The organism is Bacillus sp. M13(2017), assembly GCF_002218325.1.
Lineage (GTDB): Bacteria > Bacillota > Bacilli > Bacillales > Bacillaceae_G > Bacillus_A > Bacillus_A thuringiensis_K.
The window spans coordinates 288,358-346,028 of sequence record NZ_KZ268502.1 but is presented as its reverse complement, the minus strand read 5'-3'; the positions used below and the strand labels follow the sequence as shown (position 1 = coordinate 346,028).

Sequence of the window (57,671 nt, the reverse complement as noted above, 5' to 3'; positions counted from 1 at the left end):
ATTCCCATCTTTCACTTTATAAATTTGCGCTAATGTGCTCTCTACAAATGCAGAAGCACCCCCAATTACCGCGATTAACCACATCCAAAATACTGCTCCTGGACCACCTGCTGAGATTGCAATAGCTACACCAGCTAAGTTACCAGTACCTACACGAGAAGCTGTACTCATACAAAATGCTTGAAATGATGATACGCCGCTCTTCTCTTTTTGCGCTTTTCTCGTTTTCGAGCTTGCTCCATCCCCAAGCAAACGAATCATTTCACCGAAGTAACGAACTTGGACAAATTTCACACGAAATGAAAAATAGAGCCCTAACCCAATTAACATCGCAATAATGACATATGACCAAAGGATATTATTTACATCCCCAATTACCTTAGCTAAAAAATCCATATTTGCATTGCCCCCTCTTCCTAACAATAAGAAAATTATATTCTAAAAACTTTAAGTAATCAAGAACTTTATGTAAGGTTTTATGACATGAGTATGTCAAATATCTTAACGTATATGTTTTTTTACATAAAAATATAGCCATCACATGCATTTATCCAATACTCAATCACTTATCCTCTTCGACCAGTCATACTTTTAAAATAGTACGTTCCCCACAAATAACGAGAGGAACAAACAAAAAAAGTTATATTAATAATTACCTCTCACCCTTTTCATCATTTACTACAACAAAAAAGGCGAGCATCGAATTCATCTCGATGCTCGCCTTTTCATTATACTGCTTTTTCTTTATCCATTACTGCTGACTTATCCCAACACTCTGTATTTGTTAAGCCAGGAATAGAATCTGCACTGAAGACTGGATCTTTTCCTTGTTTCTTTTGTCTTACATAGTCTGCCAATGCAGCATACGCAAATCGTCCAAGAAGTGTAATCGCAATTAAGTTTGTGATTACCATTAGTCCCATAAATAGATCCGCCATATTCCATACAACTTGAAGCGTCGCAACAGAACCGAATAATACCATTCCTACTACCGCAATACGGTAAATCGTTAACCACGTTTTACTTTGTTTAATGAATTCAATATTCGTTTCACCATAATAGTAGTTTCCTAAAAGAGAACTAAATGCAAATAAGAAAATAATAATCGCTAAGAAGCTACTTGCCCATGGACCGATTTGTGAACTTAATGCATTTTGCGTTAACTCAATACCTTCTAAATTTGTTGCTTTATATGCACCAGAACATAGTACGATAAATGCTGTTGATGTACATACTAAGAATGTATCTACTAATACGCCAATTGTTTGAATAAAACCTTGTTTTGCTGGATGCGTTACATCAGCCGTCGCTGCCGCGTTTGGCGCACTACCCATACCTGCTTCGTTCGCAAATAATCCGCGCTGAATACCGTATTTCATCGCAGCGCCGATACCGCCACCTACAGCTGAATCTAAACCGAATGCACCTTTAAAGATTTCCGTAAACACATCTGGTATTAAATAGAAGTTTTTAATAACAACAAAAATAGCTACCGCAATATAAATAAGCGCCATTGGCGGAACAATCATTTCCGACATACGTGCAATACTTTTTACACCACCAAAAATAATAACCGCAACTAATGCAGCTAATACAATACCAACAATATAACGCTCTAAACCAAATGCATTTTCAAATGCTAATGTTACTGTATTCGCTTGTACTGAGTTAAAAATTAAACCGTAACTAATTGTAATAAGGATAGAGAACCAAATTCCCATCCAACGTTTATTTAAACCTTTTTCCATATAATAAGCAGGACCACCACGGAAGCCACTGCCATCTTTTATTTTATAAATTTGGGCCAGCGTACTTTCTACAAAACTTGAAGAAGCCCCGATAATCGCAATAACCCACATCCAAAATACCGCGCCAGGTCCTCCCATAGATATAGCTAACGCTACACCAGCTAAGTTACCGATACCAATACGAGCTGCTGAACTCATACAAAACGCTTGGAAAGAAGATACACTACCTTTTTTACGCGTCTTTCCAGTTAATCCATCACTCATTAGTCGAACCATTTCCCCTAAATGAGTAATTTGTACGAATTTCAATTTAATAGAAAAATAAAGACCTAAACCAATTAACATCGCAATAAGAATATATGACCAAAGAATTGTATTCGTTGATGAAACAAATTGCTCTAAAATATTCATACAATTAACCCCTCCTTTTCTCCATAAAACGAATTATATTTAAAAAACATTCAAAAATCAACATTTTTCGACAATTTGCAATTTCCAAATATTAGCCAGGCTCGCAGTAACAATATCTTTATGACTGCCCTCCCTCTAACTGTGCATACTAAAACAAAAAATAAATTCACAAACAACCCCATTGACAAAAACACCAACCTGTAACTATAATGATTACAACAGGTTGTAACAAACCTAATTACAATACATTCATTCACTTTGAGATATACACTTTAACAAAACACTTTGGAGGGATTTATTATGAAAATCGGAATTATCGGAGCAACTGGTAAAGCAGGAAGTCGTATTTTAAAAGAAGCATTAGATCGCGGACATGAAGTAACTGCAATCGTAAGAAACGCTGCAAAAATTACAGAAGAAAACGTAAAAGTGTTAGAAAAAGACGTATTTTCTCTTACATCTAACGACCTACAAGCATTCGATGTAGTTGTAAATGCATTCGGTGCTCCAGCAGGACAAGAACACCTTCACGTAGATGCAGGAAACGTACTAATTGAAGCGATGAAAGGTGCACCTAACACAAAATTACTTGTAGTTGGCGGCGCTGGAAGCTTATTTGTAGACGAAAAGAAAACAACACGTGTATTTGAGACACCAGGTTTCCCAGGCGAATACCTTGCAACAGCTCAAAACCAAGGCAAAAACTTAGAAATCTTACAACAAACAAATGATATCACTTGGACATTCATCAGCCCTTCTGCACTATTCGCATTAGGAAAACGCACTGGTTCTTACAAAGCTGGTAAAGACAACCTTCTTGTTAACGCAAAAGGTGATAGCTACGTAAGTTACGAAGATTTCGCAGTAGCAGCACTTGATGAAATCGAAAATCCAAAACATGTAAACGAACGCTTCACAGTAGTTTCTGAAGCTGAATAATAAAAAAGCTCGTAAAACATTATGTTTTACGAGCTTTTTCTTATTATTGTACTTGCTCTAAGCCATTTTGAGTAATCTTGAAGGAAATCTCTTTAAATTTTTTCGCATCCCCTTTTCCAATTAACTCACCAGTTTTATACCAACTTAAACGATCAGATTCTGCATGATACACTTTTACTACATCACCATACTCGAACATCATACCATTTACTTGCTCAGCAAAATTCTTTGAAGTCTCTTGTCCTTCTGCCGTTACATGCTTTTTCTCGGTTCCATTTTGATCATATACCGTAAGTCCTATATACTGTTCATTTACAAAACGATAATGTATTTCACCATCAGTAAATGTTGCATGTAATTTCTTCGCATCATGATTTAAGGTAACGATTGAACGCGTTACATCAGCCACACCTTGGTATACTATACTATCTCCATACATCACTTCTAATGAAGCTTCCGTCACTTTCTTATTACCAAAGCGATCTTTTGTTTCTACTTTTACTTTTTGTTCACCAATTTTTGTTGTATTCGGTTTTTCTACAAATCCGAGTACTTCTCCATCTTTCACTTGAACAAAGTTTTTTGCATCTAATTTTTCAGCGTCTGTTCCAATTACTACTTTTTGTGGTACTGCTGTTACTTCTTGCCCAGCTTCCATTCTTTCAAAGCCGTTTTCAGTAATTTTGAAGACTAGTTCCTTTATCTCTTTATTCTTTCCTTCTCCCGCATATACACCTTTTTTGTACCAGTGTAGGCGTGAAGATTCTGCATGATATACTTTCAACATATCTCCATACTCAAATGTTAATCCATTTACTTCCTTGGCAAAAGCTTTCGTATTTTCCATACCTTTTACCGCTATATTTTTCTTCACTCTTCCTTCTTTATTGTACAGAGTAAATTCAAAATACTTCTCATCTTTAAAGTAATCATGAATCAAATTATCCGTATCTGTCGCACTCATTTTTTTCGTATCATGATGTAACGTTATAATCGATTTCATATCGTCACTACCATAACTTAATCCATATACAAATAGGCTATCTCCATAAGTTACTTCTACTGGAACTTCCGTCACTTTCTTATTTCCGAAACGATCTTTCGTTTCTACTTTTACTTTTTGTTCACCAATCTTTGTCGTATTCGGTTTTTCTACAAATCCAACTACTTCTCCGTCTTTCACTTGCACAAAATCTTTTGCTTCTAATTTTTCAACGTCTGTTCCAATTACTAATTTTTGTGGTACTGCCGTTACTTCCTGCAGAGCTTCTAATCTTTCAAATCCATTTTCAGTAATTTCAAAGAATAATTCTTTTATTTCTTTATTTTTTCCTTCTCCCACATATAAACCTTTTTGATACCAATGTAAACGTGAAGACTCTGCATGGTATACTTTCACCACATCTCCATATTCAAATGCTAACCCATTTACTTCCTTGGCAAAAGCTTCTGTATTCTCCAAGCCTTTTACCTCTATATTTTTCTTCTCTTTTCCCTCTTTATTGTACAAGGTGAATTCAAAATACTTCTCATCTCCAAAGTAATCATGAATCAAATTATCCGTATCTGTCGCACTCATTTTTTTCGTATCCTGATGTAACGTTATAATTGATTTCATATCGTCACCATCATAGCTTAACCCATATACAAGTAAACTATCTCCATATGTCACTTCTAATGGAACTTCCGTCACTTTCTTATTTCCAAAACGATCTTTCGTTTCCACTTTTACTTTTTGTTCACCGATTTTCATTGTATTCGGTTTTTCTACAAAACCAATTACTTCTCCACCTTTTACTTGAACAAAGTTGTTCGCCTCTAATTTTTCAGCGTCTGCCCCGATTACTACTTTTTGCGGTACTGCTTCTACTTCCTGTATACCGTCTATTAGTTCATATCCTTGTGGAGTAATCTTAAAGAACTTTTCTTTTTTATTCTTAGCTCCACCTTGCTCTACAAGTTTATTACTTTGATACCAATCGAAACGACTTGGTTCTGCATGATATACTTTCATAATATCGCCATATTGAAGTTCAACACCTTCAAGTTGCAAAGCAACTTTTTTAGAATTTTCTTGACCTTCTATAGAAATATTTTTCTTTTCATTTCCGTCCTTATCATATAAGGTAATCCCTACATACTTTTCATTTTTAAAGCGCTCATGGAACTCATTACCAACGAAAGAAACGTTGATTTTCTTTTCATCATGAAGGAGCGTTATAACAGAATTTACCTCATCACCGTAACCTTTAAATACCATAGTATCTCTATAAAGACTGTTAACTGGAACAGAAATGAAATTCCTCTGTCCTTTCTCATCCTCAATTTCTACTAATACCGCTCTTTTTCCAACCTTTAAATCCAGCCACATAATTCTACCTGTTACTTTTACATTTTCACCTAAATTTTGAACAAGACTATTTGCTAGATTTTCATTAAAATTCGCACCAACGATGAGATCTTGTACCACATTAGACGCTTCACCATAAGGAAGCCCGCCGTATGGTTTCACTTGTTTTTCACGAATAATATTACTATCTGTTGCTTTCCATATTTCTTTTTCTAATTTAGGTAAATTTAAATTTTCGATTTTCCCTCTAACCTCATCATTTGGACCTAATCCCCATTTCTCAAAAAACGGTACTAAGTTTTGTTTAGCCGCTTTCGATGCCATATAAATAAACATTTGCTTTTTATCTTCATCTGAAGCAGGCATTTCAGATTCTGGTAATAAGCGATACATTTGATGTAAATTAAGGTAAAAATGCTCTCCATAAGCTAAATCAAGTTGCCAAAACATTACTAGTTTCTCGAATTCTTCCATATTTTTTTGAGCATCAGGATTATCTAAGTAAGCAAAAGCTTTTTTATAATGACCATCTTCTTCTAGACTTGATTTATTGCCTAACATTCTTTGAACCGATAATGAATATATATTTACTGTTACTTCTCCTACACCTGACCAAAACCAAGGAGCTTGCTGATGTAAATGCCCTACTTCATGCCACGGTCCCCAGCCATCTCCTTGTAATCTCTTTATATTTAAAACCCTATCCATAGTCTCTGGAACATACCCTGTATGATAATGAGTAGCAAACATCCAATCATCTTTATCTGGTTTTCTCTTTTCAACAAATTGGATATAGTGGTTTGGAGCTTTTGACACCCCTATACCATCTTCAGATAATCCTGCTACAGAATTTTCAAAGCGAATAATCTTATCATGTAGCCTCATTAATTCTACTGGATCCGTCTCTCCCATATAGTTTTCCACTGCTTCAGGACTTGCAGTAATTAAACTTCTCTCACCCTTCAATTCAACTGCATAAGGATTTTTATACTTCTTTAACATTGCATCCCAATCTTTTTTTGTGTGCTTCCCTAAGATAAATAATGGAAAATGACTTCCTCCATGAATAACTGAAGCTGTTACTTCGCCATCATTATTCATGTTATAAAAATATAGTATTCCACCTATTGAAGATGAAATATTATTTTCACCAGGTTTTAACTCAAATTCTTCAAACCCTTTTTCATCATATGACTTCGTTCCTATGAACGCTTTAATAGATTGCGTTCCTTTTATTTCAATTTTAATTTCTTCATTTGGACCAGCATAAATTCCAGTTGGTTCATTCGCTGAAAGTACATAACGTACTTTTAAGCGTTTTTGCTCTTCTTCAATACTACCTTTCCCAGGCAAATGAAACGTTCTCTGCTCCAAACGATTCTCTTTACTCTCTTCCAACTGCCCGCCCTTATTCTCTTCCAAAGGCGCCGCATATCCTTTCGATGCTTCGAAAGCTACTGGTGATAATAATGTAGATATACAAATACCAGCTACTAATACCCTACTCTTTTTCTGCTTTGACATAATCTGTGTCCCCTGTCCTTTTTTTAGACAAACCATCCTATATATTCATTTAATAAGAAATCCTATTATTTTTATAAAAACATTTAACGAATAGACTAACGCCTCTCGCACCTATATCAATTACTTCCGCATTTCTCTAAATGTATTCGCTTTCTTACATTGTAAAATTTTTCATGTATTATGCCCTCCTCACTTCACTCTACTTGTGATGAGTTCTCTTCTTACATAAAAGAAACATAGTAAAAGATATATTTTAGTCTCGTCATCTATACATCTAAAAATAAAACCTTACATTTTCTTCATATATGACCACCTATAGGTAGTTTTTCCAACTGAATTGTACACGCTTTACACTTTGTTTGATAGACTTTTCAATTAGAATAATGTTACAATTTTGTGAATTTAATCTATTTATTGTAACGTTTGGATTTTATTATATTTTGTTATTTCCAAATAATTTTCTCAACATAAAAACAGTGTTTTATCTAATTAATAATTATCTTGATATAATTTTAAATTTCATATATAAAAAGCATTGGTTAACACCAATGCTTTCATCCTTACCTTTTATATTGATTCGGTTTATGCGGTTCATTTGGAGTATGTGGTTTATTATTATCATGACCATTTCCTTTTTTCCAACTCACTGATAACTCCGGACTTGTTTCTTCTTCACTACGCTCAAGTAATACAACTGCATTTTGAATTGTGGGTGTACCTTTATGTGCAATCCCTTGTAGCTTCGTTAATTTCCCGATTACTTTAAAGCTAAATCCACCAGCTGGTGTTTGTTTCGGAATTAAAATGCGGAACTTCTCTCCTACATTAAATTCTGTTTTTGTTTCGCCCTTTTCATTTGCAAATTTCACGCCCGCTGGTGCACCTGTTGGTTGCACTTTATACGTTCCGCTTTTTGCATTTGTTTCTACTGTATATAAGCCTGTTTCAAAGAAATCATTTTTCAATACCGCTTCTTGTTCTTCTGTTGGTACGACACTCATCGTAATTTCTTGTAACTCTTCACTAGCGCTAGCTTTTGCAACGATATCTTTCGTCACCTTTTCTACATTTTTATTACGGAAATCTAAATCATTAATATCGATTTGTTTTAACGCATTCCATACTGCAAGCTGCGTTGCATAATGAGCTTCTCTCCAATCAGAAACACCTAATTCTTGCGGGCTCTTTTGTGGATATCCATTCAATAATACGCGATATACGTTAATATCCACTTTCCCCATTTCCGGTAAATCTTGACCGCTTGGAGATTTTAAATCTACATTTAAGCAAAAAGCAATTTTGCCATCTGCCGTTTTAATAAGCTCTGTTCGAATTGGTTTCTTCTTGGACTTACTATAACTCCAATCCATTTGATACTTTGTATGGTCCATCACTTCTGCGAATGCTTTTTGAAGTGGGAATAACACAAATAAAACACTTAAAAACATAGCTAAAAGTTTGAACGATTGCTTTATATTCATGTTCACAGCCCCTTAATAACAAACTTAATACTAAGTAGTATTTAATTAGAAAATATTTTTATACAAAAAAAAGAGTGCTTTTACGCACTCTTTTTTCTTACCTTAATCTTAGAAATCGAAGTTATCAGGATCTGGACCAACGCGGTGATTTTGATTTAACGCATCGATTTTTTCCATATCTTCTTTCGTTAATTCAAAGTTAAATACATCAGCATTTGCAATAATGCGGTGTTCTTTCGTTGATTTTGGAATTGTAATCACTCCATTTTGAAGATCCCAACGTAAAATAACTTGCGCTGTTGTTTTGCCATATTTCTCAGCAATCTCTTGTAATGTTTCGTTATCTAATAATTGACCTTGCATAAGTGGTGACCATGCTTCCATTTGAATACCTTGTTCTTTACAGAAAGCTTGTAATTCTTTTTGTGTTAAACGAGGGTGGTATTCTACTTGGTTAATCATTGGCTTAATTTCTGCATCTTTCATTACATCTTGTAAGTGGTGAATTTGGAAGTTACTTACGCCAATTGCACGTACGAGATTTTCTTTATAAAGTGTTTCTAGCGCTCTCCACGTATCTTTATATTTTCCTTCTACAGGCCAGTGAACAAGATATAGGTCTAAATACTCTAGTTCTAATTTCTTTAAGCTCTCTTCGTATGCAGCAATTGTTTCTTCGTATCCTTGATCTGCGTTCCATACTTTTGAAGTGATAAATAATTCTTCTCTTGAAATACCAGTCGCTTCAATACCTGCACGGATTCCTTCACCTACAGCTTTTTCATTTCCGTAAATTGCAGCTGTATCGATGCTACGGTATCCTGCTTTAATCGCTGATTTTACAGCTTCTACAAGTTCTGGTCCTTCTTCTACTTTAAATACACCTAAACCGAACCAAGGCATTTCTACACCATTATTTAATACTGTTTTACTTTGTAAGTTTTTCATTTTATTTTCTCTCCTTTTATTTTACTTGATCTCTTTTTTCTAATGTCATGCTCCACGCTGTTAAAATCACAGCACCTACTACCATAATTCCGCCTACCCAAGCCGTATGAATTAATCCTAACGAGTTCGTTACAATACCGCCCAAGTAAGCACCAAGAGCAATTCCTGCGTTAAATGCTGCGATGTTAATCGCCGATGCTACATCAACAGCGCTAGGTACAAACCTCTCAGCCAAGATAACGACATACACTTGTAGCCCTGGGACATTCATAAACGCAAATAGTCCCATAAAAATAATTGTAATGAATCCAGCAACTTTAAATGGTGCTGTAAATGTTAAAACAAATAATACAATCGCTTGAATAAAGAACATGTAAAATAACGCTCGAATCGGATTATGATTTGATAATTTTCCACCGACCATATTCCCAATCGCAATTGCAATTCCATACACTAACAAAATAATTGTAACGGTACTTGCTTTAAATCCTGTTACTTCTTGTAATAACGGAGATAAATACGTAAATGTTACGAACGTTCCCCCATATCCTAATGCAGTAATAATAAATACAAGTAACAGTCTTCCATTCGTAATCAGCTTAAATTGATCGCGAAATGATACGGACGTACCTTTTTTTAAATTAGAAGGAATTAGCATACTATTGGCGATTAAAGCAACGATTCCAATGGCCACAATAACAATAAACGAGGCCCTCCAGCCAAATTGTTGACCGATAAACGTTCCAATTGGCACACCTGTAATAGTCGCAACTGTTAATCCAGTAAACATAATCGCAATGGCACTTGCACGTTTATTCTCAGGTACAAGAGCAGCCGCAATTGTAGATCCAATTGACATAAAAACACCATGTGCAAATGCAGATACAACCCTCGCAATAAGTAACACAGTAAAACTTGTTGCTACTGCCGCAATGCCATTACCAATAATGAAAATAATCATAATCCACATTAATAACGTCTTTCGCGACATACTAGCTGTTAATGACGTTAATACTGGAGCACCAAACGCTACTCCTAATGCATATAAAGAAACAGTTAACCCCGCTGTTGTAACAGAAACATGTAAATCCTCTGAGATAGATGGTAATAAGCCGACACTAATAAATTCAGTTGTACCAATTCCAAACGCACTAATTGCTAGTGCTAATAAAGCAAACATACTTCTCCGATTCGTCTGTACTGCCGAAGAAGATACTGTATATGAATTCAATTGAACTCCTCCTTAATGCGAGAAATCCAATCATAATAGTATGATAAAAAGGCCTTTTTATCTTCTACAAAAATAACTTTACTGTTGATATACGCTATTATGAATGGCTTTACTCTTTTTTTGAAGAACGCACTTAAAAGTACGATAGGTACCTAAAAGTAACATAGGCACTTTTTAGTACCGTACTACTCATTTCCCTCTTACGTATGCTATTATGGAACATATTCAACATGATAAAAAGTACGTACTTTAAAGTGCTATAGGCACTTTTTAGTAACATTTAATTATTTAGCTTCTTTTGTTGGAGAACTTAAATCTACATTCATCAAAGGAGATTTTTATATGAAAAAATATAATATTCCCGTTGAAGCGACTTTAGAGGTTATCGGTGGAAAATGGAAGGTTGTTATCCTTTGTCATCTAACGAAAGGCACAAAAAGAACGAGTGAACTAAAACGTTTAATGCCTGGGATTACACAAAAAATGTTAACTCAGCAATTACGTGAATTAGAAGACGATGGGGTCATTCAAAGAAAGGTATACAATCAAGTACCACCAAAAGTAGAATATTCACTTACAGAATACGGTTGGTCTTTAGAATCCATTCTTGATTCTCTTTGTACTTGGGGCGAATGCCATCTTGAAAAAAGCGGTAACACATCGATGCTAATTGTAGAAGGTGAATAATAGGAAAAAGGAAAAAACGAACATGAATTTGTTCATTTTTCCCTTTTTTTCTTTATATGTATATACATTTCTAACTGGAACAAAATATTTTATACGCTTTCATACCTTGTCAGCACTACGTTATACACTCAATATCAAATAATTAGGAATCATTTTTATGTTAACATAGGTGTATATAGTATATAATATAGGATATATATTATATACACTTTCCGGTAGCGGAGCTTTTCCATTATGCGGACAAGCCATGTATCGGACAGTTCATAAATGATAAGTAAGACGTTATGGTTTTAGATTTATGTTTGCAGCTTACTTGCTGTCGTAAATTTAAAGGCATTTTATTGTGTTTTGTGAAACTTTGTATAAAGTTTCGTAAACGTTTACTATCTTACTTATAAAAAATAAGAGTATTGCTATCGTAAAGGAGAATTGGAGATGCCAGAAACTATGACTCAAACAAAGCCAGAACAAGAAACTGTACAAATTTCTGCTAGCCAAGGACAACTTGATGTACTTGATCAGTTGTTAAAACCTGAGGTACAAGAATCATTAACAACACTAGTAGAACAGCTTCCAAAATTAACTGAGCTTGTTAACATTTTAACTAAATCTTATGACTTCGCTCAAACTGTTGCTACTGATGAAGTATTAAAAAGCGACACTGTTGGTGCAATTACAGAGCTTGTAGAACCTGTAAAAGATACAGTGAAAAGCATGGCTGCAACTGCAATCGAAGCGAAAGATCGTGCTGAAGAAAGCAACGAAGTTATCGGCCTATTCGGTCTTTTAAAATTACTAAAAGATCCACAAGCACAAAAAATGTTCCGCTTTGTGAACGCATATCTTCAAATTAGTGCAGAACGTAACAATAAATAATTTAACTTATAACAACAATTAGTAAAGACGGGGGATATCATACTATGTCAAAACAAATTGTCATCTTAGGCGCTGGTTATGGCGGTCTTCTTGCCGCTTTAAACGTACGTAAATATTACAGCAAATCAGAAGCACAAGTTACAGTGATTAACCAATACCCAACACACCAAATCATCACTGAACTACACCGCCTTGCAGCTGGTAACGTGTCTGAGCAAGCAGTTGCAATGCCACTTACAAAGCTTTTCAAAGGTAAAGATATCGATCTTAAAATCGCAACAGTTGAGTCATTCTCAGTTGATAGCAAAGAAATCAAACTAGCTGGCGGCACTACTTTATCTTACGATGCACTTGTAGTTGCTTTAGGAAGTAAAACTGCTTACTTCGGTATTCCAGGACTAGAAGAAAACAGCATGGTATTAAAATCTGCTGCTGATGCAAACAAAATCTACAAACACGTTGAAGACCGTATTCGTGAATACGCGAAAACGAAAAACGAAGCTGACGCTACAATCGTAATCGGTGGTGGCGGATTAACTGGCGTTGAGCTAGTTGGTGAGCTTGCTGACATTATGCCTAAACTTGCAAAAAGCCACGGCGTAAATCCAAAAGAAGTTAAACTTCTTCTTGTTGAAGCAGGTCCAAAAATCCTTCCAGTATTACCAGACCACTTAATCGAACGTGCAACTACTAGCCTAGAAGCACGCGGCGTTACATTCTTAACTGGTCTTCCTGTAACAAACGTTGCTGGCAACGAAATCGACTTAAAAGACGGTCAAAAACTTGTTGCTAACACATTCGTTTGGACAGGCGGCGTACAAGGTAACCCATTAATCGGTGAATCAGGTCTTGAAGTTAACCGTGGACGTGCAACAGTCGATGCATACCTACAATCTACTTCTCACAAAGATGTATTCGTTGCTGGAGACAGCGCTGTTGTCTTCGCTCCAGACGGACGTCCATACCCACCAACTGCACAAATCGCTTGGCAAATGGGTGAGTTAATTGGATACAACTTATACGCAGCACTAGAAGGCAAAGCATTCGAAGAGTTCGCACCTGTAAACTCTGGAACACTTGCTAGTCTAGGACGTAAAGATGCTGTTGCTACAATTGGAGCAAGCAATACTCCACTTAAAGGCTTACCAGCATCATTAATGAAAGAAGCAAGTAACGTTCGTTACTTATCACACATTAAAGGTCTATTCAGCTTAGCTTACTAATCTGAATATAAGCCCGAATCATGCCCTGCATGGTTCGGGCTATTTTTATCCGTAATTTTCTCTAACTTATTTATTCGGCAAAAAAATTATATACCCTTTAAATTTATCTAAATATACTGACTTTTAACAATGAAAGCTGTCCCGTTCGGAACAGCTCTTATTGTCGCTTTTTGTCGGTAAATCGATATATCGGGAAAATCGCTGATATATTCGGATTTGCGCTGATATATTTCGAGTTACGGTCGATATATTCAAAAAATCGCCGATATAATTTTTTCACCCTCTTCATTATCCTAACTTCACAAGGCTGTAGTTCTTCTTCCCTTTACGAATAATAATAAATCTTCCATCAAACGAATTTTCTACAGTAACATCCGTACCCACATCTGTTACTTTCTCACCATTCATAGAAATCGCACCATTATTAATGTCCTCGCGTGCTTGTCGTCTAGATGGTTCGATTCCTAAATCGACTAGCCACTCTACGATGTTTTTCGTCTCTTTTGAAGACTGAAATGTTGGCATTTCTTTAAAGCCTTGTTCAATTTCATCAGCTGTTAACGATTTAATATCTCCGCTAAATAACGCTGCTGTGATTTTTTCAGCTTGCAGGAACGCCTCTTCTCCATGAACGAATTTCGTCATTTCTTCTGCTAACACTTTTTGTGCTTCACGTTTATGAGGCTCCGCTTCTACCCTCGCTGCTAATTCATCAATACGCTCTTTCGTTAAGAACGTAAAGTATTTCAAGTATTTAACGACATCACGATCATCTGTATTTACCCAGAACTGGTAAAATTCAAACGGTGTCGTTTTTTCAGGATCAAGCCAAACCGCACCACCTGCTGATTTACCAAACTTCGTACCATCCGATTTTAATAATAATGGAATCGTTAATCCGAATACTTTCGCCTCATGACCTTCTAACTTACGAATTAAATCTAAACCACTCGTAATATTTCCCCATTGGTCACTACCACCAATTTGAAGTTGAACATCCTCTTTCGTGTATAAATGATGGAAATCCATCGCTTGCAAAATTTGGTACGTGAATTCCGTGAAAGAAATACCTGTATCTAAGCGGCTTGCTACAATATCCTTCGCTAACATGCTATTGATGCTAAAGTTTTTCCCGTAATCACGTAAAAACTCAATAATATTTATTTCATGTGTCCAATCATAGTTATTTACCATCTTCACTTCGCTATTTCCGCCAAAATCAAATAGCTTTTTCATTTGTGCTGTTAACGCATCTACATTATGCTGAACCACTTCTAACGTTTGAAGCTGACGCTCTGATTGTCGTCCACTCGGATCACCAATTGTTCCTGTTGCCCCGCCAATTAAAATAACAGGATGATGGCCAGCTAATTGGAATCTCTTCATCATCATAAACGGAATCAAATGTCCTATATGCATACTATCACCAGTCGGATCAACTCCGCAGTATAGTGAAATCTTTTTCTCTTCTACTAGCTTGCGTAAACCTTCTTCGTCAGTCTGCTGATTAACGGCGCCGCGCCATTCTAATTCATCAATAATATTCATCTTTTGTCATCCCCTTTATTTTTTAAAAACAAAAAAGCCCCTACGTCTACGATAGACATAGGGACGATTATTCACCGTGTTACCACCCAGTTTGCATAAATAGCATAGCTACTCATACCACTCTTAGCAATAATATCGATTGCTAGTCCGCTTAGCATTACCTAAGATACTCCAGAGTGTAATTCGCAAGTTTGTTTGTGCTAGGTTACAGCAACCCCTAGCTCTCTCGTTAACAGTGACAAACTGCTACTGGGCTCTTTCAACGTATGTTATTTGTTAAATTATTAGCCATTATATTGAATCGAAAACAAATTGTCAACAATACCCAAATATTATTTTAAAATAATTCACATCTTCATACGTATTTCTTTATTCCTTATCTTCTCCAATAATCCTTACTTCTCGCTCTAACTTCACGCCAAATTTCTCTTCAACTGTCTTTTGTACGAAGTGAATTAAATCGATGTAATCTTGTGCTGTTCCGTTATCAACATTCACCATAAACCCTGCGTGTTTTAAAGAAACTTCTACCCCACCAATTCGCTTACCTTGTAGTCCTGAATCTTGAATTAACTTACCAGCAAAGTTATTTGGTGGGCGCTTAAATACGCTACCACATGAAGGATATTCTAGAGGCTGTTTTGACTCACGTTTAAACGTTAAATCATCCATTTTGGCTTTAATTTCTTCATGTACACCTTCTTCAAGTTCAAATCTCGCTTCAAGAATAATGTAATGGTTGTTCGCAAATACACTCTTACGATATCCAAATTCAAATGCTTCTTTCGTCAAAGTACGTAGTTCTCCATCACCTGTCATTACGACAGCTTCTGTTAATACAAACGAAATTTCACCGCCGTATGCACCTGCATTCATATATAATGCTCCGCCAACTGAACCTGGAATGCCACAAGCAAACTCAAGACCCGTTAAATTATGGTCTAGGGCAATACGTGATACGTCAATAATTGCTGCACCACACTGTGCTACAATCGTCGTTCCTGTTACAGTAACACCTGTAATATGAATTAAACTTACTGTAATCCCGCGAATTCCACCATCTTTAATAATGACATTCGATCCATTTCCTAAAAACGTAACTGGAATATTATATTCGTTCGCATATTTGATAACTTCTTGAATTTCATCATAATTTGTAGGCGCAACAAAAACATCTGCTTTTCCGCCAACTTTAATATGCGTATGATTCTTTAACATTTCATCTTGTTTAACATGTCCTTCAGGCAATACCGTACTTAAATATTTATAAACCTCTTGCATATTCATTTTACGATTCCTCTATTTCTATATTCATTTTATCCCGTTATACGGGCCCATAATATCCCCACGTACATGAAAGAACCTAAAGTGGTGGATACAGTGTACCCAAAATCAATTCGAGACACCTATAAACCTCTTAATTTATAAGAGGTGCCACTCATATTAAAATATATATTGCATAATAAAGCAACCCAAATGGACTACTAAACTTGACATGTCATCAGAAAGACAACAATTTGTAAAATATGTGACTTTTTCAAAACACTATCCCTCAGTATCTTACTATACCATACAAAAATAAAGTGGTATTTTTTTGTACTTTTTACTTTATTTACATCAATGAAAAAAGAGCACATCCGACAGAATGTGCTCTTTCTATACTCTTTATATTACTTTTCGTTCTCTTCTTTTTCTTTATCAAACCATAACAGCTCATCGTTATCAACTTCACCATTATAATTGATTAAAATTTCTTCTCCTGCTTTTATATCTTTATAAGCATAGAAGTTAAATGTATGATTCTCAAAAACGATGTCATACGTTGCATTCGGTGTATATGAATGATTAAATAACATACCATATCCTAAAAGGATTGCCGTATGATTGATCCCATACTCAAATGCGTAGTCAGCAAGTAACGTCTTCTCAATATGTTCATGCTGTTCATTCGGATAAGAGATAACTGGTGCGGCGTGTATCAACTCACCCTTTTTAATATCACGAGTTGCAAATACACCTCTATTAAATTCTCCATCACTAAGTTCAGAAGTCTTAACTTCGATCATATGCGTCACCTATATAATTCTTTCTTTGAAGTATTTTATTCCGCTATTTGCGGATAGCTTGATTGGTGAGGGCTAATAATCAGTATGTACTAGTCTCACTTTATCTCCTTAAGCTTGGCAGAAAACGCGCAGAAAAGCAATTAAATTCCTATCAAGTATTCGTTTCAATGAAAAAAGAGCACATCATTCGTGCTCTTTCCAAGTAATATTACTTTTCTAAAATATCTTCTAACAACTTCACTTGCTCGCTAACAGTTTGCAACGTCTTCACTGACGTATCATTTCGATATTTTTCTTCTTCCACACTCGCTAGCACTTCTTCTGTAGCTGTAGAAGTTTGCTGAATTACGTTAGAAGCATGCGTAACATCCTTTACGATATTCGTCGTTTTAACTTGGAAACTTTCTTGATGAACAACAACCTCTCGCATTACTTCATTAATTGCATCAATAAACTTCCCTAAATCAGTTACATTTGTTAAAACACTTGCTAACATCTCGTTACATTCTTCTTGTACTCTTTCTGACTTCTCTACCTGCACTTCTACCTTACTTGCTTGATTACTAAACTCCTTCAAAATCCCTTGAATTCTTCCCGCAGAACGATTTGATTCTTCAGCAAGCTTTAACACTTCACTCGCTACAATAGCAAAACCTTTTCCATGCTCGCCTGCCCTCGCAGCTTCAATATTTGCATTTAAAGCTAGCAAACTCGTCTGACTTGAAATATTCGTTATTACATCTACAATTTCATTAATTTGTTTCAATTGCATCATTAAATCTCTAAATATAATTCCAGACTGTGAAACAACATCATTTAAACTTCTCATGTTAGTTTCAAAATTTCTTAAAGTATGTACACTACCCTTTGAAATTTCTAAACTTTCATCCACACGAGCCGATGCAGTTCTTACTTGAGAGATGATTTGTTCAATATTTCCCTCCATATCATTCAATACTTCTACCGAGCGATACATCATCTCTGATTGTGATTGCGTACCAACTGCCACCTCTTCAAAGGCAAAATTAATCTCACTCATCGATTCCATCGACTTGTTCATATTTTGTCTTAAATGATTGAAATTACTATCTAGTTTCACAACTGTTTCTTCAATAAGCCTTTGCGTCTCTTCTAGCTCTTGTGCTTTTCTCATTACTTCTTGCTTCTCATCACTTAAACGAAGGAGCAGATTAGAACCGATTTTCGTGACGCCCCACATAGCGATTGTTACAATCGCTAACAAACTTGCAAAATTAGCAGCTTCAGACGAGGCTGTATAAGCAAAGAATTGCTCCGGCCAATAGCTACAAAGGATAAATGTAATCACAACAGCTACCCCGCCAAGAATTAAAATAAGGCGCTCACTTAAGTAAATAAGTGAAACAGCTAATGTGAAATAGACCATTTGAAATACAGCCGGGCTTTCATTAAAAGCTTGTACCATAATGTAAGACATTGTAAGCAACATAAATGTCATGATATATTTATACACTGATTCCATACTTTTTATAAAAGTAAAAATCGTTCCAAATGCAACGACAGAAATACCACAAATCCAAAACGCTATTGCTCTCTCTGTAAAAATATATCCATAATACCCAATTGCGATTATCCCAAGGAAGAAACTACAAATCGTTATAAACAGTAATAAATGATTTTTCTGTGATTCTTTCTCAAGGTTAGAAAAACAAGTCCTCTTTAACCACTCCATATGAAGCCCCACCTTCTACTTATACATATCAATTACTTCAGTTTAAATACCGCACTCACTGGGTTATGATCGCTATTTTCAAACTTTAAATCTTTCCCTTGTACATTTACAATCTCTACATTCGGTGAAACGATAAAGCCATCAATAATAGTAACGAAATTTTCACCTTCTACATATTTCTTCACATCATCTCTCACAGTCATAACAGACGGATCTACAGCCCACTTAAAGCCACCGTCCGTAAAGTCCTTCGGTAACTCTACTAACCACTCAGGACGCTCTTTCACGAACTTCGGATCACTTAATTGAGCGTTCGAAACTAATTGATTCCAATCTCCACCCATTATTACGTAATCACCTTTTTCATAATGTTTGTTCATATATTCTTTTAAATACTCTACTTGCTGTTTTCTAATTTTCCCGCCTTCATCATAAGCAGACAAATGTAAATTTACGAGTCTAACATGTTTCCCATTATTAACAGGAATTTTATATTCCACAATTGCTCGATCTAAATCAAACAAACGCTTTGGCCAAGGCTCCATTCCAGGAAGCTGAAACCTCTTCGCTTCTTGAACAGTGTATTTAGAAAACGTACTTAATCCAGCCTCCGCATATCCCATTGGATTTGTTATTGGCACTGGAACCCATTTCGTATCGTAGTTCTTGCCAAATGACGAAACATAATCAGGTAATCCTTTTTTCAAAAATTCATGTCCATTTACATCAAATGAACGAAGTGACTTTATATCAACTTCTTGTAATAGTGCAAAATCACTATTCTCATTTTGTAAAAACGAAAGCATATTCTTTAAATTAGTTTCCGTTTGCTCTTTACTACTTGAACCAGATCCCTTTCCGCCATCCATAAAGAAATCTTGATCCTTATCTAATCCAGCATATCCAATATTAAATGTTGTAACTTTAAATTCATGTCCAGTCGCTAATACGCGCTCCTTATTATTCTCCACCTTCAAGGCTATAACATCAACAGGCTGTTCTTTAGTAAGTGTCATATACGCTAGAAATCCCCCTACAATGCCCGCTACCACTAAAACACATGTAAATACGATTTTTAAAAATTTCTTCAAATAAATGACTCCTTTTCACGCGAATTTATTTTTCTTTATTTTCAGTCAAATAAAACAAAACGACACACATAAGAAACATTTTATCATAATTAAAACTGTATATCATTATATTTAGTTGATAAGTAATCAATCCCATTTTAATTACTTAAAAAACCTTCAGACATCAAAAAAAAGAAAAGTTACACCTACCTCCTCACTGGAAATTAAACGGTATTTTTAGTACACTATATGTAATAATCATAGGCGATGGAGTTCGCCATAAACGCTGCTTAGCTAATGACTCCTACCAGTATATATACTGGTAGGAGTCTATTTTTTTGAGCAAGCTATTTAAAGAGGTGAGAAAATTGATTTATATTATCGTCGGCATTGCCGGTATATTAGGAGCTCTTTCTCGTTATTATTTAGGTCTTAATATCACCACATTTTGGCATCATTCATTTCCATTAGCAACATTACTCATTAACTTAACCGGTTGCTTCTTCTTAGCGTGGCTAACTACTTATATCGCTCGGCTAAACATCTTACCTTCAGAGATTATCACAGGCATCGGGACTGGATTCATCGGTTCCTTTACAACTTTTTCAACATTTAGTGTAGAAACTGTGCAATTGATCAATCATTCTGAGTGGAGTATAGCCTTCTTATATGTATCATGTAGCATACTTGGTGGCCTCATTATGTCTAGTCTTGGCTATACACTTGGAGATTTCTTAATTAAGAAATCTCTTACGGAAGGTGATTACTCATGATAGAGGCTTTATTAGTCGCAACAGGAGGATTTTTCGGTGCGATTACACGATTTGCAATTAGCAATTGGTTTAAGAAAAGAAATAAAACACAATTCCCACTTGCTACATTCCTTATTAACATAACAGGGGCGTTTTTACTTGGATATATAATTGGAAACGGGGTCACTACAGGCTGGCAACTACTATTAGGTACTGGATTTATGGGGGCATTCACAACATTTTCGACGTTTAAACTAGAATCTGTTCAACTCCTCAATCGTAAAAACTTTAGCACATTCCTTTTATACTTAAGCGCTACTTACATAATTGGTATCGCCTTTGCATTCCTTGGAATAAAGCTAGGCGGAACATAAAAAAAGCGACTCTAACCAGTCGCTTTCTTTCATAAGAAGTATGTCCCGCCATATGGAATGGAAAATAAACCAGCTGGATGTACATCGTAATGTACAATTTGCATCGGAAGCTGTGAATACGACATATACTGACTTTGCATCATTTGTGCAAAATATGCTTGTTGTTGCATTTGAATAGCTTGATTCACAGCATGAATAGTTCCCTGTGCCCCAGCCAAAGTAATAGCTGCTCCTACTTGTCTTCCATTATAAAAATGATGGTTCATCATGATTCATCTCACTTATTCTTTTTCTTCCATATGGTATGTTTCTATTTCATAGTGAGTGTTTTGTCCCTATCTATTGCCCTTTTTCAGCTTTGAAGTAATAAATCCAAATAATAATACACCAATACCACTAAGGAACAATACATAACTTATCGGTACTAGGAAAAAGAAAGGTTCTTCAAGGAATCCATCCGCTCCTACTTTACTGTTTGAAGCATGTATAGTTAAAGAAATAATTGCTAAAATCATGAAAGAAATAGCTACTACGTATTTATTTTTCATTTCAAATTCTCCTCTACTCGTGTAATTCTCCTTGGATCGTTAACATCATATTATCTAAAATGGCATTAACAGTCAATAAGTATTTATCGTTTAACAATAAATACTTATTGATTAGACTAATAACAAAAAGGTTTGCAAAGCATCTTAAATCACTTTGCAAACCTTCTAAATTATAAAGTGAAACTTTAATCAGCTCTCACCAATTGGGCGTTTACGGGCAGCCCGACTCGCAAATAACGGAATAAATCTTTACGCTTCAAACCTCTTGCTTAATACAACATACATTGCGCAAAATAGCACAAATATCCCAGCATAAATTAACAAAATCTCTACACTAAACATATCCGACAATGGACCAAATATTATCATTCCTAAAGGAAGCGCACATGAATTCGCAATTTGTACAAGGCTAAACATCCGTCCGTGCATTGATGGTTCTACTTTCTCCTGCAATAACACAGTAACTGGTGTATTGAAGCACGGCATTGTTATACCAATTAAAAAGTTAAATACTAAATACATAATAAATACCGGAGCGATCCCTAGTCCAATCATAAGCAGTCCATATAATGCACAAGCTAGCGCTGTTGTATGCATACGATTACGAAAACCACCCCATGCCGCAATCAATATGCCACCAGCTGCCGCACCCGCACTAAAGGTCATCTCACTAGCAGTAAGTCTCCACATTTCAGCCCCGAAAGAACGAGTTACCATTAAAGGTGTTAAAAAAGCAGCTGGACTTATTAAAATCATGACGATAATCAATAAAACGATTAGCCTTTTAATAAATACATTTTCTTTTAAATAAGAGAACCCTTCTTTAATTCCTTGTAGATTAGATTTTTGCTTACTCTCTACATTCACATGTCCTTTCACCTGAATGACAAACATAATACTAATTCCAAACATAGCTGTAATAACATCAATAAAAAATGTTGTTTCAATGCTGGCAATAGAAAGAATCGCCGCACTTGCTGCTGGAGAAAGAAACATAATTAAAGATGTAATACTGCTATTTATTCCATTTACTTTCATCAGATACTCTTTCGGAACGATTTGCGGAATTAATGCATTCACAGCTGGCGTTTGTACTCCTGTTCCAGCTGAACGAATGAGTAACACAATAAAAAGTAACCAAATACTTTTATATCCTGTTAAAAATAAAATTGCTAAAACTAACGTCGCAATCGCTATAATCCCGTCCGATAACATAATCATCTTTTTGCGGTCATAACGATCAATCCAAACACCTGCAAACAAAGATATCGCAATTTGTGGTAGAAAACCGCAAACAGTTGAAATAGTCAACATCACTCCTGATGATGTTGTAAGGGTGATATACCATATAATCGCGTATTGCACGAGAGAGGAACCGAACAACGAAATAGTTTGAGCGGTCAAAAATAATATAATTTTCGTTTTCCAATTGTTTTCACTCATATGTTTCACACCCCATTAACTAATCCCGTCTCTATATGAAAAATGCTATCTGCCCAATCAAGATAAAAACTCGCTTCGTGAGATACGAGTATAATGCTGCCCTTAAACTTAATTAGCGCCTTTTGTAAAGCTTCCTTCGCTTCTGCATCTAAATGATTTGTCGGCTCATCTAAAATTAAGAAGTTACAAGGTGATAGTAATAATCCACACAGTTTCACCTTCGATTGTTCACCACCACTTAACGTACGAATTTCTTGCGAAACGTGCGTATCCTTCACACCACACGCAGCTAAATGATGGCGTATTTCCTTCATATTCAGTTTAGGAAACTGTTCTGAAATAATTTGAAGCGGAGTTAAAGAATCATTGCTCCAATTTAAATCTTGCTCATAATATCCAATCTTTATTTGCTCTGAAAAGTGAAACTCTCCAGAAATACTAGCAATATTTCCAACGATTGTTTTTAATAAAGTAGATTTCCCTACTCCATTGAAACCTGTAATAACAAGTTTTTGCCCACCCATTACTGAAAAATCCAACTTTGGTAAGAGAGCGAAGTCATAACCAACTTCAAGGTTATTTACTTCAAAAACTGTCTGAACTGAAATGGGAAGTTCCTGAAAATGAATAGACGGTTTATGAGTAAAACTTGGTGGCGCAATTCTTTCCATACGCTGCAATTGTTTTCGACGACCTTGCGCTATTTTTGAATTCACCCCGGCAATATTTCTACGAATATACTCTTCCGTTTTTTCAATTTTCTTTTGCTGTGCATAATATTGGCGAATATAATCTTTTCGCAAATGCTCCTTTTGTCTTACAAAATCTAAGTATTTGCCATAATACTTCTTAACCGTTCCGAACTCTACATCACATATGCAAGAAGTTACTTTTTCCAAAAAATCAAAATCATGTGATACGACAATAAACGCTCCTTCAAACTTCATTAAATAATTAGCAAGCCACTCCACATGCTCCTTATCGAGAAAATTCGTCGGTTCATCTAGTAATAAAATATTAGGCTCTTCTAATAAGAGCTTCGCTAAAATTACCTTTGCACGCTGACCTCCGCTTAATTCACCAATAACACGATCCATCCCAATCACATCAATACCTAGACCAGCTGCCACCTTATTTATTACGCTGTCTACTGAATAAAAATCACGAGCCTCCAGCTGCTCTTGCATTTCAGCTGCTTTTAGTAGTTGATTCTCATCTCCAGTCATCGCACTTTCTTCATATAACTTGTTCATTCTCTTTTCCATTTCATACAAATCATAAAAGGCTCTCTTTAAATATTGTGAAATGGTATAACCCTCATCAATTTCAGCGTATTGATCAAGATGCCCAATTTGAATATTGGGTTGCCACTTTATGTCTCCCTTATCAGGAATAATTTCCCCCACTAATATTTTCATTAATGTGCTTTTTCCTGCACCATTCTGTCCAACAATTCCCATATGCTCCCCTTTATGCAAATCAAAAGAAGCATTTTCGTATAATACTTTATCTATAAAACTATGTGATAAACTTTCAACTTTAAGTAAACTCATTTTTATTCCTCTTTTCCTGAAATTAAAAAAAGCAGAGAGATAGCGTCATTCGACACTAGCCCTCTGCTTCGTGGTTTTTCCTATACTACTCCAATTTACAGTAAAGACTCATCGGAATAATATACACAAAGGGCCATAGACAAAGCATTGTCTATGGCCCCTTAATCTATTTTATACACCAGCTGAAAAACCATAACGAAATAAGCATAGATATACTATACTTTTTTCGAAAAGTTATTCAGCCGATGAATATAGGGGATTTAAACCCCTTGATTAAGCTCCGTACAACGCTTCACCGTATACATTTGTGCGGAGCAAAGTTTTCTAATGAGTTTTACAAATTTTATATAAAGCATATTCTGCACCTTCCTTAATACTTAAAAGGGATTTTAGCATACGGTTTTACGAAGCGTCAACATTACTTCTGAATCTTTCAACTACTCGTTTTCAAAATATTGCTTCTGAAACATACACATTCTTATCGCATTATGATAGTTACCATCAACGAAAAACTCATCGATAAGCTCACCTTCTACCATAAACCCAACTTTTTTATAAACATGTACTGCCTTTTCATTTTCCTTATCCACAACTAAATATATCTTATGCATATTTAGTACAGAAAAAGCGTAATCCATTGCTAAACGCGTCGCATCCACTGCATAACCATATCCTTGATAATTCGGATCAATAATAATTTGGAATTCTGTTCTACGATGAATATAATCAATTTCTACTAACTCAACTAATCCAACCATTTCATTGTCTTTCTCAACGATAAATCGGCGTTCGCTTTGATCATGTATATGTTTATCGTATAAGTCTTGCAGCTCCACAAATGCCTCATATGGCTCTTCAAACCAATACGACATAATGTGCGCATTATTATTCAGTTCGTGTACAAACTTTAAATCTTCTCGTTCTAATGGACGTAACTTCAATTCCTGATTCATTCCTATAACCTCCAAGTAAAAAAACCTCTTCACTTAATTTCTCAATTTTTTTCGATTTCAAACGCCCTAATTTCATTGTAAACTTTCAAGCAACTTGAAGGTCAAGATGTAAAAACTAATGTAAAAATATTATGCCGAAATTTATAACTAATTAATAAAGAATGTAGGTATTTACAGTAACTTAACGAAAAAAGAATAGTCTTTTTGCTTTCCAAAAAGCTCAGTAAGATAAAATAAAATTATAAATATATCATCGTTAAAAATTAAGAAAAGGAGCTGAATCTATGAGTATACAATATAGAAAATATGCGTTATCTGTAATCTCATTAGCCTTATTTACTCTTATTGGTTGTACTAATAATGAGCAAAAAAACGATAAAAACGAGACATATACTTTTGAGGCTTCCAAAAAACGTGATGATATTATTGAGAAAAACGATGAAGTTTATAACATAGAGAAATTAGATACTTTCGTAAAAAACTATAATTCAAATAAAGACGATTCAGTTAGAATTACTAAATTTAATAACAAGAACGAGCCTATTATTATTGATTTAACTGTAAAAAAAGAAAAGGAATCTACCTCCGTCTATTATGATGTCGACTACACAAAAACAAATGAGAAACTTAATGAAAACCAAGAGATACAATATTCGAATACTACATGTCAAAAGATAAAGAAAGATATTGAAGACAACAAAGTAACTTATAAATTAGAATGTCCTGACACTATTCATTTGATTACAGCCCCAAAATCATAGGGTGGAAAATTCCACATAAAAAAGTAGTGCAAACTTACGTCTGCACTACTACTCTTTTCTCAAATCTCTCATATTCGATATGTATAAAGCAATAACTAAAACAAGAATTGCTCCCGCGTATAATAACGTCTCCATCGGTTCCTCATGAGACACAATAATCAACCGAATTAAAGCCGTAATTCCGATATAAATAAAATAACGTAACGGGAAATGATAATTCGATTTAAAATACTTAATAATTAATGCAATGAACTCGAAGTATAAGAAATAGACGATGATACTTTCAACCAATTTATAAGACGTATACTCTTTTGACGAAAAAATATACTGCACAAACGTGATTGTCTCATTCACTAAGAAAATCGATAACACAATGGATAATATAATTAAAGCTATATTTAATATCCATTGCAAAATACTAGCTATAACATGATCGATATTAAACGACTTCATTTTATCTTTAAACTCCCCTTCGTATAAGTACTTATTTATTATAGCAAAATTACGATTGGAAAGAAGTTAAATCATATATTCGTCCTTTGTTGTTGCCAGTATAGGCCAGATTTAGTGTGTGGAGAATTCTGTTTACAACCATACCTGACGAAACATGGAGAAACTCTTTCAAATTACCGTTCGTACATGTCGTACTAATGAGCAATGCATAATCTCGTATAGCACCCTCATGTGCCACTTTTGAAAAATCTTTACAACTTGTACAACGCCAACCCTTCTTAACTTTAACCATTGGAATAACTAAGCATTTCTCACATTGTACTCCATTTAGCAACTCCTCTTTTTCTATTTTATATTGCTCAAGTATATTTTGTTGAAGTGGAGAATGCTCCGCTATTATTTGATGAATGAGCCTATCTACATTATCTATAACTTTTTTCTTATATTTACTTTCAAACCACTTTATTTTATGAGGTAGATTTGCACTATGAATAATTGTATGAAGAAGATTGTCATCTGAAGATTTTATAATGGTACGAGGCGAGCTAATAACAACGAGGGACTCGATTGGAAGACTAGAAGAAAATCCATGTAAGCTTAACCATTTTTTAAGTTGTATTTCCTGCCTTTTTATTTGTAAAACAGGGTCTGGAAATCCCTCTGAATTTCCTTCTGTTATTCGGATAAGTTGATTAAACTTTGTATCAAATATTAATGTACCTGCTATATTTTTTATCTCAAGAAACAGAAGAAACTTTGTGGAAATGATAATAGTATCAATTTGAAAGTATTGATCATGATTAGATAAGCGAACATCATGTAAAACACTGTACTCTTTCTCAGAAATAAAACTAAGTGGATAATCAATCGCTTGCTCCCCTTTATACCCCGCCATGTGTTTTGCCAAGTTTTCTCCAATTATATTTCGTTTCGGATGATGTACAGGTAACCTTCTAAGAAGCGCTTCTAACTGTCTTATATAAATCGGTATTTTTCTTTCTTTCACAATCACCTCAAACACCCCTTTACAAATATATCAACGATTTTTTCAATATATCTATCATAACTTACAATATATCAACGATTTTTCTAATATATCGATCGGTCGACAATATCCGACACTACCTCACTTCAATCACTCACAGCATATCCTAGAAAAACACCTTCAGCAAAAACTTAAAATCGCATTTCCTCATAAAAAAACCATAACCCGATCCTCCAGCAAAGTTATGGTTTTTATCCTACAACGCCACTCTACCTATAACTTTGCCATGAATTCCACAAAATCCATTTGTGCCTATACCAACTTTCACCTTTTTCACAATGAAACTATATACGTTAAAATCGTTTCATAACGCTATTACTTCCGCATACCTACACTTTATATAATAACGGTACAGTACAAACAACGTACTGTACAAATATATGTGGGGGGATTAACTATGAACGAAGCGTTACTATTAGTCGACATACAAAATGATTACTTTGAAGGTGGCAATATGGAATTACATCAACCTGAAAAAGCCGCACAAAAAGCGAAAGAAGTTTTGAAAGCATTTCGTGAAAAACATAAAACAGTTATTCACGTACAACATATTGCGAACAATGAAGGAGCTACTTTCTTCTTATCCGATACAATAGGTGTTCAAATTTATGATGATGTACAACCAATTGCTAACGAAAGAGTCATTCAAAAACATCACCCTAACAGTTTTTTAAGAACAAATTTATTAGAAACATTACAGACAGAGAAAATAGATCGACTAGTCATTTGCGGTATGATGACTCATGTATGTATTGATGCAACAGTGCGCGCTGCCAGTGACTTCGGATTTCAATGTATTGTAATTGAAGATGCTTGTACAACAAAAGATTTAGAATTCCAAGGAAATCTAATCCCCGCAGTACACGCTCATCAATCGTTCATGAGTGCATTAGAGTTTGGTGATATTTATGCAACAGTCATGTCAGCAAACTGTTTTATAAACAAGAGCAAATAAAAAATTACAGTTCAAAAAAAAGAAAGGATAAATATCTTATTCTTTCTTTTTTTCCATTGTCTTAATGACCGTATTTATACGATAATCACCATAATGTAAAACATCTGCAAGAGCCTCTTCTAATTGCTGATGCGAAGATGTGTGAAGAGTCATGACATAGCACCCATCGCCGCTTATACGATACATTTCAGTAATTACGTCCGTTTTTTCAAAAAAGTTTTGAATTTGATTATGATAGTGCGGTGCATGCAAAAATAGTGTAACAAAGGTCATAATAGATCCTTCTAGCTTAGCCCTGTTGATATTTATCGTATATTTTTGAATGACACCTGCCTCTTCTAATTTATGAATTCGTTTCCCGACAGCCTGACCAGTCAAATGTACTATCTCCCCAATTTCCTTCCAGTTCATTCTAGCGTTTTCTTGTAGTAATTGTATAATCTTAAAATCTGTTGAATCAAACATGGACATCCCCTTCCTATACGAAACGAATTCTATAAAATCTTCATTTCCCCTACAGTTTAGCTCGAAAATTTTGCAATACAATCGATTGGCTCCATTAGGAATTACATTATTGTTAACGACTTTCCTTCTTCATTACAATGTATTTGTTGGATTACTCGTAGGCACTACAACAAGCTAGCGATTTTTTATAAATATGAACATTTTTTAGGAATTAGTTTATCTTTTTTTAATGTTTTATTTAGAGGCAGTTTATAGTCGAGTATTAACATAAGAAACGTAGCAACTAAGTTTATATATGACGCACTGCTACTATAATCGCAAACCGTACTACTTAAAATTACAAAATAAGGAGACGATAAAACATGAACAAAAAAACAAAAGCACTATCATCCATACTGCTCGGATTCACATTAGCATTAACAGGGTGTGCTGGTACTAAAGCTGAAGAAAATCATGGGAAACAAAAACAAGAACAAGTTGCTAAAGAAACAAAACAGGAAAACAAATTAACTAAAGGGCAAAAAATGGCTAATATTCTTAGCGAGACAAATTGGCAAGGTACACGAGTGTATGACAAAGATAAGAATGACTTAACAAAAGAGAATGCAAACTTCATTGGTCTAGCAAAATATGATGCGAAGTCAGGCAGATATGAATTTTTCGATGCTAAAACAGGTGCAAGTCGTGGCGATAAAGGAACATTCTTTGTCACAAATGATGGGAAAAAGAGAATATTAATTTCAGAATCAATGAAGTATCAAGCCGTTGTTGACATGACAAAATTAAATAAAAATGTATTTACTTATAAACGGATGGGGAAAGACGCTAACGGTAAAGATGTAGAAGTTTTCGTTGAACATGTTCCATATAAAGAAAAAGAACTTTCTTTCACTGATCCGGACAAACAACTGAACACAACTACAGGAGATATTGTTAAAAACGTTGATGGAGATAAAATTTTAGGCGGTACCCTTTGGCACGGAACAAAGGTATTAGATGAAGCTGGTAACGATGTAACACAGTTTAATTCGAATTTTATAAGTCTAGCAAAATTTGATGACAAATCTAATAAATATGAGTTCTTCAATAGCGAAACAGGTCAAAGCCGCGGTGATTATGGCTACTTCGATGTTGTACACGAAAATAAAATAAGAGCCCATGTTTCAATTGGAAATAATAAATACGGTGCTGCTCTTGAGCTTACTGAACTAAATAAGAATAAATTTACGTATAAAAGAACTGGTAAAGACCATGCTGGTAAGGATATAACTATATTCGTTGAACATGAACCTTATAAAGGTGATATGAAACCACAATTTAGCTTTTAAAAACGTTTGATTAAAGATCTTATACTGAGTTGCAGGATCTTTCTTATTAAGCAAGAGAACGAAAAGACGAAAAACATGTAGCTTTTCTTCTTCACAATATTCCCACCTTATAGTTGATGATTTACAAAACCTAAAAACATACCGATACAAAATAAAATTTGTGACTAAGTAAAAAAGCGCCCTACTTATAGGGCGCTTTTTTTATACTTAATGACTAATACTAGCTGTTGGGTATAATGTTGTTCCTCCAATTGAAACTTTTATTTCATTTGTTAATGGAACGTTTTGTTCATTAATAATTGTTCTCCACCATTCCCATGCAAGACCTGTACATTCTCTTGCAACAATTTTTATATTTTTTGAGTTCGGTGGAAGTGGGATAACTGTAGAGTAATGAGCCGTTTTGTCTTTTCCGCTACCATCCCATGTTTTATGTGTTAGTACTTCGTTACCCTTTTGGTCAAATGTGAATTCATCCCAAGATACATCAAATTGAGCAACGTAAGCACCGTAATGATCAAGTGTCATTTTAGCACTTGAATATTCTGTAGTTGTCGTCTCAATATAATCTGTATTGTTATGAACAGCAGCAGTTGCATTATCTTTTAAGAAAGTACTTGTATATGAAATTGGGTATGCTGGATTTTTAAGACTTAATTCAGCATTATCTTTAATGATATTTCGGATTTCATTGAAATCTTTAGTAACAACCTTGTTATGCTCTTTCGCATCTCCGCCTAATACTACAGCAGTAAAGGTACTTTCTTCAAAAATATCTTTATACTGTCCACTTGCTTCAACGCTGTTATCCTTAAGTAAGGCTTTAAAAGCAGCTTGTACATCTTTACTCTTAGATGTTGTTTCTAATTTTACATAAATCGTTCTACCATAAGCTACATTTGAAACCATAACAGGTGGAGCCGAATTACTTACGCCTTTTCGAGTTAACTCATCAAAAGTAACACTATTATCAAAAAGGTCGGATGGATTGTTAGGTAGTTCAGCACTTACCGTATAAAATATTTGCTTATATGCGGCAACCATCACTTTTTTCTCTCCATTTGCAACCGCATTAAAATCAATGTTTAGACTGTTATCAAGATATTTAGCGTTAACATTAAGAGCACTTGCGATTTGTGATTTACTATAAACCATAGATTCCGTATACTGCATTCTTGCAGGTAACGTATGTGTTGTAGAATACTTTTCATTCCAAGTAGATACTAAATCGTCTACTGCTCCAGCTACATTACCATATGTCGGATTTTGGACAGTGATTGTATTTTCTTTTCTCATACCCGGTAAGTCTATACTAATATTCAGAGGCTTTCTCTTAGCCACTAATAAACTTGGTTGATTGTCTGCAAAAGCTTTATTTGCAAGTTGTACAGCTCCTGGGTACGTGCGATTCACTACAGAATCAATAATTGAAATATCGACTGGTGACGTTGTAAGTGATTTTTTCTCGCGTTCCACCACTACAAATTTACCATTTGAATTGATACTTTCTTTCGGAACAAAACTCTCTACTTTATCACCATTTATAGCTAAAACCTCTTGATTATTATATTTAAGATTTGCTATACCAGTATCAATGCCACTAGCATTTTTGGTTACATCAGTTGCATTACTTGCTTGTGTTTCTGCGAAGGAAATAGATGAATAATTAATAGTGCATAGACTGACTAATAAACATGCAAGGAACTTTCTTCTTTTAGTGTTTTTCTTAATATTCAGAAAAATCACCCCGTTCTTTTTTTAGTAAAATATGATAATGATTGATAAATGATAGCTAACTAATAAACTTACATAAATGCTTTTAAAAGTTCTTGAATTAACGGGATTACGCCACCTACAAATTTTAATACTGCCATTGCGATTTCCATATTATTTCCTCCTTTTTATTGCTACGAAAATGTAGTTTATCTTTATGCCCTCATTATAGTGACCCCTTACACTTTTATCAATACACTCTGGTATGCAATATTACATATAAAAAAACAAGCTGAATTCTTTTAAAAAGTTATACAGAAATATTTTTTCATTTGGTACATACTTGAAAAGGTGAAGCATTCTTTTGCATTTTATGAGTAGTCACATAAAAAAAGCTGCTCCTATAAAATATAGACAGCAACTTCAACTAGAGTAGCTTGCATAATCTACGCAAGCTACAGTATTTTTTACATTTTATAACTAATAAACAGCGATTGGCCCATAAGGACCATTAATAATCTCTATTTTCGTTTCAAAAATATCCGTCAAAAGTGTTGGATCCATAACTTCTTCTACTGTTCCGAAAGCAGCAATTTGTCCATCTTTCATAGCACAAATTTTATCAGAGTATTTAGCCGCAAAATTTATATCATGCATGACAGTCAAAATTGTTCGTCCAAATTCATTAGCTGCACGTCTCAAATGCTCCATCATTTGAACAGAGCGAGCAACATCAAGGTTGTTCAAAGGTTCGTCCAAAAGTACATATTCAGTCTCTTGGCACAATACCATCGCTACATATGCCCTTTGTCTTTGACCACCAGAAAGCTCATCTAAATATCTATTCTCTAAACTAGTTAAATCTAAGAAATCGATATATTTAGAAATGATAACCTCATCTTCTTTAGTCAATCTTCCCTTTGAATAAGGAAAGCGCCCAAATCCAACTAGTTGTCTAACAGTAAGTCTAGTTACAAAATGGTTTTCTTGTCGCAATATAGTCAAAACTTTTGCTAAGTCTTTTGATTTGGATTCAGAAACATCCATATTTGCTACCTGAATTTGACCTTCATCCATATCTAAAAGTCTGCCAATCATCAAAAGTGTGGTTGACTTTCCAGCACCATTTGGTCCAATTAAAGAAGTAAAGCCTGCTTTTGGTATTTCAATATCCAAAGGTCCTATTTTTACCTTATCAGTATAGAACTTTTTAACATTATCAATTTTTATCATAAAGCCCTCTTCCTTAAAACTATAGTTAAGAATATAATTCCACCAAATAATTCAATAATAACTGAAACTACACCTTGAGCATGGAATACATGATACATTAAAAAGTATGCGCTCGTCATTATTAAAAATCCTATAGCAAAAGCCATCGGAAAAATATATCTATGATCATAAGTTGCCGCTGCCTGATAACTCAAAGTTGCCACTAAAAAGCCGTAGAAAGTAAGTGGCCCAATTAGAGCTGTTGAAATGGACATTAAAATAGCAACTAATACAAGCGTATAAATTACACTAGGTTGATATTTAACTCCAAAAGAAGTAGCAACATCCTTTCCTAGTGACAAAACATTTAAATTCTTAGAATGAGCAAAAATTAATACCGCTACAATTATAATCATAGGAATTACAATAGGAAAATATGCAGGATCTGCATGATTAACAGAACCAAATAATCTTGCTTGTAGAATATCAAATTCTGAAGGCGCAAGTAGTTTTCTCATGAAAGTTGAAACTGAATTTAGCCCGGTACCAATAATAATTCCAACTAAAAGCATAAGTTGTAAATTCCCGTATTTACCGGAAAGTAACCATCCATAAAGTATCAAACTCATGAAGACCATAACAACAACTTGAAATAAAAATGATCCAATTCCATTAAAATTTATTAATGCACTAGCACCAAAGAAGAATATTGTACTCGTTTGAATTGCTGAATAAAGTGATTCGAAACCTAAAAGCGATGGAGTAATAATTTTATTATTCGTAATAGATTGGAATGCAACTGTCGACAAGCTATGGCAAACTGCAGCGATAATCATTGCAACAATAGCTACTATCCTTCTCTTAACGACTGGGATAAAAGAAGGTGAATCTATCGGAACTGGATTGTTATAAACTAAAAGTCCATATGAAGAAAGAAGACCTAAAGCAATCAATGTTATCAGTAAAATCCAATAACGTCTTGCTTCCTTCTTAGACCGAAAAGCGCTAGCTGATCTACTTTCATTATGAAGGCTAGAATCGATTTCGACATTTTCTTTTTTTCTATATTCTAATGTGATCATCGTAGCCTCCTTGGTTTTCTTTGTCTCAATAAAATAGTAATAAACACGACTGCTCCCACTGTTGCAAGTATTAAAGAAACAGGTAATTCAAAAGGCTGTATAATTGTTCGAGAAATGATGTCACAGGCAGTTATTGACCCCATTCCGATCACACAAACCCAAGGTAAATTACTCCTAAGATCATCACCTCTAAACATTGAAACGATATTTGGCACAATTAATCCTAAGAAAGGTAAGTGTCCAATAACAGCTGCAACAATTCCAACTGCAACAGAGATAAGAGCAGTCCCAAAAAGAACAATCCTATTGTAATTGACTCCAAGACTTGTTGCGACATCTTCTCCTAATCCAGCTAAAGTCAATCTATTAGCATACATAAAAATAAGCAAAGTAATGATAACAATCAGCCATAAATATTCATATCTTCCCACCTGAATGTTAGCAAATGAACCTACAAACCAAGTTTCAATACTTTGCGTCTTTTGAAAAAGGAGTCCCAAAAAAGTAGACACTGCAGAAATTACTGCTCCAAGCATCAATCCAATAATCGGGACAATTAAAGACGAACGAAGCTTAACTCTTCTTAAAAATAGAAAGAAAATCATAGTTCCTATAAAAGAAAAAATGATTGCACCAGTCATTCTTTGAACTAAAGTCGGGGCAGGAAATAGTAAATACACAAAAAGCAGGCCTAAGCCTGACCATTCAATCGTCCCCGTTGTAGTAGGTTCAACAAAGCGATTCTGTGTAATGAGTTGCATTACGAGCCCTGCCATCGCCATTGCAGCTCCAGTAAGCATTAATGCAGCTGTTCTCGGAACACGAGTGATGAAAAACATCTCCATTCCATCCTCTTGTCCACGTATATCATAAACTCCAGTAAACAGTGATATAATCCCTAAAATTATAACAACTATAACCGCTATTATAAAAGGTTTTGTCCATATTTTATTGTGATTATAAAACTGGGGTTGAGAAATATTCTCAACCCTAGAAATCATATTTTTTGACACTGTTTCGTACCCCTTTACACTACTTAGCTAAAGTTTTTGCAAGATTTCCAAATAACTCTACATAAGTCTGAATTGATTCATTTGTGTAAGTATCTTCTGGTGCATAAACAACTTGTTTTTTAGAAACAGCAGTTGTGTTTTGAAGAGCTGGTGATTTAGAAATAACATCCTTAGCAGGTGTTGACTTAGCTGCATCAGATGTTGCAGCATCACGATCTAATACGAAAAGCCAATCAGGATTTGTTTGTGCAATAGCTTCAACAGAAACGTCATCACCTTTATGACCTGCAGTAGAATTTGAAACTTCTAACGCTGGAGTCCAACCGAAAATGTCATACATTGGTCCCCAAACACGACCAGAGTGCGGCGCAGCAAAACCAATATTACCACCAGTAACGATAACACTCATAACTTTATCTTTTCCGTTATAAGCAGATTTTGCTTTTTCAATAGATTTATCAAAATCAGCTACTAATTGTTTAGCTTCTTTATCTTTATCAAAGATTTTTCCTAGAGTAGTTGTAGAATTTTTAAGTCCATCTACTAAATTTTTTCCAGGCGTAGTAGATTTCTCAGAAACATCAAAATTAAGATCAATAACAGCTGCATTTGGCACTAATTTTTTGATTTCTTCGTAATGATCAGCAAATCTTTGACCAACGATTACAAGGTCAGGGTTTGCCGCTGCAATAATTTCTAGATTTGGTTCACGGTGATTCCCAATATTTTGAACTTTTTCATCCTTTTTATATGCTGAATCAGCAGGCATGATATCCTTTGGAGCAGCCGCTAATTTAATTCCCCAATCAGATAAAGTTTCAAAAGTTCTGTTATCCAAAGCAACTACATTCTTTGGGTTTACAGGGACTTTAACAGTTCCATGAGCATCAGTGATTTCAACCGTTTTTGGCTTATCACTACTATTACCTTTATTATTAGCCTTCGAAGTTTCTTTACTTGAATCTGAGCAAGCTACTAACATTAAAGTGAAAATTGCTAGAATACTCACTAATTTTAAAAGCATAGATTTTTTCATATGTATACTCCTTATAGTGTGATTTATTTCGAAAATGATGACATCCATAGATTGAATTAGAAAGTAACTTTTATTCAATTGAATCGCTATTGATAATCATTTTCATTTGAACATCCTGTTAATTAGTATAGTCTTTAATTCTGTGAAAATCTTGTGAATGGTGTGAATTAATAAAATCAGGCACACAAAGTAATATATGAAGTCGGGCGTGTTGATTAGCCTTTATTCTTCAGAGCGTGTCGATTTCTTTCGAGTAGACACTTTCATTAGATCCGGTCTCAACTAATGCGCGCTAGAATCGTTCCCTACACAATACCAAAAAGATGAGCACCTTATAAACCATAATTTCCCCTGCAAAAAATGCTCATTAATAGCTAATATTTTCATAATCCATTACCTGATAGAAATATTTTTTTACATCTTTTAATACTTCTCAGGAACTATTTGATCATCATATTTAATAAAAAAACGAGTAAAACTGAATGAAATAGTTTTACTCATTTTTTATTATTCAATCATTGAATAGCCTCTGCCGTGTATCGTTTGAATATATCTGTCTTTCTTCTCACACTTTAACTTTTTTCTTACATAACCAATATATAAATCTACTACATTTGGATTTACTACTACGTTATATCCCCAAACTTGATTCAACAGCATTTCACGGCTCAATATTGTGTTTTTGTTTTTGATTAAAAATACAAGCAAATCGTACTCGCGCTTAGTAAGCGAGAGGTTTTCGCCACCCTTTTTCACAATATTGCTAGATGCATCAACAAAGAGATCTTTAAACTGAAAAAAGTTTACCTCATTTTGCTGGTTACAATCACTTCTTCTTAAAATAGCTTGAACTCTTGCTACTAATTCTTCTTTCGCAAATGGTTTTCTTATATAATCATCCGCTCCTGCTTGTAACCCTGCTACGCAATCCTTACTAGAAATATTGTCAGTCACAATAATAATCGGTGTCGTTTTAACAAGTCGTATTTGTCTGCAAATTTCTGGTCCAGATATACTTAATGAATCCCAATCCAATATGATAATATCCCAATCTTGTTCATATATTATATTTAAACCTTCGTTTTCATTGTGAAGTTTTAAAATGAAATAGCCTTCTTGCGTTAGACCGCTTACAATTTTCTTTGCTGAAGACCGTTCATTTTTAATCACCAACACCTGCTTCACCGATGGTTCACCTCTACTTCAATATAACTTAGTTAGATAAAAATTATCCCAAAAAACAATTTAAGATTTATAAATTTAAACCTCCTAAATAATCCATAAAAACAGCTTATTAGGAGAACTCTATATAATCTTACAATAGGTATGGATAAAAATACAAAGCATATGAAGATTTGAATACAGTGAAATCTTCATACCCCCCCCAATTGGGCGTTTACTAGCAGCTATAGTATCTACCTGCTTATCATCAATAACTATTCATTCAGTTTCTATTTCAGGGGTACCCCCCTCAACTTAAATATTTTATAAAACCACAAAACAAAAAGAACCACAACCTTACCTTATTTTGCAGCATAAGTCTGCCGTAAATCGCAATTTTTAGGGCCATTCCTTATATAATTTGAAACATATTATTGCCAAAAGTTGTTTATAAACCCATAACTTTGCCGAGAATACCTGTTCTCTCAAATGCGATTTCTAATTAATTACTAAAACTTGAAACAGATATACAAACAACGGTTTAAGAGGAGAATTTATATTAAAAGGAGAGTTACGAAAAACGTTGGAAAAAATTATAGGAAGAGTTACCAACGTCAGTGTGATTGCCCTTCTTGTGGCACAAAATGCAGCGCTCAATATTAGAAACGAAGCAATGCGTCTCTTAACCGTAGGAACTACGGGGATAGCCTAGTTAGGTTTTTTTACTAAGGAATCCCCCACTTCAAACAGTCCTTGAGAGTGTTAAATGGTCAGTAGTTCAAAATATAATCGTGTTTTGTACATCTGATAGTCTGTACTGAAACTAAAATAATGAGGAATTAATATAATGAACAGTTCCACTATTTCACTAAATAACATTCTAAAAAATATATTCGATTAAAAAAGACGACGCTAAATACGTCGTCTTTTTTAATCAGAAAAGTGAAATCTCAAGAATTTCTTATTGAATCAAAGCCCATCATCTCTTAGTTCATACCTAGATAAAACTTACACTGTTTTCCATAATGATAAGGCATAAATCCAATTTGGATCCCCATTTCCTTGATAACTCTGGACTGCTTCATATATTTTTCCCTCGTGTAGAACTCTATCTCCTTTTTTATATGCTTTCTTTGCATTCCACTCTTCATATGAATCGTTTTCAGTTTTTGTAGTAATTGTAAATACATCACTTTGTACGGATTCATTTCCAACTACATCAACAGCTTTCACCACATATTTATAAGTAGTATTAGCGAGTAGATTTTTATCCATATAAGAAGTCGTATTGGCTGTTGCAATCTTCTTCATTGATCCTTCTGTTTCTCTATAAATATCATAATGGTCTACACCAATATTATCGTCAGAAGGACTCCACATTAGATCCACACTTGACGTTGTTGTTCCCATGCTATGTAATCCTTTTGGTTGTGTTGGTGCTTCTGTATCAGGAGTCTCGACAGTTGTTTTTACTGTAAGCGATTGGCTTTCTTTCGATACATTCCCAGCTGCGTCAATTGCTTTTACAGTATAAGAATACTCTGTACTTGCTTGTAATTTTTTATCAATAAAATGAGTGCCTGGTACTGTGTCAATCATCTCTCCGTTACGGAAGATTTGATATCCTTTTACCCCTATATTATCCGTAGAAGCGTTCCATGTTAATTCTATACTATTCGCTGTTACTTTTTGTGTCTGAAGTCCATCTGGAATACTTGGCGCTTCTATGTCTGGTTTCACATCATTAATAAGATTAACATCAATTACATTATAGAATGCATTTGCTGTATCAGCTACATCCCATACTGCTAAAATCACATGATAGCCACTACGATCAGTAGGTACATTGATTTTATGAGTTAAATTATTTGAAGCCGTAGAACCATCATGTTGTACAGTTCCAATTGGTTCAAAATCCGCTCTCGTAAGCGCTTTATTTGGATTCCATCCTTTTTTGGTAATATAGTAATGCCATTTGCTCGTTAAGTGAGGTGCTGTATACTTCCAAGTAAATGTATTTTCACCACCAGTGATTGTATTTTTAAACCAACGACCTGCTGTTTGTTGATCTAAAATACCACCAAATTTCCCACCTGCAGACGCGATTTGTCCATCAGCTGGGCCCCCTTGTGGGAATCCTTTTGGAGCTTCTAAACTCTGTGGTTCATACATAACACTTCCGCAGTTTCCATTTAGTGCACCATAAGTTGCACTACATAAAGCAGATCGGCTACCAGGTTTTTCAACAAAACCATGTGCAGAAGCATTTTGAGGAATAATTGTCGTGCCAATAATTCCAGCTGTTAATACAACTACTCCTAGACTTTTTTTGTTCATTTTCATGTTTTGTAGTTGTTTTAAAAATCGATTATTCATGTTTACGTCCCCTTCTTGTTATACTTCGTAGTGTAATGTGGGCTTTGATGTAAAAGAATAACAAGAGACAAACTTGTACCGATGTATGTATTAGTTATGCATACACAGCATTGAAAATAAATTTTGTTTCTTGTGAAATATTTCACTTGATGAATATATCATTACATAGAAATCATCGTAATATGTGCAGAAGTTATGCAGAAACATTGAATGTTTTATTAATATATAACATTTAAAACTGAAATTACCTGTTAAAAAAGTAATATTTAACCGTCTGCATTTTCACCAACACATTCATTTCTCTTGTCTTAATATAAGTGGTTATGTTTAGTTATTCATAAGTAAACCGTGCGTACATTCTGTATTTCTTCAAGGTAATAAAGTCTTTTCTTCCAACGAAAAAAACTCCATTGAATTTGTATGCTTAGTAGCAATTTCAATGGAGTTTTTTCATGTCTCACTATTCGTTATAGCTTCGCAAGTTCATTTATCTACAATATAATTAATGTGCGCCACTTAATTTAACTAGAATTTTCGCTTGAGACTTATCATGAATTAATGCTTCAAAGCCTTGTTCAACGATATTATCTATATCCACTTTACTTGTAATAATTGATTGCGCTGGTAATCCTCCATTAGCAAGTAATTTAATGACCTCATTGTAAGTTTCATTGCTATATCCCACAGACCCCATTATTTTTACACCACTAAAAATTAATGAAGCAGGACCATTAAACTGGATATCTTCCGTGTGAAAACTGATAACCATCATTGTGCCACGAACTTTAGTTGATTGAATGGCTTGATTAAATGTTGACTCAACACCTGCAGCTTCAACTGTAACATCTGCTCCATCTGGGAATAATTTACGAATTTCTTCAACAGGGTTCACTTCTTTAGCATTAAAGACATGTGTCGCACCCATTTCAGTTGCTTTGTCGAGTCGACTATCCAATAAATCGACAACAATAATATTAGAAGCACCTGCAGCTTTTGCACCTAATACAGCAAATAACCCAATTGGACCCGCTCCATAGATAACAACTGTATCGCCTTCTTTTACATTTAAATCCTTAATTGATTGGAAAGATACAGCTGCTGGTTCAACCATTGCTGCTACTTCTAGTGGTAAATTATCTGGAATTTTAAAAATCGTTTTTTGTGGAAGTATCGCGTATTCTGCAAACCCTCCGTCAATATGTGCACCAACCGCGTCTATAGTGATGAAACGTTCAGTTTCAGCATTTGAAGGATCTTTAAGCATCATTGGATAGATACATACTCTGTCACCTTCTTTAAATTTCGTAACATTAGAACCGACCTCTACAATTTCACCAGAAAATTCATGTCCGATTACCATATTCGTATTCATTGGTACTGAATCTGGATGCAAATATGCATGCAAATCAGAACCACAAATACCAGCCCATGCTACTTTAACTTTCACATCATTCGGTTGTAATTCTTTCACTTCTCTTTCCTCAATACGAATATCTCTTTCGCCATACCACACTGCAGCTTTCATAAAATACCCTCCCTTAAATCATTTCAATATTATATATGAATTTTTATTTAACATTAGATTAATTACATTTTTTAAAGCATGAAAGCACATTTCTTTTGCTCTTTAACCTTCCTCATCATTCCTTCCCTCCTTTGCTATGTTCATTAATCTATCATAGGTTTTGAAGGAATTCGATGAGCAAAAAATAATATATGTCTCAAAGTGAGACATATATCTCGAATTGGTTCATTTATTTAGAAATTCTTAGAAATCCTAATTAATTCTTCTTTTGAATATGGATATTCATTCCCTATCCATTTTTTTATAATCTCAAAAAAACCACTACAGTAGAAATCACATAGTACCATTGGGTACTCAGAGTTTTGGATTCGTTTGGAAAGAGAATCATTATATTCCATTGAATTTTCATATAAATTTTCTGCACCAAACTGAATCAATTTTTCGTATAACTCAAGGCTATTATTTTTACTGGTAATATTAAAAAACAATGTACGATTAACATCTATGTATTCGATTATTTCCTCAAACAATGTACGTTCTAAATCCAAACCCTGCTTTGTTTGTTCAAAGAGATTTATTGCAATGGAATTTGACACATCACTAAATAACACATATTTATCTTCGTAATGACGGTAAAATGTGCTTCTATGAATCATTGCTTTTTCACAAATATGATTAATTGTAATGGATGAAAATGTTTTTTCTTTTAATAATTCCATGAACGCATCTTTTATTATGTTTTGTGTGCGTAAACGTGTAAAATTGCTCAATTCAAGTATCCTCCTACAATTTAACTCCTAAGTAATGCTTGATATTAGAATGGTTTTGACTGCATGATCCTTTTTTCTTTTAGTATGCCTAAATCCATAATAATATGGAATTCTTTCCCCTAAATATAATACTTTTTATGAAGCTGAGATGGATACTATAGACTTGGATTCATTAAAAAATAAAATGATTTAAAATTTCAGCTTGATTGCTCTAATTTATGAATAAAATTGGCCCTGGCACTTATACCAGAGCCAAAATGCTTATTTTATATGAAGTAGTTCACTTTTCACAGGGAAAGAACTTAATCCATATATGGTACTACTATCTGAAATAGGAGTGGGAAGATTCTGGTCAATAAACAAAAATGATTTATATCTTTTTATTAATTCCGTTAATACAATTTTAGCTTCTAATCTAGCTAGAGGAGCACCTAAGCAAAAATGGATTCCATGTCCGAATGTAAGGTGAGGATTACGCCTACGATATATATTGAAACTATCAGCATCTTTAAATTGATGCGAGTCACGGTTAGCCGATCCAACCCATGCTGAAACGATTTGATCTACTTGTAAAGTTTGGCCTTTTAATTGAATCTCTTTTTTTACTCTGCGTACAACCCTTTGAACTGGTGAACGATACCGCAATACTTCTTCAATTGTTTTTGGAATAAGAGATATATCCTGTTGTAATTGCTCATAAACATTTGGATGTTCTATTAAACAATATAGTGCGTTTCCAAGTAAATTCGTTGTTGTTTCATTTCCTGCTACTAATAGCAGTTTACAAAACGCTACTAATTCCTCGCCCGAGATATTTATATCCGCTTCACTTTGAACTAATAAAGAAATAATGTCATTTGAATCTTTTTTGGCTTTTCCTCGATTGAGTTGGATCATCTCTTCAAAAAAGTCCCCTAATTCATTTTCTGCTTGTAAACGTGTATGAAAAAATTCTGTCAAATAGTCCGGATCTTCATGACTGGGTGAACTTACGATAATATCAGACCATTTCTTGAATCTTTCCATATCCTTAGCAGAAACCCCTAACATTTCAGCAATTACTATAACGGGTAATGGATAGAATAACTCTTGGACAACATCAAAAGTTTTACGATTGGATAACTGGTTGAGTAAATCGTTTGTAATTTGCTGGATTCTAGGCTCCCATTCTCTTAATGCTTTAGGAGTGAAAGACCGATTTACAATAGACCGTATTTGTGTATGCTTTGGTGGATCCATCCCAAGGATACTTTGTGGAAATGGTGATTTTTTCTTCTCAGGCATAATATTAGAAAAGTACTCTTTATCCTCTAAAACAGTTTTTACGTCTTCGTACAAAAAAACATTCCACATGTCTGCCTGATGATTAAAACAAATAGGCTCCTTTTCCCGCATCTCTTTGTACCATGCAAATGGTTTATACGGTTCTTCTAAAGCCTGTTTTCCTATCAGCTTATTTGTAGGAATCATATCAATTGATTGATAAGGTGTTTTCATGTATAACAATCTCCCCTCAAAAAATAATTTCCATTAAACCAAATACAATTCACCGAATAACATTCGGTGTAATGAGGATTATACAACAACAACCGAAATATTCAAACTATTTTTTGATTTTAAGATAAACCAAGGGAAATTGACGTTGTATAAAAAAATCTGTCAAAGAGAAAACAACAAGCTCTATGCTTTCTTGCCCTATTTTTTATATTTAAGTCTGTTTGGTGTTAAATCAGCTAAACTAAAAGAAAAAGCATGATCCTTCTTTATACTGCAAGAAGGGCATGCTTTTTTGTTTACAATACAACATATAGACCCCACATCGATTCATTTCAAAGTAGTTCATTCCCCATTAGATATTTTTCTATCCCTCCGAAAGGGAGAGTAACGGTCAAAGCACATGTAAAAAGTCAATAAAATAACTAATTCATAGATGCTGACTTTGGTACTGTATATACTTTATACCGTAACAAATTTATCGAGAAATGAACCATTTTGAGATAAATGTCTCATTTTGATACATATACACATTTTTGTTTATCGCTTTCCATTGATGCCTATGATAAATTGCTAAACATAGCTAGCTTACAATTTAATTTTGATGATTTCGTTACAATTAAATTTCTAAAAATAATATTTCACCTTTCATATCATAAAAAATTAAAAAGGAGTTTTTAAAATGAAAAATCGAGTAAATCCAGAGTTATTACCAGGGTTAGAAATGTATCCAGATCAAGATTTACGCCCAGAGTGTTTGCAAGCAATGAGAGAAGAAGCTGCACGAGTCTTCCCAGCTACCGTCGTTGATGAATCTCTTTCTTTAACAGAGGAATTTATTGAAGGACCTGATGCGAATCAAGTACGAATAAAAATTTATCGTCCAAAATCAAATAATGAAGCCTTACCTGCCCTGTTATGGATACATGGTGGTGGTTATATCTTAGGCTCTATAAATGATAATGAAGATCTTTGTGTGAAATTTGCAAAAGAAGTTGGCTGTGTAGTCGTTTCTGTAGACTACCGTTTAGCTCCTGAACATCCTTATCCAGCCCCAATTGAAGATTGTTATGCAGCATTAAAATGGATTGCTGATAATGCAGAAGCATTAAATATTGATTCGAATCGAATTGGTGTTGCAGGAGTGAGCGCTGGAGGGGGACTAACAGCAGCATTAACGTTATTAGCCCGTGATCGACAATACCCTTCTATCTGTTTCCAAATGCCGCTCTATCCAATGATTGATGACCGTAATAATACACCTTCTACAAATGAAATTAAAGAAGGATTTGTTTGGAATCAAAAATCAAATGAAGCTGGCTGGAAAATGTATTTAGGTGAATTATATGGAACGGATCACATTCCTGCTTATGCAGCCGCTGCTCGAGCAGAAGATTATCGTAATCTGCCACGTACCTACACATGTGTTGGTCAATTAGATCCATTCCGTAGTGAAACATTAACCTATGTAACGAAACTTGCGGAAGCTGGTGTTGATGTTGAATTCCATTTATATCCTGGAGCTTATCATGGGTTCGAAATGTTCCACCCAGATGCTGATATATCTATTCACGCCTTGAATGATTATGTACGAGCAGTTAAGACTGGTTTGGCAAGAAAGTAGCTTAGGTATAGACTTAATCTCTTTACAAAAGAACCACTCGCAAATGAACTAGATCCAAAAAGTTGGGCACATATTTAAGCAGCTAATAAGGATTGAACTCTGTATTATACAGGGGGCAATCCTTTTAATTTTTTTATGGGGTATTTTCCTTTCTTAGGTTGATAGCGATAGGGTATCAACCTAAAAATAACAAGTTCCTAAAAACAAAAAGATAATTCAGGTAACTATATAAGGATAAAATTTTATTTTAAAATGTAAATTTGAATTAAAGCCTTAATATTTGTAAAAAAGACAAGAAACTTTGAAGAAAAAAAGCTTAGCTTGATGAATCTTATTTATATATATAATTGGCCCTAGTGCATCTGCACTAGGGCCAAAATATTTATTCTATATGGATAATTTCACTTTTTACCGGAAAAGTTTTTAATCCATATATAGAACGACTATTGGAGATAGGAATGGGAAGATTATGGTCAATAAACGAAAAAGATTTATATTTTTTCATTATTTCTGTCAATATAATTGTAGCTTCTAACCTAGCTAGTCGAGTACCTAAGCAAAAGTTGATTCCATAACCAAACCCAAGGTGAGGGTTTCGCGGACGATGTATGTTGAAACTATCAGCATCATTGAAATACTGAGAGTCACGATTAGCTGATCCAATCCAAGCTGAGACGATTTGATTTACTTTTAAAGTTTGGCCATTTAATTGCATTCCTTTTTTTACTCTACGTACAATTCTTTGAGTTGGTGAACGATAACGTAATACTTCCTCAATTACTTTTGGAATAAGAGATAGATCCTGTTGTAATTGCTCATAAACATCTGGGTTTTCTATCAAACAATATAAAGCGTTCCCAAGTAAATTCGTTGTTGTTTCATTTCCCGCTACTAATAGTAGTTTACAAAAAGGTACTATTTCCTCGCCTGAAATTTTATTGTCTGCTTCACTTTGAACTAACAAAGAGATAATATCATTGGAATTTTCTTTTGAATTTCCTCGCTTGATTTGTAGGATTTCTTCAAAAAAGTCCCCTAATTCATTTTCTGCTTGTAAACGTATATGAAAAAATTCTGTTAAGTAATCCGGATCTTCATGACTCGGTGAACTTACGATAATATCAGACCATTTCTTAAACTTTTCCATATCCTTAGCAGAAACCCCTAACATTTCAGCAATTACTATAACTGGTAAAGGATAAAATAACTCCCTTACAATATCAAAAGTTTCACGATTGGATAACTGAGTAAGAATATCTTCTGTGATTTTCTGTATTCTCGGTTCCCATGCCTCTAATACTTTAGGAGTGAAAGACCGATTTACAATAGACCGAATTTGCGTATGCTTTGGTGGATTCATCTCAAGGATACTTTTGGGAAATGGAGGCTTTTTCTTCTTGGGCATAATACTAGAAAAATGTTCTTTATCCTCTAAAACTATTTTTACATCATCATACAAAAAAACATTCCACATATCATTCTGAGGATTAAAACAAATAGGTTCTTTTTCCCGCATTTCTTTATACCATGCAAATGGTTCATATGGATTTTCTAAGGCCTTTTTTTCTATTAGCTTATTTGTAGGAATCATAACAATTGATTCATAAGTTGTTTTCATATATAAAAATCTCCCCTCAAAAAATCAGTTTCATTACATAGAATTCAATTCACCGAATGGTATTCGGTATAATTGAAATTATATAACAATCAACCATGTTTTCAACCCACTTTTTCATTTCTAAGATATCAGTTAATATATAATCAAGGAGGAATAAAATTTGTGTAAAAAAAATCTGACCAAAAGAAAACAACAAGCTCTACTAACACAGAGCAATATATCTCATGTGTTTTTGAATTTAACGAAAGAAAAAAAATTTGAGAATATAACAATTGAAGATATTTGTAAAAAAGCAAATGTCTCAGTAGGAACTTTTTATCATTATTTCTCTTCCAAAGAGGATATTTACAAAAAAATATTCCAACAAATTGACGAAAACCTACATGTTGAATTAGAAAATATTGATCAACATACAACAATGCAAACGACTATTTTAAATTTCTTCCAATGCATAGCTGAATATACAACTAAATTAGAGTTACATATCAATCTTCTTAATGATTTAAACAAACGATCATTTATATATGAGCCTTCATTAATTTACAAAGCTCTAAAAGGTTTTGTTTATAAAGGACAACTCGAAAAAGAATTAACAAATGATATGAGTGTAGAAGAAATAACAACGTATCTTTTTACATTCGCTAGAGGGCTTATATTAGATTGGTGTATTTTAGAGGGAGCATACTCTTTAGAGCAGAGAATGGCTACTTATATGAAGTTGGCATTGAAGTCTTTACAACCATAAATTTCATTCAAGCTCTATGCTTTCTTGCCCTATTTCTTATATTTAAGTCTGTTTGGTATTAAAGCAGCTAAACTAAAAAAGCATCGGACCGAAACGGACATCAACGGTATCAAAAAAGCGAGTCCATGAACGAATTTCGCTCATGAACTCGCTTATAATCTTTATGGGACTTTTCATTGCCCTCCTAGGCGGGTGAAGGGCTTTTCATGGGAATATAAATTCCTTGTTATGATTGCAGGCTTTCAAGAGCCGAGTTGCGGTAATTGTTATTTTGCTCAACGGTAGCTTCTGAAAGTGCCTTCTTCAACGCCACAGCATTCAAGTCCTCCTCGATAAAATCAGGCGTTCCAGAAGCAGGCGTTCCAAGCTGAACACGCCATGAATCATCAATGGAACCGCCATCGACAGGATCAAAGCCGAGTGAGTTGACAAGCTTCATCACAATCACTTTGGATGCAGGATCGTCTGCAAAAACCGGTAGCGCAATCCGGTCCTCAGCGCCTTCCGGTTTCGCCAAATCAACAATACGCTGAGACACGATGTTGCTGAACGCTCTGACGACTGGGGCGCCGATTTGCTGCTCCACCCAACGGCTTTCCGTTTTTATGCTGCCATCCAGGAGTTGTTCAATTCTACCATCCCGGTGTACAGTATAGTTGTTGGTATCGATGATAGCAGCCTTAGCTTGCCGAAGATCGAACAATCCGCGAGGGAGTGACGCAATTTTGCCGAAAGGGATTGAAAGAATAATAAGATCGGCTCCACGAACTGCTTCTTCATTAGTCACCGGTTTCGCTCCGGTGAGAGTTACGACCTCTACTAATGTGTCTGGTCCACGTGAATTTGAGATGTTAACCTGATGCCCCAAAGCAACAAGCTGTTTGGCCAAAGTTGACCCGACAAGGCCAGCGCCAATAATTCCAATATTCATACCCGTATTCCTCCAATTCAAATATAATATAGAAACACTATTCAAAATAAAATAAAACGAAACAGAACAGTTCTGTTTCGTTTTCATGTTATAGAATAGATTTTCCAATGTCAAGAAAGAAATGAAGACGTACAGCCGCTACACAACTATTGGTTAAGGTGCAGATCGATTAAGCAAGCCGACACTTTTTTTAATTGTTCTCCTGAAATATCCGCTCCTACAATCGGTGCTGTGGAAAATGCGCCATTAATGACAAGCAGAAGCTGGTCAGCCAATGTATCATCTGAAGCCCCGGCTTCTTTTGTGAGCCGCTGTAGGAGATTTCTTAACGCCTCGGTATGCTTTTGAACGAGATGTTGGATAGGATTCTGATTTGAAAATTCGGCATGGGCATTCAAAAAAACACAACCACGAATTCCAGGCTCGGTCAACAAGGCATTAATACTTTCCACTAAAGCAAATATTTGCATACGTGGCGATCCCTCGTAGGCAGAGACGGCATCATTAAACTGAACCCACAAACTTTCACTCTTTTCTTCTAGGTAAGCGATAATTAGATCATCTTTTGAAGGAAAATGACGATATAACGTACCTTTGCTCACTCCGGATACTTCCACAATTTTATCAACACCTACGGCGCGGATGCCTTCGTTATAAAATAACTCAGAAGCCACGTCCAAAATTTTCTGACGAGCCGATTTACGGGTTTGGTTCATCTATAAACACCTGACCTATCTATAAAAATGATAAAACTTCGCCTTTAATGAGGCAGTTCTATCGTACCATCAATATCTTTTTACCACAATGTATGAAGATTTTTTATCATACATTGTGCCTTCATATAAAACAGATTATTAGGCTAGTATATCGAAGAGAGAACGCTCACTTCCTGTGCAAAGGAGAAATACTTCACCGAATACTGATAACTATAGGCTTCTATGTATGGACTCGACATATCCCCACTGTGCAATCCACGTGTGTAGTGTATGTGATAACACAAGAGATTGTTGCTGAGCATTAACATCTAAACTAATAGGCTACAGCAATTTTGTATTTTTTATATTACTTATTTTATCAGCTTGATACAGCAGTAATGCTTGCAAGCTTGTTTATAAAATAAATAAAAGATGCTTTTACATAAGAGGCTTACCCTATCGCCATCAAACTAAAAGAACGAGTTACCCCAAAACAATAAACATGAGCAAAATGCAAAAAAATTTCGTTCTGGGGAGAGTATGAGATTTTAACTTTTGGGCATACCCTTCGTCCCTCATTAGGTAATTTTTCAATAAGCTCGAAAAGGGAAACATGAGCTAAAATATGTGTATAAAGACAAGAGTCATGAATGAATTTGATTACTGATTTTGGTACTGTTTATATTTTCTACATATCGTTAGAAGCTTATTGAGAAATGAACCAATTTGAGGCTTTTGTCTCATTTTGAAACATATACACATTTTTGATTATCGTTTCCCTCTAATGCCTATGATAAATTACTAAACATAGCTAGGCTATATTTTAATTTTGATAATTTCGCCACAATTGAATTGCTTAAAATAATATTTCACCTTTCAGAAAAAATACTGTAAAAAGGAGCTTTTAAAATGAAGAATCGAGTACATCCAAAGTTATTACCAGCGTTAGAAATGATTCCAGATTTTGAGTTACGTCCAGAGAACTTGCCAGCAATGAGAGAACAAGCCGCACTAATCTTACCAGATATTACTGGTGATGAATCACTTTCGATAACAGAGGAAATCATTGAGGGGCCTGATGCGAATCCATTGCGATTAAAAATTTATCGTCCAAAATCAAATGATCAATCCTTACCTGCCCTGTTATGGATACATGGTGGCGGTTATATCTTAGGCGCTGCAGATGAGAATAATATCCTTTGTGTGAGATTTGCAAAAGAAGCAAACTGTATGGTCGTTAATGTAGATTACCGTTTAGCTCCTGAACATCCTTATCCAGCTCCAATTGAAGATTGTTATGCAGCATTAAAATGGATGGCGGATAACGCCGAGGCTTTAAATATTGATTCAAATCGAATTGGGGTTGCAGGAGCGAGCGCTGGTGGCGGACTAACAGCAGCATTAACGTTATTAGCTCGTGATCGACAATATCCTTCTATTTGTTTCCAAATGCCACTTTATCCAATGATTGATGATCGTAATAATACGCCTTCTGCGAATGAAATTAAAGAAGGATTTACTTGGAATCAAAAGACAAATGAAGCTGGATGGAAAATGTATTTAGGAAAATTACATGGAACGGATCATATTCCTGCTTATGCAGCGGCTGCTCGAGCAAAAGACTATCGTAATTTACCACGCACCTACACATGTGTTGGTCAATTAGACGCATTCCGTAGTGAAACATTAACCTATGTAACGAAACTTGCAGAAGCTGGTGTTGATGTTGAGTTCCATTTATACCCTGGAGCTTATCATGGGTTTGAAATGTTACCTTCAGATGCTGATATATCTACTCATGCTTGGAATGATTATGTACGAGCAGTGAAGACTGGTTTCGCAAAAAAGTAACTAGGGTAGCGACAAAAGATTTCAAAATAAAGGAGGATTTATAGTGAAGAATAGAGTTCATCCAGAATTAAGAGAAATGTTTTCTGTATTACCAGAAGTAGATAATAGCCCGGAAAATTTCCAACAATATAGAAAATGGGCTAAAGAATCTTTTACTGCAACAGTTTTATCATCGAATGATAAAGTTACCGTATCTAATCGATTTATACCTGGTCCTGAAAGAGCGCCTGAAGTTAGAGTTCGCATTTATGAGCCAACTAAAAAAACAGAAGCTTTACCTGGGGTTCTTTGGATACACGGTGGTGGCTACCAAGTGGGATCACCCGAAATGGATGACAAACTTTGTGAAAAGTTCGTATTGGAAGCCAACTGTATAGTGGTTTCGGTTGACTATAGATTAGCACCAGAATATCCATTCCCTGCACCACTTGAGGACTGCTATGCAGCTTTACAGTGGGTTTCTAATAATTCGGAAGATCTTAGTATCGATTCTTCTCGAATTGCAATTGCCGGAATGAGTGCAGGCGGTGGACTTACAGCAGCCCTTGCTCTTTTAGCAAGAGATAGAAAAGGACCTTCAATCATATTCCAAATGCCGCTATGCCCAATGATTGATGATCGTAATATAAAACCTTCTGCTTTTGAGATAACGGATTCAAAATTATGGAACAGAAAAGCTAACATCTCTGGCTGGAAAATGTATTTAGGTTCAGTTTATGGTGAAGAGGTATCCCCATACGCTGCTCCAGCTCGTGCGACTGACCTTACAGGACTTCCACCAACGTATACAATGGTGGGTGAAATAGACCTATTCCGCTACGAAACAATTGAATATGCAAATAGATTAATGCAAGCTGGAGTACCAACAGAATTTCATGTTTATCCTGGTGGCTACCATGGATTCGAATTGATAGCGCCTAATGCTGAAATTAGTCAAAGAGCTGAGGAAGAATATATTGGTGCATTAAAGCAAGCATTACAAAAAACAGAAATTTAAAGGTAAGTGTAATAAAAAATTGATTTACTACTATCTATTTATTTCCCAAAGCTACTCTATTCAAAGATTGATGATCGCAATAATACAAGCTTCTGCGAATGAGATTACAGAAGCTTGTATTGGGAATCCAACATCAAATGAAGTTGATTGGAAAATGGAGTTTTTGTATTTGCTGTTAAATAAGAATTGAAGAATATTTTTTAATCAAACTTTATTCTAAAGCTACACCATAAGCAGAAAAAAACATAATCTTGTCCCAAAACAAAAATATTAGTAATTCATCATAAAAAGTGCTCCTAGCTAAATCAAGGAGCACTTTTTATGAAACATTATTTTTTATTAGCTTATGAACCACCTTATTATAACAACCATGTTTTACTACTTGCCTAACATCATCTACTTCAATTCCCATTATCTCTGTAATATCTACAACAATTGTATTCTGTAGAACACTTACTACATATCCCGTTAATTGTAAATTAGGATTTTTACGATATGAAAATTGAACGTAATCTCCAATTGTTACCTTTGTTTTATGCTCCATTTTGTCCCTCCTTGAATCATCATTAATTATTGATTAGGTTTCCCTTTTATTGCTTCTCCATACTGTTTGGCAAGTTTATAAATTGAAAAGCCTAGTAATTATTAGGCTTTTTGTTTAACTCATTTATGTTCTACATAATAAATCTCAAAGTAAAACATCTATTCAAAAATTACCACTCTAACACCTTTTTTAAAACCCAACGTATAATGTTATGAGCATTTACAACACGTTCTTGGTCCCTGTTAATAAGAAAAACCACAGCAATTGCTGCGGTTTTTCTTATTGAAACTGTGAAATTATAATTTCCTATTCTAAATAATAAATAAGCTTAGTTCTCATATTTATCTTTCTATGGACCTTTAAAAATAAATTTCTTAGCTTGTTGGATATGTAGTGCTCCTCCTATAGCAAATCCTATATCAATAGATGTATTCAATTTTTGGAACCATAAATTTGCCACAAACAAAAAGAACCATAACCTCGCCAATCTGGCAAAATTATGGTTCATATCATATAAAATAAAAAAACCACCAAATATGTATTGGTGGAGACGGTGGGAGTCGAACCCACGTCCAAAAATATCGGCACTTAAGCTTCTACGAGTGTAGTCGATATATTAGCACTTCGCGAACTCTTCGGCCTATCGACAGGCTTCCAAGTTGCTAGTCTGGTTGTTCTCTTCCTTTGTCCTCAGACGGCGAACTCCGGCGTAGTCCACTTAGTTTGAGTCCCTTACCCTACCACATGGACGATGGAGGGAGGAACCTTTAGTGCAATTAAGCAGCTAAAGAAAGATTGTTTTGTTTGCCAATTATAGGCTTTGACGTTTTAACGAGGCCGATCCCCTCGACTCGCAACCTAAGCTCGAACTATCCCTGTCGAATCCGTAACGTCCCCATGATAAAAATGGAGCATACGAAGAAAATATCGTGATAGCTACTAAGAGCTGTTTTTCAATGTGCAACAACCTTACATAAGTTATTATAACATACGCGCTCCATTTTACAAATGTAAATATATGTATTACATCTTTTGGCGATCACGGAACGCGCGTGCAATTTCACGTTTAGCTTCTTTCTCTTTTAAATCGTGACGTTTATCGTATTGCTTCTTACCTTTTGCTAAACCAAGTGCCATTTTTGCAAATCCATTTTTCAAATAGATTCTAAGTGGAACTAATGCGTAACCTGTTTCTTTTGCAGCACCCGCTAGTTTATCAATTTCTTTTTTATGCAGAAGTAATTTTCTCGTACGAAGTGGATCATGGTTGAAACGATTCCCTTGTTCGTACGTATTAATGTGCATATTATGAACCCATACTTCACCATTATGTACACGTGCAAACGCATCTTTCAAGTTTACGCGTCCAGCGCGAATCGACTTAATTTCCGTTCCTTGAAGGACAAGCCCTGCTTCGTATGTTTCTTCGATGAAATAATCATGAAATGCTTTTTTATTTTGTGCAATAACCTTACCTGTACCCTTTGGCATATAACGTCCCTCCTCTATTTTTACTATTGTAACAAATGTTAATAAAAAGCGAAAGTGGCTCGCTCAGAATGTGAGGTGGATGGAGCTTCTGACCTTGAGGCGCTCTTTGCCTCTGGGGAAGAAGCGAAGCCGCCGAACATTCTAGCCACTGTAGCTGGATTCCAACAAAAAGCGAAAGTGGCTCGCTCAGAATCTTTGGACATTGGAACTCCCGACAGAGAAGCGCTTTTTGCTTCGTCCGAGGGAGTGAAATGGCCAACAGATTCTAGCCACTGTAGCTGGATTCCATTAAAAGCGAAAGTGGCTCGCTCTTAAGCCACGAAGAAAAAAGAAAAGGCCCCGCTTTTCATCAAAGCGAAGCCACTCTTTTCTTACTTACGCTTTTTCTTTTTCTTCTTGAATCCTGGTACGTTTTCGAAGAATGCTTTTTTCTTCTTACCGTTACCATCTTTTTTTCCTGGCTGGCTAGCAGAAGCGGATGCAGATGCAGATGCAGATCCTCTTCCTTTTCCTTTACCACCACGGTCAAATTTTCTACCTGTGCCACGTTCACCGCCGCGCTCATTACTGCGCTCGCTACGTCCACCGCGTTTCTTTCTGCCTGTTCTTGGCTGCTCGATAACGACTGGACGATCTTTGAACTTACGGCGAGGTGTGCCTTTCATGCCAACGATTTCAAAGTCGATTGCACGCTCGTCTTTGTTTACGTTAATAACGCGAATTGTAATTTCATCACCGATGCGGAATACGTTTCCTGTACGTTCTCCGATCATAGCGAAATGTTGCTCGTCATAACGGTAGTAATCATCCGTTAAGTAGCTAACGTGTACAAGACCTTCAATTGTATTTGGAAGCTCTACGAATAAACCGAAGTTTGTTACAGAGCTAATCATTCCGTCATACTCTTCACCGATCTTATCAACCATATACTCTGCTTTTTTCATCTCATCTGTTTCACGCTCTGCTTCAACAGCACGGCGTTCCATATTAGAAGAGTGCTCTGCAATCTCAGGTAATTTTTCACGCCATTTTGCTTGCGTTTCGTTGTCGACTTTACCATTAATAATGTATTCACGAATTAATCTATGAACGATTGTATCTGGGTAACGACGAATTGGTGATGTGAAATGTGTGTAGAACTCAGTTGATAAACCGAAATGTCCTAAACTATCCGCATCGTAACGAGCTTGCTTCATAGAACGAAGCATAACTGTTGAAATAACTACTTCTTCTGGCTGTCCTTGAACCATTTCAAGAATTTGTTGCAGCGCACGAGGGTGCACTTCATTCGCACGTCCTTTTACCGCATATCCGAAGTTCGTTACAAACTCGAAGAAACGCTCAAGCTTATCTTCTTTCGGATCTTCATGGACACGGTACATAAACGGTACGTTCATCCAGTGGAAGTGCTCTGCTACTGTTTCATTCGCAACAAGCATAAATTCTTCAATTAACTTCTCTGATACAGAACGATCGCGCATAACAACGTCTGTCGGTTTTCCTTCTTCATCCACTAATACTTTCGCTTCTTTAAAGTCAAAGTCAATTGCACCACGACGCATACGTTTTTCACGTAAAATTTGTGCCAATTGGCCCATCTCTTTAAACATCGGTACGAGCGGCTCATAACGCTTAATTAACTCTTCGTCCTCATCTTCTAAAATGCTTCTTACATCAGCATACGTCATACGCTCTGTCGTTTTAATCACACTTTGGAAAATCTCGTGTTTAACAACATCACCTAAGTTGTTGATTTCCATTTCACAAGATAATGTCAGACGGTCTACTTTCGGATTTAATGAACAAATACCGTTAGATAGACGATGTGGAATCATCGGAATTACACGGTCAACAAGATACACACTCGTCGCTCTTTCTGCTGCTTCTACATCAATTGGAGAACCTTCTTGAACGTAATGACTTACATCCGCAATATGAACGCCAAGCTTGTAGTTACCGTTCTCAAGCTTCGTTACTGTAACAGCGTCATCTAAATCTTTTGCATCTGCACCATCAATCGTTACGATCATTTGATCACGTAAATCGCGGCGATCCTTTAAATCTTCTTCTGAAATCGTTTCTGGTACACTGTTTGCATGCTCCATCACTTCCTCAGGGAATGCCAAAGGTAAATGATGTTTATGAATGACAGATAAAATATCTACTCCTGGATCATTTTTATGACCTAGAATTTGAATAACTTCACCTTCTGCGCTTAAACGATTCTCTGGGTAGCTCGTAATTTTCACAACTACTTTATGACCTTCTACAGCTCCCATTGACGCACTTTTCAATACGAAAATATCACTTGTCCAGCGCTTATTGTCAGGTATAACAAAGCCAAAGTTTTTCGATTCTGTATATGTACCAACTAGCTCTTTCGTGCCACGTTCTAAAATGCGTACAATTGAACCTTCTTGACGTGAACCGCTTGATTGAGAACTAAGGCGTGCTAATACTGTATCGCCATGAAGTGCACCGTTTAATTCTGTAGGCGGGATGAAAAGATCATCGTCTCCAGTTTTCTTCTCTTCTGGTACAACGAAAGCAAAGCCACGTGCATGTCCAATTAACTTACCTCTTACTAAATTCATCTTTTCAGGAAGACCGTAACGGTTGCTACGTGTACGAACAACAAGCCCCTTCTCTTCCATCGTTACAAGTGCCTTTACGAAATCTTTAAAGCCCTCAGAACCTTCAATTCCAAATGCCTCTTCTAACTCTTGTATCGTTAACGGTTTATACGCTTCTTCTCTCATAAATAATAACAACTTATCAATATGTTCTTGTATGATTTCTTCCAAGCAAAAATACCTCCTTTAAAACCTTATATTATTTAGTGTATCCGAAAGATAGAGGATGTATAAAGCGAAACTTCAATACTCCCCTTATGATTTTTACAGTTTTCACAAAAAATTCCTTATGAAAAAAAGAGGCAACTAGATCTTACCAATCTAGTTGCTCCAAGAAGTTATATACATCCTCATGTAGCTCGTCACGTTGTTTATCAAGTGTAATGACATGCGTAGAGTCTTCATACCATTTAATGTCTTTTAACGTAGATTCTACACCGTTATAAATTATGTTAGCACTATCTGTATTAATCATTTCATCATGACGCGCTTGTACAACAAATGTTGGCGCATAAATCATATCCACATTGTTACGTACGTCAGCAATTAATTGTTGTAATGCTTTTAATGTATTCATTGGTGTCTTTTGGAATTCCAACATTTCTTGTTCGATTTGTTCTAGTGATTTTTGCTCACGTTTTTTATATTCGCGGGCATATGCCAATATACCTTGGTACATAGTTTCTTCGCTCTTAATATACATCGGTGCACACATTG

49 protein-coding genes, 1 other RNA gene, 1 riboswitch and 1 other annotated feature (2 of these 52 only partly in view) are annotated in these 57,671 nt (G+C 35.1%); of the genes, 13 read left to right on the top strand and 37 right to left on the bottom strand.

All coding sequences use genetic code 11. The features are described 5' to 3' along the window. Window positions 1-396, bottom strand: the beginning of a protein-coding gene (locus CGQ22_RS10890) for an alanine/glycine:cation symporter family protein (RefSeq protein ID WP_000346393.1). 1,044 nt of this gene lie to the left of the window's left edge; 396 of the gene's 1,440 nt are visible here — the first part of the coding sequence; its start codon is at window positions 394-396; its stop codon lies beyond the left edge, outside the window. A 332-nt stretch (window positions 397-728) separates the two neighbouring features. Next, the gene (locus CGQ22_RS10885; RefSeq protein ID WP_001022944.1) at window positions 729-2,159 is read right to left on the bottom strand and encodes an alanine/glycine:cation symporter family protein; all 1,431 of its coding nucleotides are present in this window, start codon (window positions 2,157-2,159) and stop codon (window positions 729-731) included. A gap of 300 nt (window positions 2,160-2,459) precedes the next feature. On the opposite strand from CGQ22_RS10885, the gene CGQ22_RS10880 reads away from it, so the two are divergent. Beyond that, window positions 2,460-3,098: an NAD(P)-dependent oxidoreductase gene (locus CGQ22_RS10880; protein ID WP_000689908.1), complete on the top strand. Its 639-nt coding sequence runs from the start codon at window positions 2,460-2,462 to the stop codon at window positions 3,096-3,098. 43 nt (window positions 3,099-3,141) lie between these two features. On the opposite strand, the gene CGQ22_RS10875 is transcribed toward CGQ22_RS10880, so the two are convergent. The 4 genes from CGQ22_RS10875 to CGQ22_RS10855 form a co-directional block, all read right to left on the bottom strand. Further along, the gene (locus CGQ22_RS10875) at window positions 3,142-6,972 is read right to left on the bottom strand and encodes a putative mucin/carbohydrate-binding domain-containing protein (protein WP_089148695.1); all 3,831 of its coding nucleotides are present in this window, start codon (window positions 6,970-6,972) and stop codon (window positions 3,142-3,144) included. A 560-nt stretch (window positions 6,973-7,532) separates the two neighbouring features. Beyond that, window positions 7,533-8,453, bottom strand: coding sequence for a thioester domain-containing protein (locus CGQ22_RS10865; protein ID WP_001022543.1), 921 nt, complete (start codon window positions 8,451-8,453; stop codon window positions 7,533-7,535). A 108-nt stretch (window positions 8,454-8,561) separates the two neighbouring features. After that, window positions 8,562-9,401, bottom strand: a complete 840-nt coding sequence (locus CGQ22_RS10860) for an aldo/keto reductase (protein ID WP_000793560.1) — start codon at window positions 9,399-9,401, stop codon at window positions 8,562-8,564. A gap of 16 nt (window positions 9,402-9,417) precedes the next feature. Further along, a complete protein-coding gene (locus CGQ22_RS10855) occupies window positions 9,418-10,581 on the bottom strand; it encodes an MFS transporter (protein ID WP_003303256.1) in 1,164 nt (387 codons plus the stop codon). 393 nt (window positions 10,582-10,974) lie between these two features. Here CGQ22_RS10855 and CGQ22_RS10850 point away from each other — a divergent pair, with 393 nt between their 5' ends. The 3 genes from CGQ22_RS10850 (at window position 10,975) to CGQ22_RS10840 (ending at window position 13,418) form a co-directional block, all read left to right on the top strand. Beyond that, on the top strand, window positions 10,975-11,319 hold the full coding sequence (locus tag CGQ22_RS10850; protein ID WP_000760475.1) for a winged helix-turn-helix transcriptional regulator: 345 nt from the start codon (window positions 10,975-10,977) through the stop codon (window positions 11,317-11,319). Between the two features lie 435 nt (window positions 11,320-11,754). Continuing rightward, entirely contained in the window at window positions 11,755-12,195 is a 441-nt protein-coding gene (locus CGQ22_RS10845; RefSeq protein WP_001115311.1) for a DUF1641 domain-containing protein, read from the top strand. Between the two features lie 44 nt (window positions 12,196-12,239). After that, window positions 12,240-13,418 carry an NAD(P)/FAD-dependent oxidoreductase gene (locus tag CGQ22_RS10840; RefSeq protein ID WP_000043202.1) on the top strand — a complete coding sequence of 393 codons (1,179 nt, stop codon included), beginning with the start codon at window positions 12,240-12,242 and terminating at the stop codon, window positions 13,416-13,418. Window positions 13,419-13,706: 288 nt separating this feature from the next. Here the strand turns inward: CGQ22_RS10840 and tyrS are convergent, their stop codons facing one another. From tyrS to CGQ22_RS10815, 5 genes are all read right to left on the bottom strand, one after another. After that, on the bottom strand, window positions 13,707-14,966 hold the full coding sequence (gene tyrS / locus CGQ22_RS10835) for a tyrosine--tRNA ligase (protein ID WP_046946664.1): 1,260 nt from the start codon (window positions 14,964-14,966) through the stop codon (window positions 13,707-13,709). Between the two features lie 56 nt (window positions 14,967-15,022). Next, window positions 15,023-15,238, bottom strand: a binding site (T-box leader). 97 nt (window positions 15,239-15,335) lie between these two features. Next, complete coding sequence (murB, locus tag CGQ22_RS10830; RefSeq protein ID WP_001057102.1) at window positions 15,336-16,253, bottom strand: UDP-N-acetylmuramate dehydrogenase; 918 nt, start codon at window positions 16,251-16,253, stop codon at window positions 15,336-15,338. 383 nt (window positions 16,254-16,636) lie between these two features. Continuing rightward, entirely contained in the window at window positions 16,637-17,032 is a 396-nt protein-coding gene (locus tag CGQ22_RS10825; RefSeq protein ID WP_000573649.1) for an SET domain-containing protein, read from the bottom strand. A gap of 208 nt (window positions 17,033-17,240) precedes the next feature. After that, window positions 17,241-18,743 carry a DUF4077 domain-containing protein gene (locus tag CGQ22_RS10820; protein WP_046946662.1) on the bottom strand — a complete coding sequence of 501 codons (1,503 nt, stop codon included), beginning with the start codon at window positions 18,741-18,743 and terminating at the stop codon, window positions 17,241-17,243. 32 nt (window positions 18,744-18,775) lie between these two features. Further along, window positions 18,776-19,834 carry an endonuclease/exonuclease/phosphatase family protein gene (locus tag CGQ22_RS10815; protein ID WP_000714053.1) on the bottom strand — a complete coding sequence of 353 codons (1,059 nt, stop codon included), beginning with the start codon at window positions 19,832-19,834 and terminating at the stop codon, window positions 18,776-18,778. A gap of 233 nt (window positions 19,835-20,067) precedes the next feature. Next, a riboswitch (Fluoride riboswitch) is annotated at window positions 20,068-20,127 on the top strand. A 54-nt stretch (window positions 20,128-20,181) separates the two neighbouring features. Here CGQ22_RS10815 and crcB (CGQ22_RS10810) point away from each other — a divergent pair. Continuing rightward, the gene (crcB, locus tag CGQ22_RS10810) at window positions 20,182-20,586 is read left to right on the top strand and encodes a fluoride efflux transporter CrcB (RefSeq protein WP_000639317.1); all 405 of its coding nucleotides are present in this window, start codon (window positions 20,182-20,184) and stop codon (window positions 20,584-20,586) included. Further along, on the top strand, window positions 20,583-20,939 hold the full coding sequence (crcB, locus tag CGQ22_RS10805; RefSeq protein ID WP_000568589.1) for a fluoride efflux transporter CrcB: 357 nt from the start codon (window positions 20,583-20,585) through the stop codon (window positions 20,937-20,939). Before crcB (CGQ22_RS10810) ends, crcB (CGQ22_RS10805) begins: the two co-directional genes overlap by 4 nt. Window positions 20,940-20,968: 29 nt before the next feature. Here crcB (CGQ22_RS10805) and CGQ22_RS10800 read toward each other — a convergent pair whose 3' ends face one another. From CGQ22_RS10800 to speG, 5 genes are all read right to left on the bottom strand, one after another. Continuing rightward, window positions 20,969-21,208 carry a DUF3947 family protein gene (locus CGQ22_RS10800; RefSeq protein WP_089148694.1) on the bottom strand — a complete coding sequence of 80 codons (240 nt, stop codon included), beginning with the start codon at window positions 21,206-21,208 and terminating at the stop codon, window positions 20,969-20,971. Window positions 21,209-21,274: 66 nt separating this feature from the next. Further along, window positions 21,275-21,487, bottom strand: a complete 213-nt coding sequence (locus CGQ22_RS10795) for a DUF3955 domain-containing protein (protein ID WP_000792612.1) — start codon at window positions 21,485-21,487, stop codon at window positions 21,275-21,277. Between the two features lie 249 nt (window positions 21,488-21,736). Then, the gene (locus CGQ22_RS10790) at window positions 21,737-22,930 is read right to left on the bottom strand and encodes an MFS transporter (RefSeq protein ID WP_001293749.1); all 1,194 of its coding nucleotides are present in this window, start codon (window positions 22,928-22,930) and stop codon (window positions 21,737-21,739) included. A gap of 5 nt (window positions 22,931-22,935) precedes the next feature. Beyond that, on the bottom strand, window positions 22,936-24,483 hold the full coding sequence (locus CGQ22_RS10785) for an ABC-F family ATP-binding cassette domain-containing protein (RefSeq protein WP_089148693.1): 1,548 nt from the start codon (window positions 24,481-24,483) through the stop codon (window positions 22,936-22,938). A 437-nt stretch (window positions 24,484-24,920) separates the two neighbouring features. Beyond that, window positions 24,921-25,436, bottom strand: coding sequence for a spermidine N1-acetyltransferase (gene speG / locus CGQ22_RS10780; RefSeq protein WP_089148692.1), 516 nt, complete (start codon window positions 25,434-25,436; stop codon window positions 24,921-24,923). Window positions 25,437-25,720: 284 nt separating this feature from the next. On the opposite strand from speG, the gene CGQ22_RS10775 reads away from it, so the two are divergent. After that, window positions 25,721-26,197 carry a DUF4362 domain-containing protein gene (locus CGQ22_RS10775; protein ID WP_074593762.1) on the top strand — a complete coding sequence of 159 codons (477 nt, stop codon included), beginning with the start codon at window positions 25,721-25,723 and terminating at the stop codon, window positions 26,195-26,197. A gap of 48 nt (window positions 26,198-26,245) precedes the next feature. On the opposite strand, the gene psiE is transcribed toward CGQ22_RS10775, so the two are convergent. Both psiE and CGQ22_RS10765 read right to left on the bottom strand, forming a co-directional pair. Next, window positions 26,246-26,650: a phosphate-starvation-inducible protein PsiE gene (psiE, locus tag CGQ22_RS10770; RefSeq protein ID WP_000834707.1), complete on the bottom strand. Its 405-nt coding sequence runs from the start codon at window positions 26,648-26,650 to the stop codon at window positions 26,246-26,248. A 49-nt stretch (window positions 26,651-26,699) separates the two neighbouring features. Further along, on the bottom strand, window positions 26,700-27,656 hold the full coding sequence (locus tag CGQ22_RS10765) for a nuclease-related domain-containing protein (RefSeq protein WP_002181000.1): 957 nt from the start codon (window positions 27,654-27,656) through the stop codon (window positions 26,700-26,702). A gap of 436 nt (window positions 27,657-28,092) precedes the next feature. Between CGQ22_RS10765 and CGQ22_RS10760 the strand changes: the two genes are divergently transcribed. Next, a complete protein-coding gene (locus CGQ22_RS10760) occupies window positions 28,093-28,650 on the top strand; it encodes a cysteine hydrolase family protein (RefSeq protein WP_061884740.1) in 558 nt (185 codons plus the stop codon). Between the two features lie 36 nt (window positions 28,651-28,686). Here the strand turns inward: CGQ22_RS10760 and CGQ22_RS10755 are convergent, their stop codons facing one another. Continuing rightward, on the bottom strand, window positions 28,687-29,115 hold the full coding sequence (locus CGQ22_RS10755; protein WP_000460474.1) for an Lrp/AsnC family transcriptional regulator: 429 nt from the start codon (window positions 29,113-29,115) through the stop codon (window positions 28,687-28,689). 362 nt (window positions 29,116-29,477) lie between these two features. Between CGQ22_RS10755 and CGQ22_RS10750 the strand changes: the two genes are divergently transcribed. Further along, complete coding sequence (locus CGQ22_RS10750; RefSeq protein ID WP_089148691.1) at window positions 29,478-30,443, top strand: DUF4822 domain-containing protein; 966 nt, start codon at window positions 29,478-29,480, stop codon at window positions 30,441-30,443. A gap of 207 nt (window positions 30,444-30,650) precedes the next feature. Here the strand turns inward: CGQ22_RS10750 and alo are convergent, their stop codons facing one another. The 10 genes from alo to CGQ22_RS10690 form a co-directional block, all read right to left on the bottom strand. Next, a complete protein-coding gene (gene alo / locus CGQ22_RS10740; protein ID WP_000576722.1) occupies window positions 30,651-32,189 on the bottom strand; it encodes an anthrolysin O/cereolysin O family cholesterol-dependent cytolysin Alo in 1,539 nt (512 codons plus the stop codon). A gap of 447 nt (window positions 32,190-32,636) precedes the next feature. Continuing rightward, complete coding sequence (locus tag CGQ22_RS10730) at window positions 32,637-33,389, bottom strand: iron ABC transporter ATP-binding protein (RefSeq protein WP_000590070.1); 753 nt, start codon at window positions 33,387-33,389, stop codon at window positions 32,637-32,639. Then, window positions 33,386-34,450, bottom strand: a complete 1,065-nt coding sequence (locus tag CGQ22_RS10725; protein ID WP_000631241.1) for an iron chelate uptake ABC transporter family permease subunit — start codon at window positions 34,448-34,450, stop codon at window positions 33,386-33,388. Before CGQ22_RS10725 ends, CGQ22_RS10730 begins: the two co-directional genes overlap by 4 nt. Next, the gene (locus CGQ22_RS10720) at window positions 34,447-35,463 is read right to left on the bottom strand and encodes an ABC transporter permease (protein WP_089148690.1); all 1,017 of its coding nucleotides are present in this window, start codon (window positions 35,461-35,463) and stop codon (window positions 34,447-34,449) included. The genes CGQ22_RS10725 and CGQ22_RS10720 overlap by 4 nt, the downstream gene beginning before the upstream one ends. A 19-nt stretch (window positions 35,464-35,482) precedes the next feature. Continuing rightward, window positions 35,483-36,499, bottom strand: coding sequence for a siderophore ABC transporter substrate-binding protein (locus CGQ22_RS10715; RefSeq protein WP_089148689.1), 1,017 nt, complete (start codon window positions 36,497-36,499; stop codon window positions 35,483-35,485). 507 nt (window positions 36,500-37,006) lie between these two features. After that, window positions 37,007-37,684 (bottom strand): response regulator transcription factor, encoded by a 678-nt coding sequence (locus tag CGQ22_RS10710; RefSeq protein ID WP_000815818.1) that lies wholly within the window; start codon window positions 37,682-37,684, stop codon window positions 37,007-37,009. 984 nt (window positions 37,685-38,668) lie between these two features. Next, window positions 38,669-40,036, bottom strand: coding sequence for a lytic polysaccharide monooxygenase (locus tag CGQ22_RS10705; protein ID WP_089148688.1), 1,368 nt, complete (start codon window positions 40,034-40,036; stop codon window positions 38,669-38,671). A 502-nt stretch (window positions 40,037-40,538) separates the two neighbouring features. Next, window positions 40,539-41,561 carry a 2,3-butanediol dehydrogenase gene (locus CGQ22_RS10700; protein WP_000642462.1) on the bottom strand — a complete coding sequence of 341 codons (1,023 nt, stop codon included), beginning with the start codon at window positions 41,559-41,561 and terminating at the stop codon, window positions 40,539-40,541. 233 nt (window positions 41,562-41,794) lie between these two features. Continuing rightward, window positions 41,795-42,331, bottom strand: a complete 537-nt coding sequence (locus tag CGQ22_RS10695; RefSeq protein WP_000064555.1) for a TetR/AcrR family transcriptional regulator — start codon at window positions 42,329-42,331, stop codon at window positions 41,795-41,797. Window positions 42,332-42,592: 261 nt separating this feature from the next. Next, window positions 42,593-43,828 (bottom strand): cytochrome P450, encoded by a 1,236-nt coding sequence (locus CGQ22_RS10690; RefSeq protein ID WP_000856900.1) that lies wholly within the window; start codon window positions 43,826-43,828, stop codon window positions 42,593-42,595. Window positions 43,829-44,507: 679 nt separating this feature from the next. Between CGQ22_RS10690 and CGQ22_RS10685 the strand changes: the two genes are divergently transcribed. Next, a complete protein-coding gene (locus tag CGQ22_RS10685) occupies window positions 44,508-45,449 on the top strand; it encodes an alpha/beta hydrolase (RefSeq protein ID WP_000797648.1) in 942 nt (313 codons plus the stop codon). Window positions 45,450-45,831: 382 nt separating this feature from the next. Here CGQ22_RS10685 and CGQ22_RS10680 read toward each other — a convergent pair whose 3' ends face one another. Continuing rightward, window positions 45,832-47,067 carry a cytochrome P450 gene (locus CGQ22_RS10680; RefSeq protein WP_089148687.1) on the bottom strand — a complete coding sequence of 412 codons (1,236 nt, stop codon included), beginning with the start codon at window positions 47,065-47,067 and terminating at the stop codon, window positions 45,832-45,834. Window positions 47,068-47,227: 160 nt separating this feature from the next. Here CGQ22_RS10680 and CGQ22_RS10675 point away from each other — a divergent pair, with 160 nt between their 5' ends. Beyond that, the gene (locus CGQ22_RS10675; protein WP_089148686.1) at window positions 47,228-47,812 is read left to right on the top strand and encodes a TetR/AcrR family transcriptional regulator; all 585 of its coding nucleotides are present in this window, start codon (window positions 47,228-47,230) and stop codon (window positions 47,810-47,812) included. A gap of 226 nt (window positions 47,813-48,038) precedes the next feature. Here CGQ22_RS10675 and CGQ22_RS10670 read toward each other — a convergent pair whose 3' ends face one another. Together CGQ22_RS10670 and CGQ22_RS10665 are read right to left on the bottom strand one after the other, a co-directional pair. After that, entirely contained in the window at window positions 48,039-48,743 is a 705-nt protein-coding gene (locus tag CGQ22_RS10670) for an NADPH-dependent F420 reductase (protein WP_001020517.1), read from the bottom strand. A 146-nt stretch (window positions 48,744-48,889) separates the two neighbouring features. After that, complete coding sequence (locus CGQ22_RS10665) at window positions 48,890-49,459, bottom strand: TetR/AcrR family transcriptional regulator (protein ID WP_001077083.1); 570 nt, start codon at window positions 49,457-49,459, stop codon at window positions 48,890-48,892. Between the two features lie 888 nt (window positions 49,460-50,347). Between CGQ22_RS10665 and CGQ22_RS10660 the strand changes: the two genes are divergently transcribed. Both CGQ22_RS10660 and CGQ22_RS10655 read left to right on the top strand, forming a co-directional pair. After that, window positions 50,348-51,289 (top strand): alpha/beta hydrolase, encoded by a 942-nt coding sequence (locus CGQ22_RS10660; protein WP_089148685.1) that lies wholly within the window; start codon window positions 50,348-50,350, stop codon window positions 51,287-51,289. Between the two features lie 43 nt (window positions 51,290-51,332). Next, the gene (locus CGQ22_RS10655) at window positions 51,333-52,286 is read left to right on the top strand and encodes an alpha/beta hydrolase (RefSeq protein ID WP_089148684.1); all 954 of its coding nucleotides are present in this window, start codon (window positions 51,333-51,335) and stop codon (window positions 52,284-52,286) included. Window positions 52,287-52,605: 319 nt separating this feature from the next. Here CGQ22_RS10655 and CGQ22_RS10650 read toward each other — a convergent pair whose 3' ends face one another. The 5 genes from CGQ22_RS10650 to estA all read right to left on the bottom strand — a co-directional run. Then, the gene (locus CGQ22_RS10650; RefSeq protein WP_000400421.1) at window positions 52,606-52,830 is read right to left on the bottom strand and encodes a DUF2187 family protein; all 225 of its coding nucleotides are present in this window, start codon (window positions 52,828-52,830) and stop codon (window positions 52,606-52,608) included. Window positions 52,831-53,372: 542 nt separating this feature from the next. Then, window positions 53,373-53,727: a transfer-messenger RNA gene (gene ssrA, locus CGQ22_RS10645) on the bottom strand. A 126-nt stretch (window positions 53,728-53,853) separates the two neighbouring features. Beyond that, the gene (smpB, locus tag CGQ22_RS10640) at window positions 53,854-54,321 is read right to left on the bottom strand and encodes an SsrA-binding protein (protein WP_001123919.1); all 468 of its coding nucleotides are present in this window, start codon (window positions 54,319-54,321) and stop codon (window positions 53,854-53,856) included. A gap of 371 nt (window positions 54,322-54,692) precedes the next feature. Then, window positions 54,693-57,125 carry a ribonuclease R gene (gene rnr, locus CGQ22_RS10630; protein WP_000391111.1) on the bottom strand — a complete coding sequence of 811 codons (2,433 nt, stop codon included), beginning with the start codon at window positions 57,123-57,125 and terminating at the stop codon, window positions 54,693-54,695. A gap of 142 nt (window positions 57,126-57,267) precedes the next feature. Then, window positions 57,268-57,671, bottom strand: the 3' portion of a protein-coding gene (gene estA, locus CGQ22_RS10625; RefSeq protein WP_000761974.1) for a carboxylesterase. It continues 337 nt past the right edge of the window; the window shows 404 of its 741 coding nt (coding positions 338-741); its start codon lies beyond the right edge, outside the window; it ends in the stop codon at window positions 57,268-57,270.

Coding starts and splice junctions, on each gene's coding strand:
- CGQ22_RS10800 (WP_089148694.1), bottom strand. CDS start 21,208: ATGATGAACCATCATTTTTATAATGGAAGACAAGTAGGAGCAGCTATT.
- CGQ22_RS10840 (WP_000043202.1), top strand. CDS start 12,240: ATGTCAAAACAAATTGTCATCTTAGGCGCTGGTTATGGCGGTCTTCTT.
- crcB (WP_000568589.1), top strand. CDS start 20,583: ATGATAGAGGCTTTATTAGTCGCAACAGGAGGATTTTTCGGTGCGATT.
- CGQ22_RS10730 (WP_000590070.1), bottom strand. CDS start 33,389: ATGATAAAAATTGATAATGTTAAAAAGTTCTATACTGATAAGGTAAAA.
- CGQ22_RS10725 (WP_000631241.1), bottom strand. CDS start 34,450: ATGATCACATTAGAATATAGAAAAAAAGAAAATGTCGAAATCGATTCT.
- CGQ22_RS10685 (WP_000797648.1), top strand. CDS start 44,508: ATGAAAAATCGAGTAAATCCAGAGTTATTACCAGGGTTAGAAATGTAT.
- CGQ22_RS10650 (WP_000400421.1), bottom strand. CDS start 52,830: ATGGAGCATAAAACAAAGGTAACAATTGGAGATTACGTTCAATTTTCA.
- smpB (WP_001123919.1), bottom strand. CDS start 54,321: ATGCCAAAGGGTACAGGTAAGGTTATTGCACAAAATAAAAAAGCATTT.
- CGQ22_RS10705 (WP_089148688.1), bottom strand. CDS start 40,036: ATGAATAATCGATTTTTAAAACAACTACAAAACATGAAAATGAACAAA.
- murB (WP_001057102.1), bottom strand. CDS start 16,253: ATGAATATGCAAGAGGTTTATAAATATTTAAGTACGGTATTGCCTGAA.
- CGQ22_RS10660 (WP_089148685.1), top strand. CDS start 50,348: ATGAAGAATCGAGTACATCCAAAGTTATTACCAGCGTTAGAAATGATT.
- CGQ22_RS10795 (WP_000792612.1), bottom strand. CDS start 21,487: ATGAAAAATAAATACGTAGTAGCTATTTCTTTCATGATTTTAGCAATT.
- CGQ22_RS10790 (WP_001293749.1), bottom strand. CDS start 22,930: ATGAGTGAAAACAATTGGAAAACGAAAATTATATTATTTTTGACCGCT.
- CGQ22_RS10715 (WP_089148689.1), bottom strand. CDS start 36,499: ATGAAAAAATCTATGCTTTTAAAATTAGTGAGTATTCTAGCAATTTTC.
- CGQ22_RS10680 (WP_089148687.1), bottom strand. CDS start 47,067: ATGAAAACAACTTATGAATCAATTGTTATGATTCCTACAAATAAGCTA.
- speG (WP_089148692.1), bottom strand. CDS start 25,436: ATGAATCAGGAATTGAAGTTACGTCCATTAGAACGAGAAGATTTAAAG.
- CGQ22_RS10670 (WP_001020517.1), bottom strand. CDS start 48,743: ATGAATATTGGAATTATTGGCGCTGGCCTTGTCGGGTCAACTTTGGCC.
- CGQ22_RS10875 (WP_089148695.1), bottom strand. CDS start 6,972: ATGTCAAAGCAGAAAAAGAGTAGGGTATTAGTAGCTGGTATTTGTATA.
- CGQ22_RS10760 (WP_061884740.1), top strand. CDS start 28,093: ATGAACGAAGCGTTACTATTAGTCGACATACAAAATGATTACTTTGAA.
- CGQ22_RS10865 (WP_001022543.1), bottom strand. CDS start 8,453: ATGAATATAAAGCAATCGTTCAAACTTTTAGCTATGTTTTTAAGTGTT.
- CGQ22_RS10665 (WP_001077083.1), bottom strand. CDS start 49,459: ATGAACCAAACCCGTAAATCGGCTCGTCAGAAAATTTTGGACGTGGCT.
- CGQ22_RS10690 (WP_000856900.1), bottom strand. CDS start 43,828: ATGAAAACACCTTATCAATCAATTGATATGATTCCTACAAATAAGCTG.
- CGQ22_RS10785 (WP_089148693.1), bottom strand. CDS start 24,483: ATGAGTTTACTTAAAGTTGAAAGTTTATCACATAGTTTTATAGATAAA.
- CGQ22_RS10750 (WP_089148691.1), top strand. CDS start 29,478: ATGAACAAAAAAACAAAAGCACTATCATCCATACTGCTCGGATTCACA.
- CGQ22_RS10885 (WP_001022944.1), bottom strand. CDS start 2,159: ATGAATATTTTAGAGCAATTTGTTTCATCAACGAATACAATTCTTTGG.
- CGQ22_RS10855 (WP_003303256.1), bottom strand. CDS start 10,581: ATGTTTGCTTTATTAGCACTAGCAATTAGTGCGTTTGGAATTGGTACA.
- CGQ22_RS10755 (WP_000460474.1), bottom strand. CDS start 29,115: ATGTTTGATTCAACAGATTTTAAGATTATACAATTACTACAAGAAAAC.
- CGQ22_RS10845 (WP_001115311.1), top strand. CDS start 11,755: ATGCCAGAAACTATGACTCAAACAAAGCCAGAACAAGAAACTGTACAA.
- psiE (WP_000834707.1), bottom strand. CDS start 26,650: ATGAAGTCGTTTAATATCGATCATGTTATAGCTAGTATTTTGCAATGG.
- CGQ22_RS10860 (WP_000793560.1), bottom strand. CDS start 9,401: ATGAAAAACTTACAAAGTAAAACAGTATTAAATAATGGTGTAGAAATG.
- CGQ22_RS10820 (WP_046946662.1), bottom strand. CDS start 18,743: ATGGAGTGGTTAAAGAGGACTTGTTTTTCTAACCTTGAGAAAGAATCA.
- CGQ22_RS10850 (WP_000760475.1), top strand. CDS start 10,975: ATGAAAAAATATAATATTCCCGTTGAAGCGACTTTAGAGGTTATCGGT.
- CGQ22_RS10880 (WP_000689908.1), top strand. CDS start 2,460: ATGAAAATCGGAATTATCGGAGCAACTGGTAAAGCAGGAAGTCGTATT.
- CGQ22_RS10825 (WP_000573649.1), bottom strand. CDS start 17,032: ATGATCGAAGTTAAGACTTCTGAACTTAGTGATGGAGAATTTAATAGA.
- CGQ22_RS10700 (WP_000642462.1), bottom strand. CDS start 41,561: ATGAAAGCTGCAGTGTGGTATGGCGAAAGAGATATTCGTATTGAGGAA.
- CGQ22_RS10775 (WP_074593762.1), top strand. CDS start 25,721: ATGAGTATACAATATAGAAAATATGCGTTATCTGTAATCTCATTAGCC.
- tyrS (WP_046946664.1), bottom strand. CDS start 14,966: ATGAATATTATTGATGAATTAGAATGGCGCGGCGCCGTTAATCAGCAG.